This is a genomic window from Nocardia carnea NBRC 14403 (genome assembly GCF_000308515.1).
GTDB lineage: Bacteria > Actinomycetota > Actinomycetes > Mycobacteriales > Mycobacteriaceae > Nocardia > Nocardia carnea.
On the sequence record NZ_BAFV01000056.1, the window covers coordinates 57672 to 115342 of the forward strand.

The 57671-nt window shown below is 68.1% G+C and carries 48 protein-coding genes and 1 pseudogene (2 of these 49 cut by a window edge); 23 read left to right on the plus strand and 26 right to left on the minus strand.

All coding sequences use genetic code 11. The features are described 5' to 3' along the window. Window positions 1–190 carry the start of a coenzyme F420-0:L-glutamate ligase gene (locus ON22_RS20395; protein WP_086007774.1) on the minus strand. It extends 1178 nt beyond the left edge of the window, so the window shows 190 of its 1368 coding nt (coding positions 1–190); the start codon lies at window positions 188–190; its stop codon lies beyond the left edge, outside the window. Beyond that, window positions 187–1185 (minus strand): 2-phospho-L-lactate transferase, encoded by a 999-nt coding sequence (gene cofD, locus ON22_RS20400; RefSeq protein WP_051157870.1) that lies wholly within the window; start codon window positions 1183–1185, stop codon window positions 187–189. Before cofD ends, ON22_RS20395 begins: the two co-directional genes overlap by 4 nt. Before the next feature lie 512 nt (window positions 1186–1697). On the opposite strand from cofD, the gene ON22_RS36360 reads away from it, so the two are divergent. Together ON22_RS36360 and ON22_RS20410 are read left to right on the plus strand one after the other, a co-directional pair. Continuing rightward, the gene (locus tag ON22_RS36360) at window positions 1698–1931 is read left to right on the plus strand and encodes a WhiB family transcriptional regulator (protein ID WP_033243613.1); all 234 of its coding nucleotides are present in this window, start codon (window positions 1698–1700) and stop codon (window positions 1929–1931) included. A gap of 84 nt (window positions 1932–2015) precedes the next feature. Further along, entirely contained in the window at window positions 2016–2495 is a 480-nt protein-coding gene (locus ON22_RS20410) for a metallopeptidase family protein (protein ID WP_168433861.1), read from the plus strand. Window positions 2496–2915: 420 nt separating this feature from the next. Here the strand turns inward: ON22_RS20410 and ON22_RS38080 are convergent. After that, a pseudogene (locus tag ON22_RS38080) lies at window positions 2916–3020 on the minus strand (hypothetical protein); the annotation flags it as partial. Window positions 3021–3213: 193 nt separating this feature from the next. Here ON22_RS38080 and ON22_RS20420 point away from each other — a divergent pair. From ON22_RS20420 to ON22_RS20440, 5 genes are all read left to right on the plus strand, one after another. Next, on the plus strand, window positions 3214–3588 hold the full coding sequence (locus ON22_RS20420; RefSeq protein ID WP_081595732.1) for a DUF3499 domain-containing protein: 375 nt from the start codon (window positions 3214–3216) through the stop codon (window positions 3586–3588). A gap of 553 nt (window positions 3589–4141) precedes the next feature. Continuing rightward, window positions 4142–5518, plus strand: coding sequence for a phosphomannomutase/phosphoglucomutase (locus tag ON22_RS20425; RefSeq protein WP_033243246.1), 1377 nt, complete (start codon window positions 4142–4144; stop codon window positions 5516–5518). 117 nt (window positions 5519–5635) lie between these two features. After that, a complete protein-coding gene (locus ON22_RS20430) occupies window positions 5636–6835 on the plus strand; it encodes a hypothetical protein (protein ID WP_033243247.1) in 1200 nt (399 codons plus the stop codon). Further along, window positions 6835–8043: a mannose-6-phosphate isomerase, class I gene (manA, locus tag ON22_RS20435; protein WP_033243248.1), complete on the plus strand. Its 1209-nt coding sequence runs from the start codon at window positions 6835–6837 to the stop codon at window positions 8041–8043. The genes ON22_RS20430 and manA overlap by 1 nt, the downstream gene beginning before the upstream one ends. A gap of 281 nt (window positions 8044–8324) precedes the next feature. Then, window positions 8325–9251 (plus strand): cation diffusion facilitator family transporter, encoded by a 927-nt coding sequence (locus ON22_RS20440; RefSeq protein ID WP_033243249.1) that lies wholly within the window; start codon window positions 8325–8327, stop codon window positions 9249–9251. Here the strand turns inward: ON22_RS20440 and ON22_RS20445 are convergent. From ON22_RS20445 to ON22_RS20460, 4 genes are all read right to left on the minus strand, one after another. Beyond that, window positions 9248–10720, minus strand: coding sequence for a phytoene desaturase family protein (locus ON22_RS20445; protein ID WP_033243250.1), 1473 nt, complete (start codon window positions 10718–10720; stop codon window positions 9248–9250). The two genes, ON22_RS20440 and ON22_RS20445, sit on opposite strands and share 4 nt — an antisense overlap. Before the next feature lie 306 nt (window positions 10721–11026). Next, a complete protein-coding gene (locus ON22_RS20450; RefSeq protein ID WP_033243251.1) occupies window positions 11027–12322 on the minus strand; it encodes a cytochrome P450 in 1296 nt (431 codons plus the stop codon). A 116-nt stretch (window positions 12323–12438) separates the two neighbouring features. Next, entirely contained in the window at window positions 12439–13158 is a 720-nt protein-coding gene (locus ON22_RS20455) for a TIGR03089 family protein (protein WP_033243252.1), read from the minus strand. A gap of 48 nt (window positions 13159–13206) precedes the next feature. Beyond that, on the minus strand, window positions 13207–14685 hold the full coding sequence (locus ON22_RS20460) for an LCP family protein (RefSeq protein WP_051157871.1): 1479 nt from the start codon (window positions 14683–14685) through the stop codon (window positions 13207–13209). Window positions 14686–14834: 149 nt separating this feature from the next. Between ON22_RS20460 and rfbD the strand changes: the two genes are divergently transcribed. The 3 genes from rfbD to manB are packed head-to-tail and all read left to right on the plus strand — an operon-like array spanning window position 14835 to window position 17755. Further along, entirely contained in the window at window positions 14835–15704 is an 870-nt protein-coding gene (gene rfbD, locus ON22_RS20465) for a dTDP-4-dehydrorhamnose reductase (RefSeq protein WP_051157872.1), read from the plus strand. 11 nt (window positions 15705–15715) lie between these two features. Continuing rightward, window positions 15716–16627, plus strand: coding sequence for a glycosyltransferase family 2 protein (locus ON22_RS20470; RefSeq protein ID WP_051157873.1), 912 nt, complete (start codon window positions 15716–15718; stop codon window positions 16625–16627). 54 nt (window positions 16628–16681) lie between these two features. Beyond that, entirely contained in the window at window positions 16682–17755 is a 1074-nt protein-coding gene (manB, locus tag ON22_RS20475; protein WP_033243618.1) for a mannose-1-phosphate guanylyltransferase, read from the plus strand. Between the two features lie 284 nt (window positions 17756–18039). On the opposite strand, the gene ON22_RS20480 is transcribed toward manB, so the two are convergent. After that, entirely contained in the window at window positions 18040–19608 is a 1569-nt protein-coding gene (locus ON22_RS20480; protein ID WP_081595720.1) for a carboxylesterase/lipase family protein, read from the minus strand. Window positions 19609–19723: 115 nt separating this feature from the next. Between ON22_RS20480 and ON22_RS35835 the strand changes: the two genes are divergently transcribed. Beyond that, complete coding sequence (locus ON22_RS35835) at window positions 19724–19945, plus strand: FmdB family zinc ribbon protein (protein WP_081595721.1); 222 nt, start codon at window positions 19724–19726, stop codon at window positions 19943–19945. A 138-nt stretch (window positions 19946–20083) separates the two neighbouring features. On the opposite strand, the gene ON22_RS20485 is transcribed toward ON22_RS35835, so the two are convergent. From ON22_RS20485 to ON22_RS20500, 4 genes are all read right to left on the minus strand, one after another. Further along, window positions 20084–20386: an Rdx family protein gene (locus ON22_RS20485; protein WP_033243620.1), complete on the minus strand. Its 303-nt coding sequence runs from the start codon at window positions 20384–20386 to the stop codon at window positions 20084–20086. 53 nt (window positions 20387–20439) lie between these two features. Further along, window positions 20440–20826, minus strand: coding sequence for a YchJ family protein (locus ON22_RS20490; RefSeq protein ID WP_033243253.1), 387 nt, complete (start codon window positions 20824–20826; stop codon window positions 20440–20442). Window positions 20827–20884: 58 nt separating this feature from the next. After that, the gene (locus ON22_RS20495) at window positions 20885–21241 is read right to left on the minus strand and encodes a hypothetical protein (protein ID WP_033243621.1); all 357 of its coding nucleotides are present in this window, start codon (window positions 21239–21241) and stop codon (window positions 20885–20887) included. 296 nt (window positions 21242–21537) lie between these two features. Next, entirely contained in the window at window positions 21538–24120 is a 2583-nt protein-coding gene (locus tag ON22_RS20500; protein WP_231508403.1) for an AAA family ATPase, read from the minus strand. Between the two features lie 483 nt (window positions 24121–24603). Here ON22_RS20500 and ON22_RS20505 point away from each other — a divergent pair, with 483 nt between their 5' ends. The 4 genes from ON22_RS20505 (at window position 24604) to ON22_RS20520 (ending at window position 32334) form a co-directional block, all read left to right on the plus strand. Further along, a complete protein-coding gene (locus ON22_RS20505) occupies window positions 24604–27465 on the plus strand; it encodes a DUF5691 domain-containing protein (protein ID WP_033243254.1) in 2862 nt (953 codons plus the stop codon). Next, entirely contained in the window at window positions 27462–28568 is a 1107-nt protein-coding gene (locus ON22_RS20510; RefSeq protein WP_033243255.1) for an ATP-binding protein, read from the plus strand. The genes ON22_RS20505 and ON22_RS20510 overlap by 4 nt, the downstream gene beginning before the upstream one ends. A gap of 71 nt (window positions 28569–28639) precedes the next feature. Next, window positions 28640–31159: a DUF5682 family protein gene (locus tag ON22_RS20515; protein ID WP_033243256.1), complete on the plus strand. Its 2520-nt coding sequence runs from the start codon at window positions 28640–28642 to the stop codon at window positions 31157–31159. After that, window positions 31156–32334 (plus strand): VWA domain-containing protein, encoded by a 1179-nt coding sequence (locus ON22_RS20520; RefSeq protein WP_033243257.1) that lies wholly within the window; start codon window positions 31156–31158, stop codon window positions 32332–32334. The genes ON22_RS20515 and ON22_RS20520 overlap by 4 nt, the downstream gene beginning before the upstream one ends. Window positions 32335–32690: 356 nt before the next feature. Here the strand turns inward: ON22_RS20520 and ON22_RS20525 are convergent, their stop codons facing one another. The 4 genes from ON22_RS20525 to ON22_RS35845 form a co-directional block, all read right to left on the minus strand. Then, window positions 32691–35204 carry an ABC transporter permease gene (locus tag ON22_RS20525; RefSeq protein ID WP_033243259.1) on the minus strand — a complete coding sequence of 838 codons (2514 nt, stop codon included), beginning with the start codon at window positions 35202–35204 and terminating at the stop codon, window positions 32691–32693. 88 nt (window positions 35205–35292) lie between these two features. Further along, complete coding sequence (locus ON22_RS20530) at window positions 35293–36063, minus strand: ABC transporter ATP-binding protein (protein WP_033243260.1); 771 nt, start codon at window positions 36061–36063, stop codon at window positions 35293–35295. A 466-nt stretch (window positions 36064–36529) separates the two neighbouring features. Continuing rightward, window positions 36530–38365, minus strand: coding sequence for a serine/threonine-protein kinase (locus tag ON22_RS20535; protein WP_033243261.1), 1836 nt, complete (start codon window positions 38363–38365; stop codon window positions 36530–36532). 330 nt (window positions 38366–38695) lie between these two features. Continuing rightward, complete coding sequence (locus ON22_RS35845; RefSeq protein ID WP_081595722.1) at window positions 38696–40030, minus strand: serine/threonine-protein kinase; 1335 nt, start codon at window positions 40028–40030, stop codon at window positions 38696–38698. Window positions 40031–40139: 109 nt separating this feature from the next. Between ON22_RS35845 and ON22_RS20545 the strand changes: the two genes are divergently transcribed. Continuing rightward, window positions 40140–40910 carry a deoxyribonuclease IV gene (locus tag ON22_RS20545; protein ID WP_033243262.1) on the plus strand — a complete coding sequence of 257 codons (771 nt, stop codon included), beginning with the start codon at window positions 40140–40142 and terminating at the stop codon, window positions 40908–40910. 552 nt (window positions 40911–41462) lie between these two features. Here ON22_RS20545 and ON22_RS20550 read toward each other — a convergent pair. From ON22_RS20550 to ON22_RS20570, 5 genes are all read right to left on the minus strand, one after another. Then, window positions 41463–42587 carry an MCE family protein gene (locus ON22_RS20550; RefSeq protein WP_051157886.1) on the minus strand — a complete coding sequence of 375 codons (1125 nt, stop codon included), beginning with the start codon at window positions 42585–42587 and terminating at the stop codon, window positions 41463–41465. Between the two features lie 313 nt (window positions 42588–42900). After that, entirely contained in the window at window positions 42901–43386 is a 486-nt protein-coding gene (locus ON22_RS20555; RefSeq protein ID WP_033243263.1) for a glutathione peroxidase, read from the minus strand. Then, entirely contained in the window at window positions 43383–44606 is a 1224-nt protein-coding gene (locus ON22_RS20560) for a cytochrome P450 (RefSeq protein WP_033243264.1), read from the minus strand. The genes ON22_RS20555 and ON22_RS20560 overlap by 4 nt, the downstream gene beginning before the upstream one ends. After that, window positions 44606–45406 (minus strand): SDR family oxidoreductase, encoded by an 801-nt coding sequence (locus ON22_RS20565; RefSeq protein ID WP_033243265.1) that lies wholly within the window; start codon window positions 45404–45406, stop codon window positions 44606–44608. The genes ON22_RS20560 and ON22_RS20565 overlap by 1 nt, the downstream gene beginning before the upstream one ends. Beyond that, the gene (locus tag ON22_RS20570; RefSeq protein WP_033243625.1) at window positions 45406–46611 is read right to left on the minus strand and encodes a cytochrome P450; all 1206 of its coding nucleotides are present in this window, start codon (window positions 46609–46611) and stop codon (window positions 45406–45408) included. Before ON22_RS20570 ends, ON22_RS20565 begins: the two co-directional genes overlap by 1 nt. A 197-nt stretch (window positions 46612–46808) precedes the next feature. Here ON22_RS20570 and ON22_RS20575 point away from each other — a divergent pair, with 197 nt between their 5' ends. Genes ON22_RS20575 through ON22_RS20600 form a run of 6 tightly spaced genes read left to right on the plus strand, consistent with a single transcriptional unit; the run spans window position 46809 to window position 52683 of the window. Further along, a complete protein-coding gene (locus tag ON22_RS20575; protein ID WP_033243266.1) occupies window positions 46809–48278 on the plus strand; it encodes an aldehyde dehydrogenase in 1470 nt (489 codons plus the stop codon). Window positions 48279–48330: 52 nt separating this feature from the next. After that, window positions 48331–49080: an SDR family oxidoreductase gene (locus tag ON22_RS20580; protein ID WP_033243267.1), complete on the plus strand. Its 750-nt coding sequence runs from the start codon at window positions 48331–48333 to the stop codon at window positions 49078–49080. Further along, window positions 49080–50102: an NAD(P)-dependent oxidoreductase gene (locus ON22_RS20585; protein WP_081595723.1), complete on the plus strand. Its 1023-nt coding sequence runs from the start codon at window positions 49080–49082 to the stop codon at window positions 50100–50102. Before ON22_RS20580 ends, ON22_RS20585 begins: the two co-directional genes overlap by 1 nt. Next, complete coding sequence (locus tag ON22_RS20590) at window positions 50102–51568, plus strand: FAD-dependent oxidoreductase (RefSeq protein WP_033243268.1); 1467 nt, start codon at window positions 50102–50104, stop codon at window positions 51566–51568. The genes ON22_RS20585 and ON22_RS20590 overlap by 1 nt, the downstream gene beginning before the upstream one ends. 18 nt (window positions 51569–51586) lie before the next feature. Next, a complete protein-coding gene (locus ON22_RS20595; RefSeq protein WP_033243269.1) occupies window positions 51587–52165 on the plus strand; it encodes a TetR/AcrR family transcriptional regulator in 579 nt (192 codons plus the stop codon). A gap of 44 nt (window positions 52166–52209) precedes the next feature. Beyond that, window positions 52210–52683, plus strand: coding sequence for a nitroreductase family deazaflavin-dependent oxidoreductase (locus tag ON22_RS20600; RefSeq protein ID WP_033243270.1), 474 nt, complete (start codon window positions 52210–52212; stop codon window positions 52681–52683). An 85-nt stretch (window positions 52684–52768) separates the two neighbouring features. Here the strand turns inward: ON22_RS20600 and ON22_RS20605 are convergent, their stop codons facing one another. From ON22_RS20605 to ON22_RS20615, 3 genes are all read right to left on the minus strand, one after another. Beyond that, window positions 52769–53383: an MBL fold metallo-hydrolase gene (locus tag ON22_RS20605; protein ID WP_033243271.1), complete on the minus strand. Its 615-nt coding sequence runs from the start codon at window positions 53381–53383 to the stop codon at window positions 52769–52771. Next, window positions 53380–54465 (minus strand): S-(hydroxymethyl)mycothiol dehydrogenase, encoded by a 1086-nt coding sequence (locus tag ON22_RS20610; protein WP_033243272.1) that lies wholly within the window; start codon window positions 54463–54465, stop codon window positions 53380–53382. The genes ON22_RS20605 and ON22_RS20610 overlap by 4 nt, the downstream gene beginning before the upstream one ends. Before the next feature lie 544 nt (window positions 54466–55009). After that, entirely contained in the window at window positions 55010–55303 is a 294-nt protein-coding gene (locus ON22_RS20615; protein ID WP_255218542.1) for a hypothetical protein, read from the minus strand. Window positions 55304–55602: 299 nt separating this feature from the next. Here ON22_RS20615 and ON22_RS20620 point away from each other — a divergent pair, with 299 nt between their 5' ends. Beyond that, window positions 55603–56373, plus strand: coding sequence for a hypothetical protein (locus ON22_RS20620; RefSeq protein WP_033243274.1), 771 nt, complete (start codon window positions 55603–55605; stop codon window positions 56371–56373). 33 nt (window positions 56374–56406) lie between these two features. On the opposite strand, the gene ON22_RS20625 is transcribed toward ON22_RS20620, so the two are convergent. Both ON22_RS20625 and ON22_RS20630 read right to left on the minus strand, forming a co-directional pair. Continuing rightward, on the minus strand, window positions 56407–57153 hold the full coding sequence (locus ON22_RS20625; protein WP_033243627.1) for an ESX secretion-associated protein EspG: 747 nt from the start codon (window positions 57151–57153) through the stop codon (window positions 56407–56409). After that, a protein-coding gene (locus tag ON22_RS20630) for a WXG100 family type VII secretion target (RefSeq protein WP_156052250.1) crosses the window boundary here: on the minus strand, window positions 57150–57671 show its 3' end. The gene runs 747 nt beyond the window's last position; 522 of the gene's 1269 nt are visible here — the last part of the coding sequence; its start codon lies beyond the right edge, outside the window; it ends in the stop codon at window positions 57150–57152. The genes ON22_RS20625 and ON22_RS20630 overlap by 4 nt, the downstream gene beginning before the upstream one ends.

Below are 57671 nucleotides of genomic sequence, written 5' to 3' on the forward strand. Positions count from 1 at the left end.
CCGCCTTGGCGACGATCTTGCTGGTGACCACCAGAACATCGCCGTCGGCGAGCCACGGAGCGCAGGTGGCGATATGTTCGGCGAGGTCGTCACCGGGCCGGAATTCCGGTAATCCGGTGATCGGGAGAATACGTAATTCCGTGGCGGCATGATCGGCAATTACCTCGGCGAACGACTCGGCACCGGTCACGGTTTCACTCCCGCCAGATCGAGGGCCACACGCACCATTTCGGCGGTGGCCTGCGGATCGGTCATCAACAGCGGCACGCTGCGCACCTGCACCCCGGGGACGTCGGCGGTATCGGTAGTGTGGACCAGCCAGCCGTCGAGAATGCCGGTGGCCGAACGTGATCCGTAGTGGCGGCCGACCGCCTCCGCGGAGGTCTCCACACCGATCACCGACAGGCATTCGTCGGCCATACCGCGTAGCGGCTTCCCGTCGATCACCGGCGATACGCCGATCACCGGCGCCGCGGTGGTCCGCAACGCGCCCCGAATTCCGGGCACCGAGAGGATGGAGCCCACGCTCACAACAGGGTTCGAGGGAGCCAGTAATACGATATCCGCATCGGCTATGAGTTCGATCACATTCGGCGCCGGTTTGGCTTCCTCGGCCCCGATTGTGGCGAATCCATGAGTTCGAACGTCGGCCCGGTACCGAACCCACCACTCCTGGAAATGGATCGCGCGGCGTTCGCTGGGACTCTCCGGGTCGCTGATAACAACATGCGTTTCACAGCGATCGTCGGTTGCCGGGATGAGTTCGACACCCGGTTGCCATCGATTGCACAGCGCCTCGGTAACCGCCGAGAGCGGATAGCCGGCGCGCAACATTTCCGTGCGAACCAGATGCGTGGCGATATCCCGATCCCCCAGCCCGAACCAGTCCGGCTGAGCCTGGTATTTCGCCAACTCTTCCTTCGCGTGCCAGGTTTCCCCCACCCGGCCCCAACCGCGCTCGGTATCTATTCCACCGCCGAGGGTATACATGCAGGTATCGAGGTCGGGGCAGATTCTCAGCCCGTGCATCCAGACGTCATCGCCCACATTGACGATGGCCGAAACCTTCGCTTCGGGCAGCAGCTCCCGCACGCCCTGCAGGAACCGCGCGCCACCGACTCCGCCGACCAGGACGACGATACGGGGACCATTGGCAGGCCCGATGTCCGCTTGTTGTGAAGTCACATCTGTACACCCTATGCGGCGCGGGAAATAGTGCGTCTTCCGCTATATTTGCCGGTCATTTGCTATTCGGGTCACAAGATCGACTCGGAATGCCGCGCGGGATAGTAACGGAATAGTGACGGTGGCTTGACCATCGCACCCGGCGGCGTGTCTAATCACAGACATGTCATTCCGGACGGCGCTGGAAGTTCAAGGCGCGAACGGAAACTCGAACAGATGTTCGAATTGGAATGACGAGCTCGGGGAAGTCCGCGAGACAACATCGCGGAGTTAGGCCGTCGATATGCGTGTGGATCGACGGAAAGAAATCATTCTGCGCTAACACACAGTGAGGAGGCGGAGCGATGGCCGAAGAACTGGCCCCGGCCGGCATTCCGGTGGGTGTATCGCGAACCGATTCCACAGCAGGCGCAGCACGTGGCGTCGCTGCTGACAACGGCTGGACCGATCGCGATCGGAGTGAGCGAGAATCGACACCCCGGCTCAGCCTTATCGTGACCGGTTTCGACGAGATGTTCGACTCCATCGAGGAACAGTGGCAGGAACGCGCATTATGCGCGGAAACCGATCCGGAAGCGTTCTTCCCGGAGAAGGGCGGATCGACGCGCGAGGCCAAACGCATCTGCATGGGATGCGAGGTCCGCGACGAATGCCTGGAATACGCGCTCGCACACGATGAACGGTTCGGAATCTGGGGCGGCCTGTCGGAGCGGGAGCGCCGGCGCCTCAAGCGCGGTATCGGCTGACGACACCGCTCGCGTCGGTGCGCCCCGGAGCAGGTAGCCGGGGCGGGCCGTCGCGGTCGGCGATCGGTGACTAACGTTCGAGTCATGGCACGTTCCCGCAATCGCAGACCCCCGACCGCCCGGTCGGTGAGCCGCCGCGGTCGCGGCGTGCGCGGACCCATGCTTCCTCCCACGGTCCCCGCCTGGCGCACTCGCGGCCAGAAATTCGACCGGCTCGTGCTCGAGGCGTTCGCGCCCCTGGACACCCGCTGGCACGACCGCCTCACCAAATTGGACATCGCCGTCGACGATGTCCCGAAAATCCGTCCACTACACCCGGATTCGGTCACCTGGCCGGACGAGGTGGTCGCCGACGGCCCGGTCCCGCTGTCGCGGCTCATCCCCGCCGGAGTCGACCGGCACGGCACCCCCATCCGCGCACGTGTCGTACTGTTCCGCAAACCGCTGGAATTACGCGCGGGCGATCCGGAGGATCTGGTGGACCTGCTGCGCGAAGTATTGGTCCAGCAGATCGCGACCTACCTCGGCGTCGACCCGGACGTCATCGACCCCGAACCGGAATAGCCGGCGTAGATCTGCCACCCGACAAAGTTCTGCAACCGCGAAGACACCCGCTCGACGTGGCAGCAGCGGACCGAAACCACCGGCCCGAACGACGGGCACCACGATCACAGGACAATCTCGCCCCGACCGCCCCCGCAGCAATTGCCCCAAGTTATCTGCCCACCCCCGAACCATGGGTGGGGCCCGCCCGGTTCTGGAGCGACGGAGCGGGGGAGCGAAGCGGAGGAGCGGAGGAGTGAAGAACCGGGCCCAACAGGGCCCCACCCCTCGAGACGCGGAGCGTCTCCAAAATTACAGCCCGCCCCTTCACCAAGGGTCGACCCCGTCGGCACGGCAACCCCACACCCACCCCCGCGCCGCAACCCGCTCCGAAATCACACCCCACCCCTCCACCGAAGGTCCGCCCAACAGCAGGCCAAGCCCGACTTCCTCGCACAGCAGCGGATTGTCGGTCCATGCCTTGTTCTTCCAGATCTCCACATCCTGCTCGAAACCGGGTTTCACCCAGTCACCGAGCGCTACGGCCGTGCGCATCGCCACCCCACCCCCACGCCGCAGCGCGCTCCGAGAATCACACCCCGCCCCTTCACGAATAGCCCACCCCGACACCAGGGCCGACAGCGCTCCGATTCCGCGGCACCGGAGGCGACGCCGAAATCACAGCGTGTCTGCCCCACCTGTGTCCGTGTTGCGGGTTACTCTCATCGACGTGATCTCCATGCGTCGTTGCTGCCGACCCGGCTGCAAGAATCCGGCCGTCGCGACGCTGACCTATGTTTATTCGGATTCCACCGCGGTGGTGGGTCCGCTGGCGACGGTGGCCGAACCCCATTCCTGGGACCTCTGCGGAACACATGCCTCCCGGATCACCGCCCCCAAGGGCTGGGATATGGTCCGGCACGAAGGCGGTTTCGCCACAAGCCCCGATGACGACGACCTCACGGCGCTGGCCGAGGCCGTCCGCGAAGCGGGGCTGCGCCGCCGTCCGCCCGAACCGGAGCAGCGCGGCTACCGCGAGCACACGCCTCCCCCGCGTCCCACCCGCACGGGACGCCGTGGACATCTGCGGGTCCTTCCCGACCCACCGAGCTGATATCCCGCCGCGCTGATCTCTACCGCACCTCGCCCACTGGTCGACTGTGCTCGTTCACCCGGCGAATTCCACCCCCGGCCGTCGGCGACCACCTCCACAGAGTGGCCCGCCCACATCGACTTCCCCGCGATCGCGCCGGAATACTGACGCCCCGTTCCACGGACCCATGAATCCTGGGCCGGACCTGCGCGGCGGCAGCCCCGTGTTCAGCAGGACACCTGCGTAATTCGCCCGACATACGGGCCGAACCGGTGCAAGCCGGTCCGCGAGGTCGCCGGCGCAGCATCGAAAGCACTGGTATCCGAACCGGCGCAACCAGCGGCGGCGCTGATCGACATCAATAGTCGGCAGGCAGGACCTGCCAACGGCTCGACGCGTCCGGCGGCGGAGCCGAGTCGTGCGGCCCGGCTCCGGGAGCGGGTCTCGGTATCGCTGCTCAGCTCGAGCCGGCCAGGTGGCCGTCGGCCACGGGCTGTCCCGGGATCGACAGGGGTGGGACCGGAGGCACTGCCATGAATACGGCGCTCGAGAGGCACCTACTAGGGTGGTCCCCATGACAGTCGCCCGCCCTGCCGAGTCCGTGAACGCGGTGATCAAGGCCTACGACATCCGCGGCGTCGTCGGGGAACAACTCGATGCCGATTTCGTCCGGGATACCGGCTCCGCGTTCGCTCGGCTCATGCGGGCCGAAGACGCGCGGCGCATCGTGATCGGTCACGATATGCGCGCTTCGTCTCCGGAGCTGGTGGATGCGTTCGCCGCGGGCGTGCTGGCACAGGGGCTGGACGTGGTGCGGATCGGTTCGGCGTCCACCGACCAGCTGTATTTCGCCTCGGGCACACTCGACTGCCCGGGCGCCATGTTCACCGCCAGCCACAATCCGGCCCGCTACAACGGCATCAAATTGTGCCGGGCGCGGGCGCTGCCGGTCGGTCAGGACACCGGTCTCGCCACCATCGCCGAGGAACTCGTCACCGGTGTTCCGGGCTACGACGGCGCACCGGGCACCACCACGGAAACCGATCTGCTCGGCGATTACGCGGTGTTCCTGCGCGATCTGGTGGCGCTCGACGGTATCCGGCCACTGACGGTCGCGGTGGATGCCGGTAACGGAATGGGCGGGCATACCGTTCCCGCCGTTCTCGGCGCCCTGCCGCAGGTGACGATCGTGCCGCTGTACTTCGAGCTGGACGGGTCGTTCCCCAACCACGAGGCCAACCCGCTGGATCCGGCGAACCTGGTGGATCTGCAGAAACTGGTCCGGGAGTCGGGGGCCGATATCGGGCTGGCGTTCGACGGTGACGCCGACCGTTGTTTCGTCGTGGACGAGCAGGGTGATCCGGTCTCGCCGTCCGCGATCACGGCGCTGGTCGCCGAGCGTGAACTCGCCAAGGAGCCCGGGGCCACGATCATCCACAATCTGATCACGTCACGGTCGGTACCGGAGCTGGTGACCGAACTGGGCGGCAGCCCGGTGCGCTCGCGGGTCGGGCATTCGTTCATCAAACAGCTCATGGCGAGTACGGGTGCGGTTTTCGGCGGAGAGCATTCCGCGCACTACTACTTCCGGGATTTCTGGGGCGCCGATTCCGGCATGCTGGCCGCATTGCATGTACTGGCCGCCCTCGGTGAGGACAAACGGCCCGTTTCGGAACTGATGGCCTCCTACACGGGGTACGCCGCCTCGGGTGAGATCAATTCGACCGTCGCCGACGCCGCCGAACGCACCGGCGCGGTACTCGACGCTTTCGCCGGCCGGGCGGTGGCGGTGGACCGCCTCGACGGCGTAACGGTGCAACTCCCCGAGGACGCCTGGTTCAACCTGCGTGCCTCCAATACCGAACCGCTACTGCGGCTCAACGTCGAAGCGCGCTGTCCGGAGGAAGTAGACGCACTCGTGACCGAGATTCTGCGCATCGTCCGCGCCTGACTGGAATAGTGGAAATACACACCGTGGATTCGCCCGTTCCAGGCCCGGTATCCACGATCCGGGCGGTGGCGGCGGCCGAGACCGAAAACAGCGCGATGAGGGGAGGTGCCACGCCCGATGATCGCTGATACCCCGGTACTCGATCTGGACGATGCCGCAATGCTCGAGGCCGCCGATACCGGCGGCGCCCTCCGTTCGGCCGCATCCGGTGGCGCCCAGGTACGGGCCACCGCAGCGGCCGTGGCCGAGAATGCCCTCGCCGGGCTGGCCGGTCTGCAGCCACGCAGTCTGCTGCTGGTTTCCGGCGCCGGCCGGGCCGGACGTGCGGCGGGGCTGCTGGTGGCGGCGCTCGGTGACCGTGCCGGATTGCCACTGGTTCCGGTGAGCACCGTGCCTTCCTGGGCCGGTCCCTTGGACGTCGTACTGGTCAGCGGTGACGACGCCGGTGATCCCCGGCTGATCGACGCGGTGGACCGGGCGGTGCGCCGGGGCGCCGAGGTGGTCGTGGCGGCGCCGAACGAGGGACCGCTGCGGGCCGCGGCGGCCGGACGCGCTGCCGTGCTGGAGCCGCGGGTTCCTGTGCTCGACGCCAACCGGCTGCTGCGCTACCTGGCGACCGGTATCGCGGTGCTGCGGGCGATCGCCCCCGCCCGAACGGCCGGTGACCTGCCCGATCTCACCGATCTCGCCGATGTGCTCGATACCGAGGCACTGCGCGACGGGCCTCAGCACGAGGTGTTCCACAATCCCGCCAAGAACCTTGCCGCCCGCACCCAGCAGCGCGGCCTGATCCTGGCCGGGGACAGCCCCGCGACCACCGAACTGGCGATCCATGCCGCGGAGGTCCTGCTGCAGTCCGGGGGCCGCACCGCCACCGCCGTGGATCTGTCCGTCGCTGTGGCCGCGCTCCCCCAGCTGGTGGATGCGGCCACGGCCGCCGCGCCGGATTACGATCCGCTGTTCCACGACGAGCAGCTCGACGGGCCGCCGCCGGTCGAGAAGAAGCGGATCTTCCTGTGCAGCACCGATACCGACAGTCCGGCCGCGCGACGCAAACTCGCGCTGTTCGGGGGTGCCGGCGGCGGCACGGTCGACGCCGACCTGGTCACGGCCGATATCGAGACGGTCCCGGCGGATCCGTCCCGTGTCGAATCCGGCGAACCGGCCCCGGAACCGGCCACTCATGCCGGCGCGGAGCTGGAACGTCTCGCGGTACTGGCGTTGCGCTGGGAAATGACGGCCGCCTACCTGCGGCTCATCGGCGGCCGGGCGGTCGCGGCCGCCGATCCGGACAGGTACGACGGGGGACCGTACTAGTGCACGAACTCGTAGGTGCGTTGCGCTCGTACGCCTGGGGTTCACGCACCGCGCTCGCCGAACTCTGCGGCCGCCCTGTCCCTTCCGCACATCCGGAAGCCGAACTGTGGTTCGGCGCCCACCCCGCCGACCCCGCCTATATCCGTACCGAACGCGGTAAACGCTCGCTGCTCGAAGTGGTCTCGGCCGAACCCGGCCGGGAACTCGGCGCCGCCGCGACCCGTTTCGACGGCCGGTTGCCGTTCCTGCTGAAGATCCTGGCCGCCGAGGAACCGCTGTCGTTGCAAGCGCATCCGAGCGCGCAGCAGGCGGCGGCCGGTTTCGCCCGGGAGAACCGCACCGGGGTGCCGCTGGATTCGCCGATGCGCAACTACCGCGACGACAGCCATAAACCCGAACTCGTCGTCGCACTGGAACGTTTCGAGGCCCTGGCCGGTTTCCGGGATCCGTTGCGCACGGTGGAACTGTTCCGCGCCCTGGGCGTTCCCGAACTGGGGCAATACGCCGATCTGCTCGCCGCGCAACCCGATTCCGACGGTCTGCGCACCCTGTTCACCAGCTGGATAACGCTGCCGAATACGGCGCTGGACATGCTTCTGCCCGCCGTCCTGGACGGCTGCGTGCGCTATCTGACCAATGCGGAGCGCGAATTCGCGCCGGTTGCCCAGACGACCCTCGAACTCGCCGAAAGCTATCCGGGAGATGCCGGTGTGCTGGCTTCGCTGTTGCTGAACCGGATCACCCTGCAACCCGGCCAGGGCTTGTTCCTCGCTGCCGGCAACCTGCACGCATATCTGCACGGGGTCGCGGTCGAGATCATGGCGAACTCGGACAATGTGCTGCGCGGTGGGCTCACCCCGAAACACGTCGATGTGCCGGAACTGCTGAAAGTCTTGGATTTCGGACCCATCGACCTCCCCCTGGTACTGCCGGAACCGGCGGGCGACGGTTCGGTGCGTTACCGCACCCCCGCCCCCGAATTCGCGTTGCGCCGCTTCGATATCACCGAGGGCTCGGCACTGGTTCCGCTCACCGACGCCGGCCCCGGCATCGTCTTGTGTACGGCCGGTTCGGCCCATCTGCTCGACGGTAGCTCCGAGGTCCGGCTCGACCGCGGTACCGCGGCGTGGATCTCGGCCACCGATACCGATATCCGCGCCCGAGCAGCCGGCGGACCCGCCACACTTTTCTGCGCCTGCGTGGGGTGAGACAGGGCCCCATCCCAGGCCCTATCGGCATATACCTCCGCCGAAATAGACCGGCGAACTCGTGCGCTCGTGCCCAGCCCACCCCGGCCGTGCCGGACTTCCCGAAATGTTCACCTCCCTGGTGCCGAGTTCAGCGAGGCCCTTATAGGGTTGGGGCCGCGTGGTGCTTCCGTCCTCGATGCGATGCGGCGCAGCCGCGAGTGTCGAGGGCGGAAGCACCACGCCTGAGGGCCTCAACCCGCGGCGCCGCAGGCGCCGCAAATAAACACAGAGGGTGGCAGATGTCGGCTGGTGGAAGTAAGAAGGCGATTCTTGCCGCGTTGACGGCGAATGCCGGGATCGCGGTGGCGAAGTTCGTGGGTGCGGGGATCACCGGGTCGGCGTCGATGCTGGCCGAGGGTGTGCACTCGGTAGCCGATACCGCCAATCAGGGGCTGCTGCTGTTCGGGCAGAACCGGGCGCAGCAGGAGGCCGACGAGCTGCATCCGTTCGGGTACGGGCGCAGCCGCTATTTCTATTCGTTCGTGGTGGCCCTGGTGTTGTTCACACTGGGCTCGGTGTACGCCCTGTACGAGGGTATTCACAAGATCCAGCATCCCGAGGAGCTCAGCTCGCCGATGGTGGCCGTGGTGATCCTGGTGATCGCCATCGGGCTGGAGATCTACAGTTTCACGACCGCGGTCCGGGAATCCAAACCGCTCAAGGGCCGGGCGAGCTGGTGGCAGTTCATCCGTAATTCGCGCAGCCCGGAACTGCCGGTGGTGCTGCTGGAGGACACCGGTGCACTGGTCGGCTTGGTGCTGGCGCTGGGCGGTGTCGGACTGACCATGCTGACAGGCGATCCGGTCTGGGACGGTATCGGAACCCTGTGCATCGGCGCACTGCTCGGAATCATCGCGATCATTCTGATCATCGAGATGCACAGCCTGCTGATCGGTGAGGGTGCGACCGCGGCCGAGGATCGCGCGATCCGCGACTGCGTCGCCGACGGGACGACGATCGATCGGCTCATCCATATGAAGACCCAGTACATCGGCCCGGAAGAGATGCTGGTGGCGGCGAAGGTGGCAGTGGCGCCCGGACTGGATATCGCGCAGATCGCGGCGGGTATCGACGAGGCCGAGAGCCGGATCCGGGCGGCGGTGCCGACGGCGCGGATCATCTACCTGGAGCCCGATCTGTACCGCCAGCCCGCCGGTAAGGCCTAACTGCCCGGGGTGGTTTCCGCGTTCGCACCGGCCAGCTCCAGCGGGTCGGTGCGGATACCGAATACGGTGCGCAACGCGTGCGCGGCGGCGTGTGTACCGGCCATTCCGTGCACCCCGCCGCCCGGCGGCGTGGCCGACGAGCACAGGTAGACACCGGGCAGCCCGGTGGTGTGCGGGTTCCAGCGGGGTACCGGGCGGAACACCGTCTGCATGAGGGTCATCGCCCCGGCGCCGATATCACCGCCCACATAGTTGGCGTTGTATGCGGGCAGTTCGGCGGCCGTGTAGACATGTTTCGCCAGGATCAGGTCCCGGAAGCCGGGGGCGAACCGCTCGATCTGGCCGATGATCTGCTCGCTGATATCGCGATCCGATCCATTCGGAACGTGCGCGTAGGCGTACAGGGTGTGCTGCCCCGCCGGGGCTCGGCCCGGGTCCACGACACCGGGCTGGATGACCAGCGTGTACGGCCGATCGGTATGCATACCCGCGGCGACCGCGTGTTCGGCGGCCATGGCCTCGGCCCGGCTACCCACCAGGTGCAGAGTGCCCGCTTCGGCGCACTCCGGCGCCTGCCACGGGACCGGGCCGGACAGCGCGAAATCGACCTTGCAGGAGCCCGGGCCGTAGCGCACATTGCCCAACAGGCGGCGGTACCCGGTGGGCAGCCGGTCGCCGCCGATACGGACGAGTTCGGCGGGCGAGGTATCGCACAGGACTGCCCGGGCCGAACCGAATTCCGCCAGCGAATCCACCCGGTGGCCGGTGATCACCCGGCCACCGCGACGGCGTAGTTCCGCAGCGAGCGCGTCCACGATCGCCTGGCTGCCGCCGCGCGGTACGGGCCAGCCACCGACATGCGCGAGGGTCGCCAGGAGCAGCCCGGCGCCGACGGCCGGTAGTGCCCGCGGCGGGCGGACCGCATGCGCGGCAACCCCGGTGAACAGTGCCGGAGCGATCTCCCCGGAAAATCGGGCATCCCACAGCGGCGACCCCTGTTCGAACATCCGCAGACCGAACCGGACCGCTGCCGGAGACAGCGGCACCCGCCGCATATTCGACATCGCGGTATCCACCACGGCCGGCCAGTCCTCGACCAGCGGCCCGAGCAGGCCCCGCCAGGCTTTCCCGTCGCGCCCCAGCTCGGCCACGGTGCGGTCCAGATCCCGCCATGCCACCCCCGCGCCCCCGGAATCGAGCGGATGCGCATACGAGGCGGCCGGGGTGAGCAGCTCCACCCCGTGCGCGGCCAGGTCGAAGGCCCGGAAGAACGGCGACGCATACGCCATGGGGTGCGCGCCGGCGCAGATATCGTGCCGGAAGCCGGGCAGGGTGACCTCGGCGGTCCGGCAACCGCCCCCGACGGTCTCCCCCGCCTCGTGCACCTCGACGTCGAGCCCGGCGCCGGCCAGGATCACCGCCGCCGCAAGCCCGTTGGGTCCGGCCCCCACCACGACGACATCAGCCATGACCCGAGTCTATGTTCATCGGCACGCCGACGCGGGCGACCATCTGATGTCTCCTCGAATGCGCCCACCCGGCGCTCCGGATTCGGTGCGCGACCGGCGCTTGTGAACAGCCGGCCCGATCGTCCGGTCGACTGCGGCACCGACCGGCGGTGTGGTGGTAGATATCTCCACCGGCGTGGTAGCGCCCGGCGGAGCGGCGACCTCCGTGCGGGGCGGAGCTCGGAGGCGCAGGGTCGGACTCGCCGGGCTGCCCGGTGGTTCGCCGACGCGTACGTCCGAGGCCAGGGCCGCGGTGGCCCGCCCTGTTCAGACCCGCGTACGGGCTCGTGCGCCGGTGTGGGCGGGCAGGTGGGAGTAACCGTGCAGGGTGTACAGGGGCCGGCGGGTGGGCGGATCGGTGAGTCGCAGGTCGGGGAAGGTTTCAGTGAGGGTCCGCAGGGCGTGGGTGGCTTCCATCCGGGCCAATCCGGCGCCGAGGCAGACGTGGATTCCGCTGCTGAAGCCGAGATGGTTCTTGGCGTTCTCCCGGGTGATGTCGAATCGGGCGGGATCGGGGAAGACCGCGGGGTCGCGGTTGGCGCCGGCCAGGGACAGCACCACCGTCGATCCCGGACGCAACCGGCGGCCGGCGATTTCGAGGTCGGTACGCGCGACACGGGCGGTGGTCTGCACGGGGGCGTCGATCCGCAGAACCTCTTCGACCGCGTTGGGCCAGAGTTCCGGTTCGGCACGGAGCCGGTCCAGCTGATCCGGATGCCCGAGCAGCCAGACGATACCTTTGCCGATGAGGTTGACCGTGGTCTCGAACCCCGCGCCCATGAGCAGGGTGGCCGAGGTGCACAGTTCGTGATCGGTGAGATCACCGGCGGTGACCAGGCTGCTGAGGATATCGTCGCCGGGTTCGGCGCGGAGCCGCTCGATATGGTCGAGCAGATAGGCGTGCACCCGTTCGGAGGCCTGCATCGCTTTGCTGTGCGTCTGCCAGGAGATCCCGAGATCGAGCAGCGGGCTTATATCGTCACCCCACCGCAGGAACATCTCACGATCCGAATCGGGGAATCCGAGCATTTCGGAGATGATCGCGATGGGCACCTGGGAGGCGAACCGGGCCACCAGATCGGTGGGTCCGTCGTCGGGCAGGGCGGCGAGCAGTTCGTCGGTCACGCTCGCGATCCGGTCGCCCAGCCGGGCGACAGCACGCGGGGTGAAGGCGGCGGCGACGGGTTTGCGCATCCGGGTGTGTTCGGGCTGGTCGATCATCAACATGGACGGCGGGTCAACGGGGTTGGGCGGAACCGGCCGGCGCTGCAACCATGTCCGCGCCCGGTCCGGAATCGGGGCGAACTCGGGCATTCCGGTACCGAAACGGTTGTCCCGCAGGACCTCCCGGCACAGGTCATGGTCGAAGGTGATCCACGCCGAGGTGACCCGATGCAATCCGCCCCCGCCGCGCATCTCCTCGATCAGCGCGTATGGGTTCTCGATACCTTCCGGGCCGCCGTTGAGCCGGGCGAAGGGATCACCTTGCCGGAGTTTGACTTTCTTGGCCGCCCGGACCAGTCCGTGATGGTTGACCCACCGATACAGATACTGCGGTTTCATCCGAACCCCTCCGTCGCTGCTGCGTCGCATCCTGTCCCGACGTTACGCAGAACACAGTCCCGGCGGTACCTGCCGGAGTCGGATCCCGGGACCTACCGTGGTAGGACTCCGGGCGTTCAGAGAACCCGGGTGACCCGTTCGGTCTCGATGCGGCGATCCCGCTGCGCGGGATCCGGATCGGTCACCTGCACCAGCGACGCGCCCGCGACGAACACCGCGAGGTACCGGTCGATCAGCTCCTCGGCGGTATCCCAGCTGCCGGTCGACAACACCCGATCGGTTTCCGAGAGACCCTGCCGGGCCGCAGATTTCCGCGCCAGGGTGAGTACCTCCGGCACCGGCATACCGTCCAGCGCGGCGCCGGTTCCACCGGGGCGGAACTGGTCGCCGTGGACGCGGACCGCGGTCGCGTAGTCGGTGACTCCGAGCGGCAGATCCTGTACCGGGGCGCCCATCGGGTCGAGTGACAGTGCCGCGACCTCGGGGGCATCCTCGGTTTCGCCGAGGCGGTCGGCGGTGGCGAAAACCAGTTCCGCGTCCGGGTCCGGTTGCAGTACCACCTCGGTCCCGGCCCACCAGCAGCCGAGCAGGACGGCCGCGGTCTGCCAGTGGGCAGGTAGGAGTACCGCCACCCGGGCGCCGGGGGTGAGGCCGAATTCGTCGCGGATCAGGTTGGCGGTTTTGGCCGCCCAGTTGGCCAGGGTGACCGCGGACAGTTCGATACGCGCGCCTGTCGCATCGTCGTACCAGGTGATCCGGGGCGCGGCCGGTTCGCGTTCCAGAATCGGCTCGAGTACCGCTTCGGGGAGGGTCGTGGCCTGCTCTACGTCACGCATCGTCTGCTTTCTGCGTCCAATTCTTCGGCGTCCGATTCACACCGGCGGTCAATTCACACAGGTCGGTCCGTCCTCGGCCGCCGCAATGGGCGGTGCGGGGGGCACCGGGGTCGCCGATGTCGACGTATCGCCGAAATCGATCACGTCCTCGCTGCCGGATCCGGGGCCAGCGTAGTCGCTTGCCAGGACCACGCTCACCGTCCCCGGTGCCAGCGCGGGGTCCGCGACGACCGGGATACCACCGAGCGCCGCGGCCACTGCCGTCGCCCCACGATCGGTTTCGGAGGCGGCGAGCACCTGGCTTTGCCAAGCTGTCCCGTCCGAGTAGTTACCCACCTCGCCGGGGAGATAACCGAGTGCGGTGAGTTCCTGCGATACCGAACCGGCCAGTCCGGACACCGATGTCGAGTTGAAGACATCCACCTGCACTGTTCCCGGGTCCGCGGCCGGAGCCGGAGGCGTGCTGGTGCCCGGGTCCGTGCCCTCGGCTTCCTCGCCGACCAGTCCCGCGACATAGTCCTGGACATCGTCGGGTTCGACCCGCACCACCGACTCCCCGGTCGAGGTGGTGCCGTTGAGATCGGCCACGGGAATGGTCTCGAAGGTCACCTTGCCGGCCGACAGATCCTGGAGCTGGTTCAGGAACGCCAGCAGATCCCACCCTTCGTCGAGCACGATGGTGCGGCCCACCGCATCGCTGAGCTGGCGCAACCGGGTGGGGTTGCTCAGCGTGTCGGTGCTGATCACCTGGTGGACGAGCTGAGCCATGAATACCTGCTGACGCACGATCCGGTCCAGGTCGCCGCGTTCGAGATTGTGCCGCTGCCGGACGAAACTGAGAGCCTGCGGGCCGTCCAGTTTTTGGCGGCCGGCGGGAAAATACGCACCGGACATCGGTTCGTCCACCGCCTGGTTCAGGCAGACATCCACACCGCCGACCGCATCGGTGAGCAGCACGAACCCGAGCAGGCTGACCTCGGCGTAGTGGTCGACGGTGATACCGGTGAGCCCGGCCACCGAGCTGATCAGTGCCTGCCGGCCGCGCTGCGTGGATTTGTCTTCGGCGGCTTCCGGTGTGGCACCGTCGGCGAGCATATCGTCCTGTGCCGTCTGTTTGGTGATCCCGTACGCGGAGTTGATCTTGCCCTTGCCCAGCCCCGGAATATCGACATAGGCATCACGAGGAATCGAGATCGCGGTGGCCGAACTGCCGTCGTTGGGCACCCGCACCAGCACGATGGTGTCGGTATTCGTGCCGATCTCGTCGCCCGCATGCAGCATCGCGCGTTCGGCCTCGGTGAGCGGATTACCTTTCGCATCGGTACGCGAATCCACCCCCACCAGCAGGATGTCCACGGCGCCGTCGCGCTGCCCGCCGAGACCGAGATCACTGATGCGTTCGATATTCGACACCAGCGAATCCACGCCCCGCCAGGCGAAGCCGGTACCCACCAGCACAATCAGAGCAACCGACGCGACGAACACCCGCGCCGGACTCCACAACGTCGGCTCCCCACGCTGCGCCACCTTTGAACTTCCTCTCCCCGTTCGGACCGGTCGAGGACCCCGATCCACTTCGCGTACGCCGTCGAAACACCTTCCGCTCCACGCAGGCTAACCAACGGCAGCCCGGGTGACATCGATTCGGCCCATCGACGGCGTGCCAGACTGGGCCGGTGAACGATGCCGTGCCGCCCGGAACCGAACTCAGCACCCGGATCGTGGTCACCGGGGCCGGCGGCCAGGTCGGCCGGGAACTGCTCCGGCTGGCCCCCGCCGCCCGTGCCTACACCCGCTCCCGGCTCGACATCACCGACCCGGCGGCCGTGGAATCCGTACTGCGCCCGGGCGATATCGTCGTCAATTGTGCCGCGTACACCGCGGTGGACGGGGCCGAATCGGATCCCGGCGCGGCCTTCGCGGGCAACGCGACCGGCCCCGCTGTTCTGGCCGAAGCCTGTACCGGGGTGGGCGCGCGACTCATCCATCTCTCCACCGACTATGTGTTCCCCGGCACGGCGACCACACCGTACGAGCCCGGCGACCCGACCGGCCCCGCCACCGTCTACGGCCGCTCCAAACTCGCCGGGGAACGCGCCGTCCGCGAAAACTGCCCGGATTCCCAGATCGTCCGCACGGCCTGGGTGTACCGCGGCGCCGACAGCGATTTCGTTGCCACCATGCGGCGACTGGAACAGGAACGCGACACGGTGAACGTGGTGACCGACCAGATCGGCTCCCCCACCTACGCCGCCGATCTCGCGGCCGGCCTGCTCGAACTCGCCGCCCGCCCCGAAGCGCCCACTGTGCTGCATGCCACGAATGCGGGCCGGGCGAGCTGGTTCGAGGTGGCGCGCGCCGTTTTCGCCGGTATCGGCGCCGACCCCGATCGCGTGCGGCCCTGCACATCCGCCGAATTTCCCCGGCCCGCACCCCGGCCCGCCTTCTCCGTGCTGTCCGGCACCGCCTGGCGCGACGCAGGCCTGACACCATTGCGGCCCTGGGAATCCGCGCTCACCGAGGCATTGACCAGGACCGCCCGTTAGGGTGGGGCGCTGTGAGCGCTTCCGATACCCCGGGTCAACCGCATGACCGGCCACGACTGGCCGTGGTCACGGTCACGTATTCACCGGGCGAACATCTCGAGCATTTCATCAGCACCCTGAGCACGGCCACCGCGGAAAAACCGCAGGTGATCCTGGCCGACAACGGTTCCACCGACGGTGTCCCCGAACTGGTCGCCGAGGCCAACGCCCATGTGCGGTTCCTATCGACCGGCGGGAACATCGGATACGGCGGCGCCATCAACCGGGCCGTCGCCGAACTCGATCCCGACCTCGAATACGTGCTGATCGCCAACCCCGATATCCGCTGGGGCAACGACTCCATCGACCTCATGCTCGAAGCCGCCCGGCGCTGGCCGCGTGCGGGCGCCATCGGCCCGCGGGTCCTGGAGCCGGACGGCAGCACCTATCCCTCCGCTCGATCGGTTCCCGGCCTGCTCGACGGCGCCGGTCACGCGATCCTCGGCGCGATCTGGAAAACCAACCCGTGGACCCGCCGCTACCGGCAGGAAAACGAGGAGATCTCCGAACGCGCCGTGGGCTGGCTGTCCGGATCGTGCCTGCTGGTGCGCCGCGAGGCGTTCGACGCCATCGAAGGATTCGATTCCCGCTACTTCATGTACATGGAGGACGTCGACTTCGGCGACCGGATGGGCAAGGCCGGCTGGCACAACGTTTTCGTCCCGGACGCCGAGGTCACCCACGCCAAAGGGCACGCCGCCGGCCGCCACCCCGAGAAGATGCTGCCCGCCCACCATGCCAGCGCCTACCGGTTCCAGGCCGACCGGCATCCGCACTGGTGGCAGGCCCCGCTGCGCTGGGCGTTACGGGCCGGACTTGCGATCCGCTGCCGCATTGCGGTTCGATCCGCACTGCGTACCCGGCAGCAGGAACTCGCCGGCTGACCGGACCGGCCACCCGGGCCGGGGCGCGAGGAACGGATGGAACAAGGGAGCTCCATGGCATCACAAGCAGACGCGGTCATCTTGGTCGGCGGGAAGGGTACGCGGTTGCGGCCGCTCACTCTGTCGGCGCCGAAACCGATGCTGCCGACCGCGGGGGTGCCGTTCCTGACCCATCTGCTGTCCCGGATCGCCGCGGCCGGACTCACCCATGTGGTGCTCGGCACGTCCTACAAGGCGGAGGTCTTCGAGGAGCATTTCGGTGACGGGGCCGATCTCGGACTGGAGATCGAGTACGTCACCGAAACCGAACCGCTGGGCACCGGCGGCGGTATCCGCAACGTGCTGCCCCGGCTCACCGCCGACAACACCATGGTGTTCAACGGTGATGTGCTGGGCGGTACCGATCTGCGGGCAATCCTGGAAACCCACGAAACGACCCAGGCCGATGTCACCCTGCACCTGGTGCGGGTGAGTGATCCTCGCGCGTTCGGCTGCGTCCCCACCGATGCGGACGGGCGGGTCACCGCGTTCCTGGAGAAAACCCAGGATCCGCCGACCGACCAGATCAACGCCGGTTGCTACGTGTTCCGGCGCGAGTACATCGAGAAGATCCCCGCCGGCCGCCCGGTTTCGGTCGAGCGGGAGGTTTTCCCGGCGCTGCTCACCGAGGGCGCCCGGGTGCAGGGCCACGTCGACACCTCGTACTGGCGCGATATGGGTACCCCGGAAGATTTCGTCCGCGGCTCGGCCGACCTGGTGCGCGGTATCGCCCCGTCGCCGATCCTGCCCGGGCAACGCGGCGAATCGCTCGTCCACGAGGGCGCCGGGGTGGCGCCCGGAGCATTGCTGATCGGCGGTACGGTTGTCGGCCGCGGCGCCGAAGTAGGTGCCGGTGCGCGCCTCGACGGCGCGATCCTGTTCGACGGCGCCAAAGTGGAAGCGGGCGCCACGGTGGAACGCTCGATCATCGGATTCGGTGCCCGCATCGGGCCCCGTGCCCTGATCCGGGACGGGGTCATCGGCGACGGTGCCAGTATCGGTGCTCGCTGTGAACTACTGCGTGGAGCCCGGGTATGGCCGGGCGTCGAGATTCCCGACGGCGGTATCCGGTACTCGACGGACGTATAGCGGCCGGCGGTTGCCAGGGTGGCGATCGCGATTCGGACACACCCCGGCCCGAACGCGACCAGCAGCGGCGCCGAGTCTCACGAGGCCCTGAAGGGTTTCGGCCCACGAACAAAACCACCGCAACCAACGGCGCAGCCGAGTTCAGCGAGGCCCTGAAAGGTTTCGGCCCGTCCCTGCTGTCCGTGCTCGATGCGATGCGGCGCAGCCGCGAGTGTCGAGTGCGGACAGTAGGGACCTCAGGGGCCGAAACCCGCGGCGCCGAAGGCGCCGCAAACAAACACATCTCAGGCGAAACCTACGGCGCGTTCGCCCCAGGCGGTGAGTAACTCCCCTTCGGGGTCCGGGACCACGCGGTCGACGGTGTCGATGAGCAGGGTTTCCCGCGAATCGGGATGGTAGGGCGGCCAGTGTTTCGAGCCGTCGAGCGCGGCGGGTACGCCGTGTGCGGCGAAGGCCAGCCAGCGGCGCATCATCCGGCCCGAGACCTCCGCGGCCTGCCGGCGGCCGCCCAGCCAGAAGGTCGGGTCGTGGTCGAAGGTGCCGAAGTTGCCGAAAATGTAGGGCAGTTCCGTGGCGTGCCCGGCGCCGACACGGGCGGCGCGCAGCATCGGGGTCGCATGGTCGAAGCGGTACATCCAGGTACGGGAATGCTGGGCATGACCGTCGGCGACCCATAGCGCGGGCATCCGGAACGCGGCATCGGTGGACATGGCCAGGGCGCCCCGCGGCTTCGCCAGGTCGGGGTATACGCGGGTGATTTCCGCGATACGTTCCGCGGACAGGTCGGGATGGCCGGTCTGAACCTGCTCGAGCATCATGTTCACCGCCTCCGGGGTGACCGGCATGATCGGCGAACGGAACAGCCGGAACAGCGAGGCCTCGTCCTTGTTGGTGCCGATGATGAGCGGTACCCGATGTGAGCGGCCGTCGCGAAACCGGTCGGTGGGGTAACCGGGCAGCAGATCCTCGTCCACCACCGGCGCCGCGGCGAGCGTACCGGGGGCTTGCAGCGGCACCTCGTCGATCAGCAACGCAGCCGCCCGCACGATCCGCTCGATCGGGCAGGTCAGCAGTTCGGCCACGCGTGACCGCGGTAGTTCCGTCAGTTCCAGGAAGCGTTCCGCCACGCCGGCCGCGCGTTCCCGGCCGTAGACGGCGGTCGCGGGCGGGCTCTGCGCAATGGCACGCTGGAACAGGCCCGCGGCCCGGGGTGCGGTGAGCAACGCGGTGACACAGCCGGCGCCGGAGGATTCCCCGAACAGGGTCACATTGCCGGGGTCGCCGCCGAAACCGGCAATATTGTCGCGGACCCATTCCAGGGCGGCGAGCTGGTCGAGCAAACCCAGGTTGGGAACGAATTCGTCGTGCAGCGAGGACAGGTCCAGGAATCCGAAAGCCCCGATCCGGTAATTCACCGTGACGACCACGACATCACCGGCCGCGGCCAGATTGCCGCCGTCGTAGACGGCCTGTGCGGCCGAACCCAGGCAGTAGGCGCCGCCGTGCAACCACACCAGCACCGGGCGCGGTTCCTCGGCGGTCGCGGCGGGGGCCCAGACGTTCAACCACAGGCAGTCCTCGCCCATCGTCAGCGAACGGTCCATCGGGACGGTGTTGTCCATATCCTGCGGGGCGACCTGGCCGAAGGCGACGCAATCACGGATCCCGTCCCAGCGTTGCGGCGCCCGCGGCGGGCGGAACCTGCGCGGACCGGCAGGCGCGTCGGCATACGGGATCCCCCGCCACACCGATACCGTGCCCTCCCGGGTCCCCCGGACCGCACCGAACTCGGTCCCGGCCACCGGAGCGGACCCGTCCACCCCGGGCGTCACCTCGAAGCACTGGACATTCATCACAGACCTCCTCTACCTGTGCATTCGAGGGTACGGCCGAAGTGGTTACAACTCGGTTCCAGAATTATCGCGTTGCGCCGGAAAATGCGGTTCGCGACATCTCTAGAATTCCGGTATGCCGAGTTACGAATTCCGGTGCCGCAGCTGCGGCAATACATTCGAGGTCAACCGTCCGATGGCGCAGGCGTCGGATCCGGCCGTCTGCCCTGGCGGCCACGACGACACCGTGAAACTGCTCACGACCTTCGCAACGACCGGCCGGGCCGCGGCGCCTGCGGTAGCCGCGCCCGCGCCCACTGGTGGCGGCGGATGCTGTGGTGGGGGTTGCTGCGCCTGATCCGACATCGGACTCCCGGATCCTGCTCAGGATTTGATTCGGATACAGGCGCTCGTGAGTCACCGACGGCAGCGGTCGCCGCTCCCGCCTCTGGCCCTGTCGCTGTTCGCGGGGTCTCGCAACATCCGGTCCACCGGTTCAGCCGCTCGGAGTTTCGGAATTCGCGGCGTGCCCTCGGTCGATATGGCCCAGGTCACGCGCCGGATCAATGCGATCACGGACGCGCTGCTTCAGTACCGCGATATCGGGAAAGCCGCCGTCGGTTTTGCGTTCCCACACCTGGTCGCCGTCTACGGTGATCCGGAAAACCCCACCCTCGCCGGGGATCAATGCCACCTCGCCGATATCGGTGCCGAAGGTGGTCAACAGTTCTTGTGCCATCCAGCTCGCCCGGAGCAGCCAGCGGCACTGGGTGCAGTATTCGATGGCGATACGCGGCATGGCGTGCACACTACCGGTGGCGAACTCGGGAGCCGGTCCGGTTTCGCCGCGGTTCACTCCGCGATATCGCCGTCGACATAGCACCAGGCTCCGTCGACGCGAGTGAATCGGCTGGTCTCGTGCAAACGGCCGCGACCGCCGGGGTCGCGGTAGTGGGCGGTGAATTCCACCGTTCCGGTTTGCTCGAACGGGCCACCGCCGGTAACCGCGTGAATCTCCAGGAACAGCCAGCGCCGGGCGGGATCCAGGTCCAGGCGCTCGGGTCGGGTGCCGGGATGCCAGGATCGGCGCAGGTAGCCGGTGTCGCCGAGTGCGAAGGCGGTGAACCGGGAACGCATCAGCGCTTCGGCGCTCGGGGCCGGGCGGCCGGCCAGCAGCGGACCGCAGCATTCGGCGAACACCTCGCCGCGGCGACAGGGGCACGGTTTCGAATCGTCCACGGCTGACGATTCTGCGCCGTCCGCAAAAGCCGCGGTCGCCGGGCCGGACCTCCGCGGGTCAGCGGCGGATCGCGGCCAGTTCACCGGCAATACGCGCGGTGTCCTCCCGCCACCGGCGCAACTCGGAGACACCCGGCGCGAGCTCGGTGTCGTGGTGATGGGCGGCATGGGACAGGGCGGTCCACAACGCAGCGATCCGCGCCGCGACGGGCGGGCCGGCGATGACCCGCAAGGCCAGCAACTGCGCGCGCATCGGGCAGCGCGCGAGGTCGGGTTCGGTTCGAGCCCACAACTCGTCCACCGATTGTTCGAGTGCGATACGCAGAATCCACGCGGTCGCCCGGGACCACACCGCCCCGGCGGCGGGCACCGAACCGTCGAGCAACCGGTCGACCACGACCAGCCGCTCGGCCACAGTGGGCCGCGGGAACTGGGCTTCGACGGGCCGCCGGCTCGATGAACGACCCGGTCGCCGGGGTTCCGCCGGCTCCCCCCGGCGTTCCCGCTTCCGGACCCGGCGCCGCGACGCACGCCCCGCAGATCCCGGGCCGACTCGCGGTGCCACCGGACCACCATCGGAGCCGGGCACCCCGTCGGATGCGGTGGACGCTGCGCGACCCGACCGGGATACTCCCCGGTTTGCCGATCCGGCCGGGGACGGCGGCCCGGTGGCTATCCGGTCGGTCCCGAGATCGTCGGCTTCGCCCGAGGTCATCGGGCCAGCCAGTTCACGAAGCGTTCGGTATCGGCGATCAGCTCGGACAGGTCACGCGCGATCGGGATATGCGCGCCGGCGGTGGCGTCACGGACGACCTCTACCGCCCAGCGGCCTTCTTTGGCCAGCCGTTTGTTCAGGTCCTCGATCCGGCGGCCGGGCCCCAGGACCGCGAGGGTGACCATGGCCCGGGTGGATTGGGCGGTATCGATGCGCCGCTGCACCTCACGATGATCCATCCCCTCGGCGAGCAGCATCCGTTTCGCGCGCGCCAGGCCGGCCGCCTCGAGAGCCGAGCGGCAGCAGCTGGCGACCAGCTCGTCGGATATGGCCGGCGGCAGCTGCGGGGTACGCAGCAGGGCACGGGCGTCGTCGAGGTAGCGGTGCACCGGATCACTGGACAGCCGGATCTCCACCACCGACCGCTCCCGGCGCTGCACTTCCAGGATCCGGGCGTCGATCTGCATCCGGCGCACCGCCTCGGCGAGCCGGTCGTCGTGGGTGAAAACCACCACTTGCCGATCCCACGCCACGGTCGCGAGAACTCGGGCCAGACCGTCCACCTTCGCCGGATCCATCGCCTGCACCGGATCGTCGATCACGACGAAGCGAAAAGGACTGTCGGCCAGGGTGGCCCGGGGCAGGAACAGCGCCAGGCCGAGGGCATGCAGCTCCCCCTGGCTCATTACCCCGAGGGCGGCGCCGTCCACCTCGTCCACGGTGACATCGAGTTGCACCCGGCGGGCGGAGTTCGCGTTGCCCTGTAACCGGATGCCACCGAGTTCGACGTTGCTCTGCTGCCGCAGGCTCTGCCAGACCCATCGGGCGGTACCGGCCAGCGGGGCGAGCCGCTCGTCGCGCACCTGGGCGGTGGCCGATTTCAACCAGACCTCCGCGGCCCGGGCGGTCTGTAGTTCTGCCGCCCGGGCGTGCACCGTGCGGGCGAGCTCGAGCCAGTTGCGCAGACGCGGGACCAGCGGCGTCCACGCCTGCTCGAGGCGGTCCAGCTCCTTCGCGGCACGCTGCCGCAGAAAACCGAGTTCGGCGGACAACCGCTCGTGGGCGGCACCGAGCACGTCCGGATCCGGGTCTCGGAGTTCGGTCAACCGGCGCCACTGTGCCCAGGTCTCGCCCAGGGCGGCAGTGTCGAGGTAGGCCGGTTCCGCCGTGGTGGGTTCAGTGGGCACATCGCCGATCACGGCGCGTAGTTCGGCCAGCACATCGCTCAGTTCGGTGCGTGCGCGGACCAGCCCGGCAGTTCGCTCGGAGAGTTCGTCGACGGCTGCAGCGGTTTCGGACAGCCACCGCCCGTCCAGGCTCCCCCGGCCGCACACCGGGCAGGGGCACCCGCTGCCCGAAGCCACACTGCCGGGCGCGGTCTCGGGGCCGGATACTCCGCTGATAGGACTGCCGCCCGGGTCCTGGGGCCGCACTGTTGCCGCCCCGGCACCGGAACCGCCGGCGTCCTCGTCCGATCTCCGGTACGCCGGGTCCCCACCGGTCTCCTGCTCGGCCACATGGGAGTACGCGATCCGCAACAGATCGAGGATGCGCAGATCGGCTGCTGATGCCGGTGAGGTCGCCGCCGCGACGGCGGTCCGGGCGGCGCGGAGCCGGGCGAGCAGCTGGTCGATCCGAGCTGCCGGGGGCAGTTCGAGGCCCAGAACCGCCCGCAGGGCGGCCGGTTCCGGTCCGCCGGTGGTTTCGGACAGCAGGGTTTCCAGTGCGGCGAAGTCGGGTTCGGGCCGGCGCAGGATCCGTTCGGCGCGCGCGGCCCGCCGGTCCGGAATGCCGGGCAACTCGGCGAGGAGTAGTTGCCGTTCCCGGCGCGCAGTCCGGGCCGCGCTCTCCATTTCCAGACGCACAGATCGAATGTGCTCCTGTGCGGCGATGAGTTCGTCCAGGCCGAGCAACTGGTGCAGGGCATCGAACAAATCACTGGGTTTCCCGTCGACCAGGGCGCCGAGTTCGCTGTAGGACAGGAACGGCCGATACAACTCCATAGCCGGCGCCCACCGACCGGCAGGAAACGCGGTACCGGATGCGCCGGCCGGGCGCTGGACCCACTCCCCTCCGGTGAGCGGTTCACCCTCGGGCCAAGCTCGGGAGATGGTGAGCTCGGTCTCGGGGCCGTCGGTCCGCAACTCCAAGTCGATCCGGACCGGACCGCGGTGATGGAGGTTGCGCCACCCTTCCCGCCACGCGGCGGAACGGCCGTCCCAGCGTCGATTCGCGCCGGTGAGCGCCAATTCGGCGGCCTCGGCGAAACTGGATTTACCGCTCCCGTTACGGCCGGTTACCAGAGTGAGCCCGGGACCGGGTGGTAGTTCCAGCACAGTTTCGGGGCCGACACCACGGAACCCTGCGACACGGATGGCACGCAGGAACATACCGCTGAAGTCGAAGGTGGTGCCATCGGCCGGACGCGGCGGGTCGCCGGCCGGCGCCGCGGCGGCGAGAGCGGCCCGGACGATCGCGGCGACCTCGGCAGGCAGGCCGGGTTCCGCCTCGAGCTGCCGGAAGACCAGCTCCCCCGGCGGGATCGGGATTCGCTCGGATTGCGCACACACAGATTCCACGACTTCTCCACCCCCTCGGGACCACACGCGCTCCCCGGCCCCGGGTGTGATCGAACGATCGAAAGCTGTGCCGAACGCTACCGGATAACGGTCCGATCGTGCAGGGGGGAAGGGACGGTATGCGTCCGGGACGGTGTGGCTGTGGCGGTTACCGGACCGGATACGCGCGGAAATGGGAGGCGAACCTGCCCGCGGGGATGGGATCTGGTCATCGGCCGATCCGACTCCGACCGATGGCCACCCCTCGCCAACCCCGTCGGGCAGCTCGTTGGTGTCACCCGCCAGGGGTGGCTCGGTCGTGCCGAACAGGTCAGGATGCCAGAGGTCTCGAGATTGCGCAAGCGGAGCGGTGCGCGAATACCTCTCGGCGACAAGCTCTTCCGTATACCGGTGGCGGGGATACGTTTGTGTCGGTGCGGTGCGATACAACTCTTCGGACCGAGGAAACGGGGGCAGGATGATCGAACGATACGGACTCACCGGATGACGCCGCAGTGGTCGGAGAACCAGGTGACAGCACTCGCGCCGGATACGAGTTCACTCACCGCCGCGCGCAAACTCGCCGGAAGGTGGACGGGCACTGGATGGTGCGGGACCGCACTGTGGGGATTGTGCAAGGGCAGCGGACGGACGCCCTACCAGACGATCGTCGATCTGTCCGGGCCCGCGTTCCGCTGCTCGTGCCCGAGCCGGAAATTTCCCTGCAAACATGCGTTGTCGTTACTCCTGCTGTGGTCCGCCGGGACGGTGGAAGAAACCGGTGAAACGGCCGATTTCGCGGCCGAGTGGATCGGCCGCCGGGCGGTGGCGGCGGCCGCACCGAAGAAGAGTCGCGTCCCGAGCGCGGCCGCGGCACAGCAGCGGCACGAGCGGGTCACGGCGGGTTTGGCCGAACTCGAAACCTGGTTGACCGACCAGATCCGCACCGGGCTGGCCCAGACGGATCGCTCCCCTGCCGCGTTCGAAGCCGTGGCCGCGCGCATGATCGACGCACAGGCTCCCGGTATCGCCGCCGCGCTGCGCCGATTGCCGGCATCAGTGGTGGGGCGGTCGAACTGGCCCGAAGTGGTACTGGGCCGGTTCGCCTGGCTGCGTCTATTGCTGGCGGCCTACGCGAAATCGGATACGTCGGCGGCGCCGACGGCCGCGACCGTCCGCACCCATATCGGTTATCCGACAGCGGCGGATGCCGTCCTCGCCGAACCGGAGGTGCGGGACCGATGGGTCACGCTGGGCATACGTACCGGCGAGGAGGAAGGGCTCTACACCCGCCGCAGCTGGTTGTACGGGGTGAACACCGGCCGCCGGGCAGTGCTGATCGACCATTCCCACGGTTCGCCGGCGTTCGCCACCGAGGTCCCGCCGATCGGCCTGGTGACGGAATCCGGCCTGCACTTCTATCCGGCGGCCGCGCCGCTGCGTGCTCTGGCCGGCCCCGGTACCACCGCGCCCACGCCGGATACCGGTGCAATCGCGGCCATATCCGGATCCGGCACGATCGCCGACGCGTTGCGTGAATTCGCCTCGGCCGCCGCGGCCGATCCGTGGCTGGAGTCCTGGCCGGTACTGCTGCGCACGGTCGTCCCGGTCGGGCGGGCCGGCGATTGGCTGCTCGCCGAACCCGACGGCACCGCGATACCCCTGGTGGAACCCGCCGAACCGTGGCGGCTCCTGGCCTTGTCCGGAGGGCGGCCGGTCACCGTTTTCGGTCTCTGGACCGGGCGTGCACTGGAAGCCGTATCGGTACTCGCCGATGGCGAGTACCACGATGCCGGTCCCGTGGCCGATACCGCGCATACGGCTCTCACTGCCGGGCCGGAGGTAGCCTCGATCGCCTTGCTCGGTACCGCCCGGGGCGCCGCCGCGCTCCCGGCGCTGCCCGGCCCGGTCGGCGCGGCCGCCGCGGCCTTGCCGGACACGGATGCGGCCCGCCGCCTGCTGGACGCCACAGCCCTGGAGATGTCCTGGTCGCGAGGCGGATACGTACCCGTGCACGCCGAATTGCCCGCGGAGCCCGCCGCCACGGATCCACGGCCGATACTGCCCGCCGCCGCGGCCGACCGAGTGGCCCTGCTGATCGAATCCCGGCCGGAATTCCTCCCGGAATGGTTCGCTGCCGCCGCACCGCACGACTACCGCGCACCGGATCGGCTGGCCGGGGAACTGCTCGACTTCGCGGCGCGCGACAGCGGTCTCCGGGAGGCGGCCCTGCGGCTCGCCGGCACCCGGGGCCGCTGGCTGGCGGAATCGATTCCGCGCTGGCACAGCCTGGTCCGGCGCGATACCGCAGACCCGGAACCGAGCACCGAAACCTGGCGACTGGGCCTGCCACCGGAACGGATCCGCTGGCTGGCCGCGCTGCGCCACCGCGACCCCGCCGCCGCACGCGAAACCCTCGAAACGGCCTGGCCGCGCGAATCGGGCGCGCCGAAAGCCGAACTGCTGGCCGTTCTGTCCGACGGGCTGGGCCCCGCAGACGAGGCGCTGCTCGAACGTGCCCTGCGCGATCGCCGCGGCGATGTGCGCCGCACGGCCGCCGGGCTGCTGGCCAGGCTACCCGATTCGGCCTTCGCCGGCCGGATGTCCGCACGGGCCGCCGGCTGGCTGAAGTACGCGGCCGCAGGGCCGGAGCAGACCGCCGAGCTGGTCGTGGATATCCCGGAAACCCTGGACTCCGACACCGTCCGCGATGGTTTCACCGATAACACCGTGGAATTCGGTTACCGCTGGAACGGACAACCCGACCTGAGTGCCGCCCGGCTGCGCCGGCTCGTGGCCAACCTCCCGCTCGTTCAGTGGACCACCCCCCTGGGACCCCCGGACCGGGCTGTCGCGACCCGCATCGACGACCGGTTCCGCCAGCCGCTGTTCGACGGCTGGATGGACGCGGCACTCACCCAGCGTGATCCCGGATGGGCCGCCGCCCTGTTCGCCGCGGGTACGCCTTCGAATGCGGCGATCCTGCGGCGCCGGGAATTGTTCGCCCTGATTCCGGCCGCCGACCAGGCACGCCACCTGGCCCGGCTGGATGCGTCGTGGCTGTCCGAAATCGAATCGCTGTTACCGGCCGTCGCCCAGCCGTGGCCGCCGGAAGTGGCCCGGCACCTGTTGCATCTCTTCGCCGAGCGGGCCCGGACAGCGGAACGCCGCCCGGGTGCACCGGGAACTCATCCGACCGCGCACCGTTCACTGCTGCACACTGCCGCCCGCCATATGCCACCCGACTGCGAACAGGCGGCTGTCGCGGTGGCGAGCCGTTGCACCGACAGGGATTGGGCGATGGCCCTCGACCTGCTCGCCCATGAACTCCACCAACGATCCGTAATGCTCGAGGAGCTGAATTGACCACCACCGAAATCGCCACGCCCGCACCGCTGCTGCGCCCGCACGCGGAACAGGCGTTCGCCGGTGAACTGAGCGCACTGGCCGCCGCCGACGACCGGCCCCGCCCACCGTCGTGGAAACTGTCGCCGTGGGCAGTGGTGACCTACCTGCTCGGCGGCACCCTCGACGACGGAACGGTGATCACCCCCAAATACGTCGGGCCGCGGCGGCTCATGGAGGTCGCCGTCGCCACTCTCGCCACCGATCGCGCGCTCCTGCTCCTCGGCGTTCCCGGCACCGCGAAAACCTGGGTCTCCGAGCATCTTTCGGCGGCCGTGAGCGGGTCGTCCACGCTGCTGGTCCAGGGCACCTCGGGTACCGCCGAGGAGGCGGTCCGGTACGGCTGGAACTACGCCCGGCTGCTCGCCGAGGGCCCCAGTGATGCCGCCCTGGTGGCCTCACCGATCCTCAACGCCATGCGCACGGGAGCCATCGCACGGCTCGAGGAACTCACCCGCATCCCTTCCGATGTGCAGGATGCGCTGATCACCATCCTGTCCGAGAAAACCCTGCCGATCCCGGAACTCGGGACAGAAGTCCAGGCGGCCAAGGGTTTCAATATCATCGCCACCGCCAACGATCGCGACCGCGGGGTGAACGAACTGTCCTCGGCTCTGCGCCGCCGCTTCAATACCGTGGTCCTCCCGCTTCCCGGCAGCGAGGGCGAGGAGATCGATATCGTCACCCGCCGGGTCGCGCAACTGGGGTCGGCACTGGAGTTGCCCGAGGTACCGGCGGCCGCCGAGGAGGTGCGCCGGGTGGTGCGGATCTTCCGGGAGTTGCGCGCCGGCATCACGGCCGACGGCCGGACCAAACTCAAATCACCATCGGGAACGCTGTCGACAGCCGAAGCCATCTCGGTGATCACCAACGGGATGGCGCTATCGGCGCATTTCGGTGACGGCGTCCTGCGGGCCGCGGATATCGCCGGCGCGGTGATCGGTTCGGTGATCAAGGATCCGGTTGCCGATTCGGTGGTGTGGACGGAGTACCTCGAGGCCGTGGTCCGCGAACGCGACGAATGGTCCGATTTCTATCGTGCCTGCCGGGAAATCACCGGATGAGCGAGTCAGGCCCGGAGGCGGAAGCGGAGCGTAACCACGCAGGGCCCTCGGTCATCCGCAATCAACACAGCATGAGCGAGTCAGGCCCGGAGGCGGAAGCGAGCGTGAGCGAGTCCAGCGAGACCCGGGTCTACGGGATACGGCACCACGGTCCGGGCTCGGCTCGCTCGCTGCGCTCGGCGCTCGAGGAGTTCCGGCCGGATATGGTCTTGATCGAGGGGCCGGCGGACGCGGACCCGCTGGTCCCGCATATAGCCGCCGATACGATGGAACCGCCGGTCGCGTTACTGGGTTACGTTGCCGACGAACCGGCGCGCGCGGCGTTCTGGCCGTATGCGGTGTTCTCCCCGGAATGGCAGGCACTGCGTTACGCCGTCGGAAACGGTGTACCGGTGCGGTTCTGCGACCTGCCCGCAGCGATCGCATTGGCCGTCGAAGACCGCGGTGGGGGCCGGGACGCCCTCGCCGAACTCGCTGCCGCGGGCGGTTATGACGATGCGGAACGCTGGTGGGATGCCGTGGTCGAATCGAGCACCGACGCCGGAACGTTCCCCGCCATCACCGAGGCCATGGCGGCCCTGCGCGACACCGCTCTCACCGAGCCGCCTTCCGATATCTCCGGGGCCGAGCCGAGCAAAGCGGCTGACGAATCGGCCACCACCGCAACACGAGAACTACACCATCCGAACGGCACAAACGATGCGCATCACTCCGTCGGAGCAGCGGACGGACGCACCGTTCCCGGCGCAGGGGCGGACGCGGGCGCAAGCGGCGAATCTCCCGTTCCCGAGGCAGACAAAACACTCCATCCGGTCGATGTGCCCGACGATCCCGCCGACCTGTCACCGCGGGTCACCGACGATGCCGCAGAAGACGGCAGCGGAGTCGACGCCGGCCCTGACCCGCTGGTTCTCGATCGCCACACTCTTGTCCGCGAGGCCCATATGCGACAGGTGCTGCGGCAGGCCCGCAAGGACGGTGCCCGGCGGATCGCTGTCGTGTGCGGCGCGTGGCATGCTCCCGCCTTGTGCGATCCACTGGGCCCCGCGAATGCCGATCAGCGCCTGCTGAAAGGGCTTCCGAAGGTCAAGGCGAAGCTGACCTGGGTGCCGTGGACGCATTCCCGTCTCGCCGCGGCGACCGGCTACGGTGCGGGTGTCACCTCCCCCGGCTGGTACCACCATCTGTTCGCCACCACCGAGCATCCGATCGCATCCTGGCTCACCAAGGTCGCGCGTCTGCTGCGCGGTCATGACCTGCCGGTGTCCAGTGCCCATATCATCGAGGCCGTCCGGCTGGCGGAAACCCTTGCTGCGCTGCGCTCGCGACCGCTGGCGGGGCTTTCCGAGGTCACCGAGGCAACCCGGGCGGTGCTGTGCGAGGGCGACGATACGGTGTTGCGGCTGGTCGGTGCGGAACTCGTGGTGGGTGAGGCCCTCGGGGCCGTTCCGGCCGAAACGCCCACCGTGCCGTTGGAGGCCGATCTACGCGCCCAAGCGCGCTCGCTGCGACTGAAACAGGAGGCGCTGTCGCGAACCCTGGACCTGGATCTGCGCAAGGACCGCGATATCGCCAAATCGCGGCTGCTGCATCGGCTGCGGCTGCTCGAGGTGCACTGGGGTGTTCCCGGCGCGTCCGGATCCACCGGAACATTCCGGGAGGCCTGGGAACTGCGCTGGGAACCGGAGTTCGCGGTCCGGGTGATCGAGGCGTCGCGCTGGGGTACCACTGTGCAGGCGGCCGCAGAGGCGAAGATCCTCGATACGGCCGGCCGGGACGACAGCGGTGTCACCGAGCTGACCGATGCCCTGGAATTCGCGCTGCTGGCCGAGCTACCGGGTGCCCTCGACGGCCTGATCCGCCGGCTCGGTTCCGCGGCCGCGATCGATCACGACATCACGCACCTGCTCGCCGCGCTACCGGGTGTGCTGCGCACCCTGCGCTACGGCGATGTGCGCGGAACCGATACCTCGGCATTGGCCCAGGTCGCCGACAGCATGCTCGTGCGGATCTGCGCCGGTCTCCCGGCGGCGGTCACGGGGCTCGGCGACGATACGGCCGCCGCTCTGCGCGCACAGCTCGATGGGTTGAACACCGCGATACACACCCGTGACGACACGGAATCCACCGAACGCTGGCTGGCGGCACTGGCGCGGCTGGCGGACCGTTCGGATATCCACGGGATGCTGGCCGGCCGAGTGGTCCGGCTGCTCTGCGATGCCGGCCGGTTCGAATCCGACGAGGCCTCCCGCAGGCTGGCCGCCGCACTGTCGATCGGCAATACCGCGGCCGCGAAGGCCGCGTGGGTGGACGGTTTCGTCGGTGGCCGGGGGCTGGTGCTGGTTCACGACCGGGCCCTGCTGCGTCTGGTCGACGACTGGCTGGCCGGGCTCACCGGCGATCAGTTCATGGAAGTGGTGCCGCTGCTGCGCCGTACCTTCGGCGCTTTCGAGTCCGGGGAGCGCCGGGCCATCGGGTCGGCGGTCCGCGATACCGGCCCGGGCGTGCCCGCCGCGCGCGCCGAGATCGATTCCGAACGCGGTGCGCTCGTATTACGGGCCGTCGCAGACATTTTGGGGGTTCCGGCATGACCAGCACCGCAGCACACCCGGCCGCGGATGAGGAGCGGTTGCGCCGGTGGCGCCTCGTTCTCGGCGCTGCGGCCGAACCCGCGCTCGGCGAGCTCACCGGAGCCGACGATGCGGCCGTCGACAAGGCGCTGGGGGCTGTGTACGACGCGAAGCGCGGGGGCGGCCGGTCGGGCGGTGACCGGTCCGGTGGCCTCGGCGGATCGGCACCACGGGTGGCTCGCTGGCTCGGCGATATCCGCACGTATTTCCCGTCGACCGTGGTCGAGGTGATGCAGCGGGATGCGGTGGACCGGCTGGGCCTCACCCAGTTGCTGCTCGAACCCGAACTCATGGAGGCGGTCGAACCCGACGTTCATCTGGTCGGCACGCTGCTCAGCCTGAACCGGGTGATTCCGGAGACCACCAAATCGACCGCCCGGATGGTGGTGGGCAAGGTCGTGAAGGAAATCGAGGAGCGGATCGCCACCCGCACCGTCGCCGCGGTGAGCGGGGCACTCAACCGGGCGACCCGCACCTCCCGGCCCAAACCCCGCGATATCGACTTCGATCGCACCATCCGCAAGAACCTCGCGAACTATCTGCCCGAGCAGCGCACCATCATCGCCGAACATCTGGTCGGGTACGGCCGGCGGTCGCAGGCGGTGCACCGTGATGTGATCCTGGCCATCGATCAATCCGGGTCGATGGCGTCCAGCGTCGTGTATTCCTCGGTGTTCGGTGCGGTCCTGGCTTCTATGCGCGCGCTGCGCACCTCGCTGGTGGTTTTCGATACCGAGGTCGTCGATCTCACCGATAAGCTCAGCGATCCGGTCGATGTGCTGTTCGGTACCCAGCTCGGCGGCGGCACCTATATCAATCGCGCCATCGCCTATTGCGAGTCGCTCATCACCCGCCCCACCGACAGTTTGTTCTTCCTCATCTCGGATCTCTACGAGGGCGGCGTCCGCGAGGAGATGCTGCGCCGGATCAACGCGATGAAGGAAGCCGGGGTGCAGGTGGTGGTGCTGCTGGCGCTCTCCGACGACGGCGCCCCCTCCTACGATCGCGAGAACGCCGCCGCATTGGCCGCGCTCGGCGTTCCCGCGTTCGCCTGCACTCCGGACCGCTTCCCGGACCTCCTGGCCGAAGCCCTCAACCGCGGCGACCTCCGCCACTGGGCCACCGATCGGACGTAACTCAACGGTCCACCCTCAGCGGCACAAACACCAGGCCCCACGGGGTGGCCGAACATTCGGGGCGATACGACTATGCCGGGAAGACACTGGCCGCGGCCGGGTCCGCGGTCCATGTGGGCCACGGTGAATCCGCACGAATCGGCGCCCCGGCCAACCTCGGTTCGATCGACGATGCCGCGGACAACTCGGGAGCCCCTCGATTTCGGTGCATCCGGACGGTCACACCGGACGGTTCGGGGCCCGTCTCGTTCTGGAGCGACAGAGCGGGGGAGCGAAGCGGAGGAGCGGCGGAGTGAAGAACGAGACCCATGGGGCCCCGAACCTCGCGACGCCGAAGGCGGCGCCATAAACACACCTCAGATATCGGCGATAGCGGCCAGTGGTGGGGTGCGGGCGGCACGCACGGCGGGCCAGAGCGCGGCCAGCACACCCACCACCGCGGAACCGATCAACATGTACACCAGCTGATCCCACGGCACCGCGATCTGGTCCAGGCCGAGATCGCGCAGGGTGCGCAGGAATCCGACTCCGAGCCCGAGTCCGAGCACCGCACCGACGAGTGCGCCGAAGACCGCGATGAGCATGGATTCCAGATAGATGGTGCGCCGGACCTGCGAACGCTGGGTGCCGACCGCGCGCAACATACCGATTTCGCGTCGTCGCTCCACCACCGACAGCGCGAGTGTATTGACGATCCCGAGTACCGCGATCACCACTGCCAGGGCGAGCAGGCCGTACAGAATCGCCAGCATATTGTTGATCTGCTTCGCGTTCTCGCCCTTGAATTGCTCGCGATCCTGCACCTGGACGATCACGAATTCCTCGGTGGCCCGTTCCAGATCGGTCCGCATCGCGGCCAGATCGGCATCGGGCGCCGCCTTGATCAGCACCGCGGCCTCGGTCCGCATGGATACCGGCATCGCCTTCTCGTAGACCGCGGTCGGTACGATCAGCGGCCCCAGTACCTGCGAATCCGCGTACACACCGGATACGGTCAGCGGGATTTCGGCGCCGCCCAGGGTGTTGATCACCAGCTGTTCGCCGGCGCCGACCCCGTGTTCGGTCGCTTCGTCCTCGCTGAGCAGAATGTCCGAATCACCCAGCGATGCTGTGCCGCTGAGTATTTCGATATTCACGACCTGTTCGAGCGGGCCGTCCGGCGAGGTGCCGAATTCGTCGTCGTCGCCGATCTTCAGCGCTACCCCGCGTAGTCCGACGACGTCGGCAGCCGCGGGTACCTTTTCCCGGACCGCGTCGCTCGCGCCGGCCGGTACACCCATCATCGGTGGCCCGGCGAGGACATAGTCGGCTTCCACGCCTTGATCGACGAGCCGGGAGATGCTGACCTTCGCCGATTCGCCCAGCATTCCGATTGCCGTGACCAGCATCAGTCCGAGGGTCAGTGCGAAGGCGGTCGCCGCGGTGCGCCGCGGATTGCGGATCGCATTGTTGCGCGCCATCTGCCCGATCGGACCGAACGGCCGGATCAGCCAGCCCAGAGCAGCCAGTACGGGCCGCGACAATGCCGGGGCGGCGAACAGTACGGCGAGGATCAGCGCCAGCGCGCCGACCCCGACGACCGCCGCGGCGCCGCCCCCGGTGTTCCGTGAACCGAGCACCACCAGCACCACACCCGCGACCGCGAGAACCGCGCCCGCGATCGTGCGCCCCCGCAGCGAATCGCCGGCGGAGGCGAATTCTTCGCGCATCGCCTGCACCGGCGGAATCCGGGAGGCTCGCCGGGCCGGTGCGTATGCGCTCACCACGGTCACCAGCAACCCGACCGCGAAGGCCACCAGTACCGTGCGCGGCAGTACGGCCATGGTCCCGGTCGGCAGGCCGAGGTCGAAGGCATTCAGCACCGCGGCCAATCCGTAGGCGAGCGCGATACCCGCGAGCAGCCCGAGCAGGCTGCCGATAACACCGACGATCAACGCTTCGGCGACCACCGAGCGGCCGACCTGCCCGCGGCCGGCGCCCACGGCGCGTAACAGTGCCAGTTCCCGCAGTCGCTGCGCCACCAGCATGGAGAAGGTGTTGTAGATGATGAAGGTGCCGACGATCAGCGCGATGGCGCCGAACGCGAGCAGGAAGTAGTTCAGGAAGTTCAGTGCCTCGGAGATCTCGGCCTTCATCTCCGCGCGGACCTGGTCGCCGTTCTGCGCCTTGTAGTCCGGGTAAAGCATGGACAGCTGGTCGCGCAGCGTATCGCCGGGGACACCTTCGGCCGCGATATCGAGATAGGCGACGTGCGTACCGTCGGTGAACAGGTCCCTGGCCTGGTCCTCGGTGAACTGCACCCCGATGAAACCGCCGGTATCGGTGGCCGGGGCGTAGAGCCCGGTGACGGTGACATCGATCGGACCGGGGTGAGAGGGCACCAGCACCTTGGTGCGATCCCCCACGGCGAGACCCGCGCTTTCGGCGGCGCCGGTATTGAGCGCGACCTGCCCCGGTTCGGCCGGCGGTACGCCCGCGACGAACGGGTCCGGTTGGGCAACCGATCGCTCGGGCGGTAGATAGGCCAGACCGAAGCTCGGTGCCCCGCCGGTCTGCACGGCTTTTTCGCCGGCCGGGTCGAGCAGCACCACCGAACCTTCGATACCGGGCGCCACGGTCCGGACCCCGTCCATGGCGGCCACATCATCGGCCACGTCCTGCGGGATACCGGGAGACTGGCGTTCCTCGGGACTCAACCGGACGTCCACCCCGGCGGCCTCATTGGCGAAGATCCCGTCGAAGGTGCGCTGCAGCGTATCGGTGAAGACAAAAGAGCCCGCGATGAATGCGGTTCCGAGCACCACGGACAGCAGCGTGAGCGCCAGCCGGACCTTGTGTGCGGCGAGATTGCGCAGGGCAACCGTGCGCATCGGGTGTGCGGCCACTATCGGGTCTCCTGTGTCGTCCGGGGAGACCCTGCACCCCGGTCGGTCCGGCGAATGGCAGCGCGAGGGTGATTCACCGGGCCTCCAGCGCCTTCATCCGGTCCAGCACGGTCTCGGCGGTCGGATCGCGCATTTCGTCGACGATACGGCCGTCGGCCAGGAAGATCACCCGGTCCGCGTACGCGGCGGCGGCGGGTTCGTGGGTGACGATGACAACGGTCTGGCCGAATTCGTCCACCGCGGCCCGCAGAATCGACAGCACCTCACCGGAGGATCGTGAATCCAGATTGCCGGTCGGCTCGTCACCGAAGATGATCTCCGGTTTGCCTGCCAGCGCCCGCGCACACGCGACCCGCTGTTGCTGCCCACCGGACAGTTCGCTGGGCCGGTGGCCGAGCCGGTCCTCCAAGCCCAGTCGCTTCAGTACCGTCGCCAGCCATTCCGACTCGGGCGGGCGGCCGGCGATATCGAGCGGCAGGGTGATGTTCTCCAGCGCCGTCAGCGTCGGGACCAGGTTGAACGCCTGGAAGACGAACCCGATCCGGTCCCGCCGCAGGGCCGTCATCTCCTTGTCGGAGAGGTCGGTGAGTTCGGTATCGCCGATCCGCACCTGCCCCGAACTCGCCGCGTCCAACCCGGCCAGACAGTGCATGAGTGTGGATTTACCCGAACCGGACGGCCCCATGATGGCGGTGAATTCCCCGCGAGCGAAATCGACCGATACCGCGTCGAGGGCCGTGACCCGGGTTTCCCCGGACCCGTAGACCTTCGTGAGTTCGAGGGCACCGGCAGCGACGGCGGACCCGGGACCGGCCGAATCCGTATCGACAGCATGAGCAGTCATGAGTCCAGTCTGTCGGGCGGCGCTCGCTCGCGCCATCCGGGATACCCCTGACCCGGAGTGCCGCATCGTCGTCCTCTGGTAGCGGGGCGCATCACCCGACGCCTTCGAGCAGCCCGACCGCGAGGCGTCTGCGTCACTCTTTCGCGGCAGCCCCACACATGTCCCACGTGCCCAGCGGCACCGCCGAGTCCAGCGAGGCCACAGAAAACCCAGCGCAACCAACGGCGCCAAGCCCAGCCAGCCCCCGGAAAAGCCCAGCGCAGCCGACGACAACGCCGAGTTCAGCAAGGTTCCTCGAAAGACCCAACGCAACCAACGGCGGTGCCGAGTTCAGCGAGGCCCTGCAAGGTTTTGGCCCGTCCCTGCTGTCAGTGCTCGATGCGACGCGGCGAAGCCGCGAGTGTCGAGTGCTGACAGCAGGGACCAAGGGGGGCCGAAACCCGCGGCGCCGCAGACGCCGCCAAAATTACAGCGGGGCCGACTTCCACCAGGTCACCATCTCGGGGATGGTGCCGACGATGCCGTCGGTGTACATCAGGTACTGCGCGCGCTCCGGATGGTTGGTGAATACCGTCATCATCTTCGGGCCGTCGCTGTCCCAGGTGTAGTTGGTGTAGGTGCGGCTGCCGTTGGTATCGCTGGATTTCTCGGCCGTGGCGGGTAGGCCCTTCACCACCGAATCCACCTCGGCGGCGGAGTCGTAGACATAGATCCGGTAGAACGGGTCTTCGTTGTTACCGCCGCCGTAGCAGCGCCACTGCCAGGCCCATTTCCCGAAATCGGGTTCGCCGTCGTCCGGGGTGGGGGTGTAGCCGTCATCGGTTTCCCAGCATTTCGCGCCGTCGTAGCCGATTTCCTCGTCTTTGGTCGCGGGGACCATTTCGGGGAACTCTTTGCTGATCGAATCCGCGTTGGCCGCGACCGGGGCGACGGTGGTCTGGGTGCTGGTGGCGGCGCCGGCCTGGTTCCCCTGACCGCCGTCGTCACCGCTGGTGGCGAGGACCACGACACCGATCACCACACCGATCAGCACCACGAGGCCGATACAGATGGCGGCGATGAGCCCGGTATTGGATTTGGCCGGCGGCGGCCCGCCCTGCGGCATCTGCCCCATCGGCTGTGGATAACCGGTGGGCTGAGGATAGGCACTCGACCCGCCACCGTAGGGCCCGCCGGGGTTCGGATATCCCGGCCCGCTCCCGTAGGGCTGCTGGTGCATATCCCCGCCGACCGGCTGCTGCTGGAAACCGCCGGCGTACTGCGGCTGCTGCCCCGGCTGGGCGCCGCTGATGTACGGCGGTGGCTGCTGGACACCACTGGCATACGGCTGAGCTTGGGTGCCGCTGGCGTACGGCTGCGGCGCCGCGGTGCTCGGGTACGGATTCGCGCCGCTGCTGTAGGGGGCGTTCGGCGGCTGATATGTCGCCGCGATCGCGGTGGGCGGCCCCGAGCCGATAACGGGTGCCCCCGGAGAGGTCAGCGCCTGCTGCGCGGCCTCGGCGAACTCACTGCACGAGGCGAAGCGGTCGTCGGGGCGTTTGGCCATCGCCTTGGCCAGCACAATGTCCAGTGTCGGCGGCAGTTCGGGGCGGACCGCGCTCAACGACGGCGGCGGCGACTGCAGATGCCCCTGGATCACCCCGGCCGGGTTGGTGGAGGTGAAGGGACCGTTGCCGGTGAGCAGCCAGTACAGCGAACACGCCAGTGAGTACTGGTCCGAGCGGTGGTCCAGATCGGCACCGGTGAGCTGTTCGGGCGACGCATAGGCCAGCGTGGCCGTGAATGTGCCGGTCTGGGTGAGATGCCCGGTGTCGTCGCGCAACCGCGCGATACCGAAATCGGTGAGGTAGACCCGTTCGCCGCGGCCGCCGGTGGATCGTGCCAGCAGGATGTTGGCCGGTTTGACGTCGCGGTGCATCACCCCCATTCCGTGGGCGTAGTCCAGCGCGGAGGCCGTTTCGGTGATGATCTGCACGGCCCGTTCGGGGGGCAGTTTCTGCGGATCGACCGACGCGGCATCGATACCGTCGATGTACTGCATGGAGATCCACAGCTGCTCGTCCTCGAGCCCGCGGTCGTACACCGTGACGATATTGGGATGATCCAGGCGGGCGACCAGATCGGCCTCCCGTTCGAATCTGGCGCGCACCTCCTTATCGAAGAACATCTCCCGATTCAGTAGTTTCAGCGCCGTCATCCGCGGCAGTCGCGGATGTTTCGCCAGGTAGACCGAGCCCATCCCACCCCGGCCGAGTTGCCGGTCGATGACATAGCCGGCGAAAACATCGCCGTTGGCCAGCATGTCCGCTCCAATTCCCGCCACGCCACCGGGACCCACCGGCAGCACCTGCGTAGACGAAAAGCGTGACCGGACCGTAGCGGTTCGGTCACGCGAAATCATCGAAACCATAGCAGGAGTCGATGCTTCCCCGACGGCTCTCGCCGACGGGCAAACCAGCACGCGAGACGCCCGCCGCGCCCGGCGCGGGGATCGCCTTCGCCCGGTCGGACCCGCTCGTGCACCACGCCGCATCGGCCGTGGCCGGACCGGCTCCGGATGCCACCCCGGCGAGGTGACCGGCTTCTCGTTCGGGCAGGCGCGATCGAACGGTGGAATGTGCTGGTTATCCGGTCAGGGTGTGGCGCCGGGGCGTGGTGGCGGGCCGCCCATATCGGGCGGGTCCGAGCCCGGGCGACGGCGGAAGCCGGGCAGATCGATGACGGCGGGATCGGCGGGTTCCGCGCGGGGCCGCTCGACCGGCCGGGGCAGTTCGCCGGGACCGCGGGTCCCTGGACCTGGTGGCCGGAATTCGTTCGGGGCGGGCGGGGGCTCTCCCGCATTCGGGGGCGGGCGATTACCGGCGCCGCCGGGGCGCGGGCCACCACCACGGGGGTGGCGGAATTCGCTGGACCCGTACGGCGGCGCCGCCGGACCCGGATGCCGATATTCGCTGGAGGCGTACCGCGGCGGAACCACACCGGCCTGGCGGTATTCGGTGGACCGGTACGGCGGCGCCCCGCGCCCGCCGGGTTGCCCGAACTCCCCCGAACCGTAGCCGGGACCGCCGGGCCCGTGCCGCGGTCCGGGACGTAAGCGCACCCCGGGCCCCGGTGGGCGCCCGCCCCGCGGGCCCGGCGGCCGCAGCGCCGACCGAGCGGCGGCCGCGAACTCGGTACAGCTCAGGAACCGCTCGGCCGGGTTCTTGGCGAGGGCGCGCGCCAAGACCTCGTCCAGCGCCGGTGGCAGCCCGGGCCGGATCCGGCTCAGCCGCGGGACCGGTGCGGTGAGATGTGCCTGGATGAGTTCGGCCGGGTTGGTGCCCGGGTACGGGCCGGATCCGGTGAGCAACCAGAACAGCGTGCAGGCCAGCGAATACTGGTCACCGCGGTGGTCGAGTTTCGCACCCGTGAGCTGTTCGGGCGCCGCATAGGCCAGGGTCGCGGTGATGGTATCGGCCGCGGCGAGGGTGGTTTCGGCGTCCCGGACCCCGGCGATACCGAAATCGGTGAGCAGCACCCGTTCCGGCTGTCCGATGGGCGGTTTGGCGAGCAGGATATTGCCCGGTTTCACATCCCGGTGCAGCACCCCGTTGGCGTGTGCGAAGTCCAGGGCGACTCCGGTATCGCCGATGATCTGCACCGCCCGGCGCGGATCCAGGACCTGCAGGTCCACCAGCGAGGCATCGGATCCGGGCACGTACTGCATCGAGATCCACAGCTGCTTTCCCTCGGCACCGCGGTCGTAGACGGTGACGATGTTGGGGTGCTCGAGCCGGCCGGCGAGTTCGGATTCGCGTTCGAAACGCAGCCGGATCTCCCTGTCGGAGTAGAGGTCCGGGTTGAGTAGTTTGAGGGCCACCAGCCGGGGCAGCCGCGGATGTCTGGCGAGGAAGACCATCCCCATGCCGCCGACACCCAGGCGCCGTCGGATGAGATAGCCCGAGAAATCCTCACCAGGCTGGAGCATCGCCGAATTCCCCCTCGTCGGGTCGTGCACGATTCTACCGGTGTATCTTCCCGCACCGCCCCGGCGCAAGGCGAGGCCCGGTGTCGGTGCCGGCCGATAGTCTGACGGTATGCGCATTGGAGCACACGTCCGGATGGACAGCGACCCGATCGGGTACGGCGAGCAACTCGGCGCCGATGTCGTACAACTGTTCGTGGTGGACCCACAGAGCTGGGACAAACCCGTACCCCATCCCGCCACCGAACAGATCCTCGCCAGCCCGATCGATGTGGTGGTGCACTCCTCGTATCAGATCAATGTGGCCAGCACCAACAACCGGCTGCGGATGCCGTCCCGCAACGCGGTCGCCCTGCAGGCGCAGGCCGCCGCCGATATCGGCGCGTTCGGCCTGGTCGTACACGGGGGTCATGTGCGGTCGGACGAGGAGATGGAGGCCGGGTTCGTCAACTGGCGCAAACTCTTCGAACGTCAGCAGGACAAGGGCGGTTTCGCGGTGCCGATCCTGATCGAGAACACCGCCGGCGGAAACCATGCCATGGCCCGGCATTTCGATACGATCGCGCGCCTGTGGGATGCGGTCGGTGAGTACGGCGCCGGATTCTGCCTGGATACCTGCCACGCCTGGGCGGGCGGCGAAGATCTGGTGGGCGTGGTGGAACGGATCCGCGCGATCACCGGCCGGATCGATCTGGTGCATCTGAACTCCTCGCGCGACGCCTTCGATTCCGGCGCCGATCGGCACGCCAATTTCGCCTCCGGCACCATCGACCCCGAACTGCTCGCGGAGGTGTGCCGCACCGCCGACGCCCCCGTGGTGCTGGAAACCCCCGGCGAAGGTACGGCCGAAGATCTCGCCTACCTGCGCGAGCACCTCGGGTAGCAGAAGCTCCGCCCACACGATCGCCGGCCATGCCGGCAAGTTCGGTCGACGACCGTCCGCGCCGGATGCGCCCCGGCACCGCGCCCGCGGCACCCGGCCGGACTCGATTCCGGCGACTGCGCCCGGTGTGGCGTGATCTGCGTCCTTCTGGGCAAGCCCGGTGACACCGGCCGGGGGCACGATGAGCGACACTATGTCCTATGCATTACCGGCCACCGACCGATAGGCCCGTCGAGACACCGTTGGATCCGGTGGCCCGCTCCGGCTCCTCCCCCGCCCCGGCTACCGGCCACCGGGCAGCACCCGGCCGTCCGGGTTACCGGCCCGGAGCCGCTCGGTGAGGCGGCATCGCACCGCTCGTGGTCCCCGGGGTCGCCGCCGTGACGAGCTCCGGGCTCCGGCGCATCGCCGGCCGACCGTGCATCCCACGCCGGCGGCACTCACCGATAAGCCGTGTGGTGGTGTGATGTGTGTCCGCCCGGGGCCGAGCCGGCCGGACGAGCAGTCCTGACCTGAGGGTATTTCCGGCCGAGGCCGACGGGGGCCTACGGGTCACCGCACCCCCGGCAGCCCCCCGAACAGCACCTGGAACACCGTCGGATGGTTCTGGTAGATCCGGGTGGACGGAATGTACGGGTGTACTTCTGCGGTATCGGTGACCACGTAGTCGGCGTGGCTGCCGGGCACCCGGTTCAGCACGCCCTCGCAGCGTGGTCCGCCGGTCGCGTTCACCTTCGGCAGGTCTTCGGGGTACTTGTAGGCCTCGGCACCGTACATGAAGCCGGCGTTGAAGGACGCTCCCGGAACCCGGCCGCCGACCAGGTCCTCGGCCAGTGGCATCGCCGTGGCCAGACCGCGGATCGTGCAATCCAGCGCGGGCCGGTAATTGTCCAGTAGATCAGTGGTGGGCAGCATCAGGTCCAGTGCGGTGCCCAGATTCTGTTCGTTCTCGGCCAGGACCGCGCCGGTGGTGTCGGCCAGGCCGATCGTTTCCAGCAGCAGTGTGTCGAAGTTCTGTTCGTTCTCGGTGAGGGTGTTGCTGAGGGTGGTGGCGTTGTCGACGGTGCGGAGCAGATCGGGGGCGGTGTCCGCGTAGAGGTTGGTCACGTGGGCGCCGGCCTGGAAGTCGTGCCGGAGCGCGGGCAGGCTCGGATTGAGCTCGCGGAGCAGCCGGTCGGCGTTCACCAGGAGGTCACCGAGCCGTTCGCCCCGGCCTTGTAGGGCGGTGCCGAGTGCGGTGAGGGTGGCGTTGAGTTTCGCCGGTTCCACCATCTCCAGCACTTCGGTGAGCCGTTCGAACAGGGTGTTGAATTCGACGGTCACCGATTCACCGCGCAGTACCTGCCCCGGCCGGAGCCGGCCCGCGGGCTCGGCGGGTTCGACGAAGTTCACGTATTTGGCGCCGAACACCGTGGTGGAGCGGATATCCACGAGCGCGTTGGCCGGGACCAGGCCCATGAGATCTGGATTCATATCGAGTTCGAGGCGGACCTCCCCGTTCTCGTTTTCGACCGTGCCCACCCGGCCCACTTCCGCGCCGCGGAACTTCACCTTGGCGTCGGGATCCATGACGAGCCCGCTGCGCGGGACCACCACGGCCACGTGTTTTTCCGGGGTGAATCCCCCGAGGAACATCGTCAGCGAGACCACCACGATAAGGACGAGCACGAGCATCATGGCCAGCGCCGCGAGCTTGTACTGCACGGCGTTCCAGATCTTGCGCCGTGTCGTCGTGTGCCGATCGGACTGGGTGTGTACGGGTACCACCACTCACCTGCCTTGCGATGTTCGGCACCCCGTTGTGCCGAACTGAACCGGATTTATGTCCAGACAGTTGTCCATGTTATGGGTGATTCGACCCGGTCGGTACGGTTTTCACCGATTGCGTCCGGAATCCGCCGCGATCCGACATCTTCGCAGGTAGAAAGTGAAAAAGGCCCGCTCACCACTGGGGTGAGCGGGCCTCGATCATAAGCGGTTACGGCATCGGTTACAGCGTTTTCTCGATCGCCGCGATCAGCGTGTCCGCATCCGGTGCGGTGGTCGGCCGGAATCGGCCCGCCACGGACCCGTCACGGCTGATCAGGAACTTTTCGAAGTTCCACTGCACATCGCCGGCGGCGCCCTCGGCGTCAGGGGTCTCGACGATCTCGCGGTACAGCGGATGGCGGCCGTCCCCGTTCACATCGGCCTTCTCGAGCAGCGGGAAATCGACCCCGTAGGTGGTCGAGCAGAACTGCTCGATCTCCTCGGCGGTCCCCGGCTCCTGGCCCATGAACTGGTTACACGGGAAGCCGACGACGCTGAAACCGCGGTCGCCGTAAGTTTTCTGCAATTCGACCAGACCGCTGTACTGCGGAGTCAGACCGCATTTCGACGCGACATTGACCAGCAGTACCGCCCGGTCACCCACCAGCTCGCCGAGCGTGGTCGCCGAACCGGACAGCGTGTTCACCGGAATATCTCGGACGTTCATTCGTAGCGCACCTGCCAACTCTTGATCCCGTTGATCCACCCCGAACGCAACCGTACCGGATCGGAGACCGATTTCAGGTCGGGCATGGCATCGGCGATCGCGTTGAACATCAGGTCGATTTCCAGCCGGGCGAGGTTGGCTCCCACACAGTAGTGGGTGCCGGTCCCGCCGAATCCGACGTGCGGGTTGGGGTCGCGCAGAATATCGAAGGAGAACGGACTCTCGAAACCGGACTCGTCGAAATTCGCTGAACTGTAGAACAATCCGAGGCGCTGCCCCTTCTTGATCTCCTGCCCGCCCAGTACATGATCTTCGGTGGCGGTGCGCTGGAACGCCGTCACCGGGGTGGCCCAGCGCACGATCTCGTCCGGCGCGGTGCGCGGGCGCTGCTCCCGGTACAGCTGCCACTGTTCGGGATTGTCCACGAACGCCTTCATACCGTGCGTGATGGCATTACGGGTGGTCTCGTTACCGGCGACGGCGAGCAGGATGACGAAGAAACCGAACTCGTCGGAGGCCAGCCCGTCACCGTCGACGTCGGCATTGACCAGCTGGGTGACGATATCGTCGGCCGGACAGCCGCGCCGCTGCTCGGCCATATTCCAGGCGTAGCCCAAAATCTCCGCGGACGCGACGGTGGGGTCGCCGTATTCGGGATCGTCGTAGTTGAGCATCTGGTTGGACCAGTCGAAAACCTTGCGCCGGTCTTCCTGCGGCACCCCGAGCAGTTCGGCGATCGCCTGCAGGGGCAGTTCACAGGCGACCTGGGTGACGAAATCACCGCCGCCGGTCTTCTTCGCCTCGTGGACGATCTTGTGCGCCCGTTCGGTGAGCGCATCGCGCAGTCCCTCCACCGCACGCGGGGTGAACCCCTTGGCGACGATCCGGCGCACCTTGGAATGTTTGGGCGGATCCATGTTCACCAGCAGCGCACCGGTCAACGCCATCTGATCCGGCGTGATATCGCCGGGCAGCCGGACGATGGACCCCTTCTGCTGCGACGAGTACAGCTCCGGGTTACGGGACAGTTCCTTGACGTCCTCGAGGGTGCTGACCACCCAATATCCGCCGTCGTTGAAACCACCCGAGGCTTCGTCGGTCTGGGCGTTCCACCACACCGGGGCGGTACGCCGCAGCATCGCGAATTCCTCGACCGGACTGCGTTGTTCCCAGAGGCCGGGGTCGGTGAAATCGAAACCCGGAGGCAGGGCGGTTGTCATCAGGATTCCTTTCCTTCTTCCGGCAGCGGCCGCAGCGGCGCCTCCGGTTGCACCTCGACCAGCACCAGATGCGCGCCGCGCGGGGTGCTCACGACGGCCGAGACCGCGCGCGCCAGATCGCTCGCGCGCAGCATGTACGGATGCCGGGCGAGCCCCCACGACTGCCACGACTCCAGCAGCGGGCCCACGACCTCCGGTTTCGCGTTCATTCCCATACCGGTCACCGTCGGACCAGGCCGCACCAGCGAGGCGCGGATACCGGTGCCTTCGAGTTCCATCCGCAGCTGCCCCACCATGGCCTCGACCCCGGCCTTGGCCGCGCTGTAGGCGCCGTTCCACGGCCGCGGATGCGGCGCGCAATCGGAACTGATCAGCACCACATCGCCGCGGCGGCGTTCGGTCATACCGGGCAGCACCGCATGCGCCATCCGGTGTGCGCCGATCAGATGGATCTGCACCTGATGCGCGAAATCCGCGGGCGTCATGTCCTGGATGAGGCCGAATTCGATATCCCCGGCTCCGGAAACCAGAATCTCGGTGGGCCCGATCGCTTCCTCGGCTGCAGCCACGAAGTCGTCCACGGAGGACTGGTCGGTGACATCGAGGCGGTGCGCGAACGCAGTCCCGCCGTCGGCGCGGATCTTGCCGGCCAGATCTTCGAGGATCTCGACCCGGCGCGCACCCAGCGCAACCGGATGTCCCTGTGCGGCCAGTTCCACCGCGGTGGCCGCGCCGATACCGGACGATGCACCGGCAACGATGGCCGGCCGCTTCTCGGGATGGGGTTCGAACCGGGGCATTACCGCACCTCCACGGTGATCGGGAGCTTGGCGAAGCCCCGCACATTGCTCGAATGCACGCGTTCGATGCCGTCCTCGCGCACCTGATAGGACTTGACGCGCGAAGCGAATTCACGCAGGGCGACGGTGGCCTCCAGCCGGGCCAGATGGGCGCCGAGGCAGAAGTGCACACCGGCGCCGAAGCTGGCGAGGTTGCCCTTTTCGGCGCGGTCGAGATCGAAGCTGTCGCCGTCGTCGAACACTTCCGCGTCACGGTTGGCCGAACCGATCAGCAGCAGCACTTTGGCGCCGGCCGGGATCACCTTGCCGTGGTATTCGAGATCCTCGGTGGCGGTCCGCGCGACCATCTGGCTGGACGTGTCGTAACGCAGAGTTTCCTCGACCCAGTCCGAGACGCGGTCGGTATCGTCGGCGACCTTGGCGTACTGCTCCGGGTTGTGAGATGCCCAGTACAGGGCGTTACCGAGCAGTTTGGTGGTGGTCTCGTTACCGGCGACGACCATCAGGAACATGAAGCCGATGATTTCGTCGTCGGTGAGCGAATCGCCGTCGATCTCGGCGTCCAGCAGCGCGGAGGTGAGATCGTCGGTGGGTTTCTCGCGGCGTTCGGCGACCATGTTCGCGTAGTAGACCACCAGGTTCAGCGAGGCCTCGATCGCCGAATCCGGGACATCGGTGACGCCGTCCTCGCGGTGCATGACCATATCGGCCATCCGGCGGATTTCGGCGCGGTCGGCGGCCGGTACGCCCATCATCTCGGAGATGACGTCCATCGGCAGTTTGCCGGCGACTTCCTCGATCCAGTCGAATTCGCCGCGTTCGAGGGCCGGTACCAGGTATTCGAGGGTGAGCTCATGGATGCGGGCTTCCATATCCGCGACCCGTTTCGGCGTGAAACCCTTGAACACCAGGCGCCGCATGCGCATATGCCGGGGATCGTCCATGGCGAGGAACGACATGGTGCGGTGGGCGTCGGGGCCCCAGGCGGCCGGGTCGAGGGAGACGCCGTTGGCATTGGACAGCTGCGTGGCGTTGCGGAAACCGTTCGTCACATCGGCATGCCTGGACAGCGCGTAGAAATCGAGTTCCGCGTTGTAATAGAGCGGTGCCTCCGCGCGCAGCCGGGCGTACGTCGGGTACGGGTCCTCGTGGAAGACGTAGTCGTACGGGTCGAACGTCACCGGCTCCAACGATGCTGCCGTCATCGGATCCACCTCTGTTTCGATAACGAGTTCTCGCCGGACGGGGCGGTGCACCCGGCAGGGGGAGACACATAGCTGGACATGTGTCTGGACGGTACCAGCGGCGCGCCGTCGCGACAATAACTAGAACCGGTTCTTGCACTACCAGAAGAGTCCGGACTATATTCCATACACCTGTCCAGACAGTATTGGGGTCTTTAATGAACAGTCTTCTGCCCGGCGACAGCTCCCGACTGCTGATCGGCGGTAGCCTCGTCGCCGGCGGCAACGGCGTGTTCGACAATGTGAACCCGGCGACCGAAGAGGTCATCGGCACCGCGGCCGACGCAGACGCGGCCGATATGAACGCCGCCATCGCCGCCGCCCGCACCGCCTTCGACGAGACCGACTGGTCCCGCAACCACGCCTTCCGGGTGCGCTGCCTGGAACAGCTGCAGGCGGCACTGAAGGCGCACGCGGAAGAACTACGCGAGATCACCATCGCCGAGGTGGGCGCGCCGATCATGTTCACCAGCGGCCCGCAACTGGAGGGCCCGATCGAGGATCTGAGCTTCGCCACCCAGCTCGCCGCGAACTACGAATGGGAAACCGAACTCGGGGTCTCGGCGCCGATGGGGATCAGTACCCACCGGGTGGTCCGGCGCGAGGCGGTCGGCGTGGTCGGGGCGATCACGCCGTGGAACTTCCCGCATCAGATCAACTTCGCGAAACTGGGCCCGGCCCTGGCGGCGGGCAACACCATCGTCCTGAAGCCGGCCCCCGACACCCCGTGGTGCGCGGCGGCGCTCGGCTCGATCATCACCGAGGAAACCGATATCCCACCCGGTGTGGTCAATATCGTCACCTCCTCCGATCACGGCCTCGGCGCCCAGCTCTCCGGCGACCCCCGGGTCGACCTCATCAGTTTCACCGGCTCCACCGGTACCGGACGCGCCGTTATGGCCTCGGCCGCGGCGAATCTGAAGAAAACCTTCCTCGAGCTGGGCGGCAAATCGGCCTTCATCGTGCTCGACGACGCCGATCTGGCCACCGCCGTGAGCTACGCCGGTTTCTCGCTGTGCGTCCACGCCGGCCAAGGTTGCGCCCTCACCACCCGGCTGCTGGTGCCGCGGGCCCGGTACGACGAGGCGGTGGAGGCCGTGGCAGCCACCATGAGCGGAATCCGCCCCGGCGACCCCACCTCCCCCGGCACCGTCTGCGGTCCGGTGATCTCCGACCGGCAGCGTTCCCGGGTGCTCGGCTATATCGACAGCGCCCGCGCCGATGGCGGTCGCATCGTCACCGGTGGCGGACGCCCGGCCGAACACGAACGCGGGTTCTTCGTCGAACCCACCGTGATCGCCGACCTCGACAACAGCGCGAAGGCCGCCCAGGAGGAAATCTTCGGTCCCGTCCTGGTGGTGCTGCCCTACGACGGCGACGACGATGCCGTCCGGATCGCCAACGATTCCCCCTACGGCCTGTCCGGCGCCGTCTGGGGTAAGGACCCCGAGCGGATCCGGCGGGTCACCGACGGCGTGCGTACCGGAACCCTCGGCGTCAACGGCGGTATGTGGTACAGCGCCGATGCCCCGTTCGGCGGCTACAAACAGTCCGGTATCGGCCGCGAGATGGGTGTCGCCGGATTCGAGGAGTACCTCGAGACCAAGCTCGTCGCGACCGCGCAGTAATCCGAAACTTTTTCCCCACCAGGCTTTCCACAGCAGCGAGGAGCTCGATCCCATGGCTCGTTTCACCGGTCGCACCGCCATCGTCACCGGCGCCGCCCGCGGTATCGGCGAGGTCTACGCGCAGGCGCTGGCCGCCGAAGGCGCATCCGTCGTCGTCGCGGACCTGAACGCAGAGGGCGGAACGGCCGTCGCCGAGAAGATCGTGGCCGACGGCGGCACCGCATCGTTCCATCCGGTCGATGTCTCCGATCCGGAATCGGCCAAGACGCTGGCCGATTTCACCATCGAGAAGTACGGCAAGATCGACCATCTGGTCAACAACGCCGCCATCTACGGCGGGATGAAACTGGATCTGCTGCTCACGGTGCCGTGGGACTACTACCAGAAGTTCATGTCGGTGAACCTGGACGGTGCCCTGGTGATGACCCGCGCGGTATGGGAAAACATGGCAGCCAACGAGGGCGGCTCGATTGTGAACCAATCGTCGACGGCCGCCTATGTCTACAGCGGTTTCTACGGTCTCGCCAAGGTCGGTATCAACGGGCTCACCCAGCAGCTGGCCACCGAACTCGGCGGATCGAATATCCGGATCAACGCGATCGCGCCCGGCCCCACCGATACCGAGGCCACCAAGACCACCACGCCCGAGAGCATCGTCAAGGACATGGTCAGCCGCCTGCCGCTCAAGCGGATGGGCACCCCGGAGGATCTGGCGGGCGCCCTGCTGTACCTGCTGTCCGACGACGCGAAATGGGTCACCGGGCAGATCTTCTGCGTCGACGGCGGTCAGGTGATCCGCTGATGAGCGGCGACGGGGGCGGCACCAGGGTCGGTTTCATCGGCCTGGGCGATATGGGTGCGCCGATGGCGAAGAAGCTGCTGGACTGGTCCGGCGGGCTCACTGTCTGCGATACCCGGCCCGAGGCCGTGCAACCGTTCACCGACGCGGGTGCCGAGGCCGCCGGCAGCCCGGCCGAACTCGCCGCGAAATGCGGTGTCGTCTGTATCGCGGTGGTGAACGACCAGCAGGTCCGCACCGTGCTGACCGGCGAGAACGGCGTGCTGAGCACTGCCGCGCCGGGAACCGTGGTGGCCGTGCACTCCACTATCGGCGATGGATCGGCCGTCGAATTCGCCCGGCTGTGCGCCGAACGCGGCGTGGAGCTGGTCGACGCCCCGATCAGCGGCGGCGCCGCGGGCGCGAACAGCGGACGACTGGCGGTGATGGTCGGCGGTAACGACAACGCCGTGGCCGCGGTACGGGAACCCTTCGGCTGCTTCGCCGATCTGGTGGTGCACGCCGGTGAGGTCGGGGCCGGCACCCAGATGAAACTGGCCCGCAACCTGCTGCATTTCATCTCGTTCACTGCCGCCACCGAGGCGCAGCGACTGGCCGAGGCCGCCGGGCTCGATATCACCGCGCTCGGCAAAGTGGTCCGTCACTCGGATGCGGTGACGGGAGGGGCCGGATCGATCATGCTCCGCGATACCACCGCGCCCATCGAGGAGGGGGATTTCTGGCTGCCCATCCTCACCCATGTCCGTGAACTCGGCGAAAAAGACCTGTCGCTGGCGCTCGAACTGGGCGGGCGGTTGGGCACCGAGCTCCCGTTGGCAACCCTCGCGCTGTCGCGTTTCGGCGACGGGCTCGGCGTCGGGCGGGGCGCGACCTCGGCCGCATGGGACTCCGCCGGCTCCGCTCAGCGGGACAGGCCGGACACCGCCGCGGCGTCCCGTGGCAGCATCGCCGGGCAGGAAGTCGCCGCTGCCGACCGGCGCGACACCGGCGCCACGGCGCAGAACGACAGTAAGGAATCCGAATAATGGCCGACGCCACCACCATCCGACCGCTGTCCGCCGCCGAGGTCACCGAATGGGACCGCACCACGGATGTGGTGGTCGCCGGTTACGGGATCGCCGGGGTCTGCGCCTCGATCGAGGCCGCGCGGGCCGGGGCGCAGGTACTCATCCTGGAACGCACCAGCGGCTGGGGTGGGGCGGCGGCGCTGGCCGGCGGGTTCATCTACCTGGGTGGCGGTACACCGCTGCAGCGCGCGCTGGGATTCGAAGACAGTCCGGAGAACATGGAGAAATTCATGGTCGCCGCGCTGGGCCCGGGTGTCGACCGGGACAAGATCGCCGACTACTGCCACGGCAGCGTCGAACACTACGAATGGCTGGTCGCCAACGGGGTGCCCTTCAAAGCAGAATTCTGGGGCGAGCCCGGCTGGGAGCCCCCCCACGACGAAGGCCTCATGTACACCGGTGGCGAAAACGCCGCACCGTTCAACACCGTCGCCGATCCGGCGCCCCGCGGTCATGTTCCGCAGATGTCGAACAAGCGGACCGGTTCCAAGGGCGGCGGCTACATGCTGATGAAACCGCTCGCCGAAGCCGCCGAAGAACTCGGCGTCACCGCCGAGTACGACACCCGGATCCAGCGGCTGATCGTGGACGGCGACCGGGTGGTCGGCGTGGTCGCCAAACAGTACGGCAAGGAGCTGACCATCCGGGCCGAACGCGGAGTCGTACTGGCCACCGGTAGTTTCGCCTATCACGAGCAGATGATCGAAGGGTTCGCCCCGCGGCTCATCGGCCGCCCGGGCGCCGCCATCGAAGAACACGACGGTATCGCCATCCGGCTGGCCCAGGCCCTCGGCGCCGATCTGGCACATATGGACGCCACCGAGGTCGCGTTCTTCGGTGACCCGCAGATGATGGCGCGCGGCATCCTGGTCAACGGCCGCGGGCAGCGCTACGTCCCGGAGGACACCTATCCCGGCCGGATCGGGCAGATGACGCTTTTCCACCAGGAGAACCAGGCGTATCTGATCATCGGCGAAGCCGCCTACGAGGAATCCCTCACCACCGAGACCTCCACACCGTTCTTCCGGCAGCCGCCCACCTGGGCGGCGGAAACCATCGCTGAACTCGAATCCGATATGGGTCTGCCCGAACTCGCCCTGCAGAGCACCGTCGAGCTCTACAACAAATACGCGGCGAACGGCCAGGATCCCCTGCTCGGCAAGAAACCGGAATGGACCAAACCGCTCGAGGGCCCGTTCGCGGCCTTCGATATGCGTGGTTTCACTGCGGGATTCACCCTGGGCGGATTGCGCACCGACCTGGATTCGCGGGTCCTGCATGTCGACGGCCGGCCGATCGCCGGACTGTTCGCGGCGGGGCGCTGCACCTCGGGTGTCTGCGCGGGCGGCTACGCCAGCGGAACCTCCCTGGGCGACGGCAGTTTCTACGGCCGCCGGGCCGGGATTGCGGTCGCGAAAGCGTGAAACGGTACATTCAGACACATGTCCGAAGGTGAACCTCTCGTCGTCGAAGCGACCCGTCGCCGCCTGTCCGCGAAACAGGCCGATACGGTCGACAAACTGACGAAGGCAGCGGTGGAGGTGCTCACACGCGAAGGTTTCGCGGGGATGACCATTCGTATGGTCGCCGCCGCGGCCGGTGTGGGTACCGCCACCGCGTACACCTATTTCTCGTCGAAGGAACACCTCGTCGCCGAGATCTTCTGGCGGCGGCTGGTGGCGGCGGATTCCCCGGTCAGCGAGGATCCCGACCCCACGGTGCGGGTGGTGGCCGAACTTCGCTCCATCGCCCTGCTCGTCGCCGACGATCAGGAGGTCGCCGGCGCGGTCACCAGCGCACTACTGGGCCGCGACCCCGATGTGGCGCATCTGCGGGCCCGGATCGGCCTGGAGATCCGTACCCGGATCGAACGTGCCCTCGGTCCCGGCGCCGATCCGGAGATCGTGGTCTCCCTCGAACTCGTCTACGCGGGCGCGCTGGTGCGGGCCGGTATGGGTTATGCGTCCTACGCCGATATCGCCGACCTCATCGAGAAATCGGCCCTGTTGATCCTGCACTGAGTTGATCCTGCACTGAGCAGCGAAAGAAAGCTTCGGTAAAACTGATGGACCGACCCAAACAACTCGATTCGTCCCTGGTTCCCACCGCCATCAAGTACATGTCCAAGGTCAACACCTGGGCGTACAAACGCACCGGCGGCCGCATCGGCGGGAACTGGCGCGTGGGGGCGGGTTTCCGTAAACCGGTGCCCACGCTGCTGCTCGACCATACCGGCCGCAAATCCGGTAAGCAGTTCACGATTCCGCTGCTGTACCTGCGCGACGGCGCGAATACCGTCATCGTCGCGTCACAGGGCGGACTGCCGAAGAACCCGCAGTGGTACTACAACCTGGTCGCACAGCCGGATACCGCGATCCAGATCGGCAAGGAGCGGCTCGCGGTCCGCGCCCGCCTCGCCGACGACAGCGAACGCGACCGGCTGTGGCCGCAACTGCTGGAGTTGTATGCGGATTTCGCCGACTACCAGTCCTGGACGGACCGCAAGATCCCGGTCTTCATCCTGGAACCCCGCGCCTGACATACTGCGTCGCTGCCCGCCCGTGCAAGCGGCATGGGTTCCTGCCGGTCATCCGGCAGGAACCGCTACCGCCTACACACCACGACTACGAAGCCGCCGGCACGTTGGCGCGTTCGGCGCCGAGCGTGGTGTCCGGCCCGTGGCCGGTGTGCACGACCGTTTCGTCCGGGAGCGCGAACAGAACGTCGTTGATGGACGAGAGAATGGTCGGGTAGTCCGAATACGACCGCCCGGTCGCCCCCGGACCGCCCTCGAACAACGTGTCACCGCTGAAAACCACGCCACTGTCCGGCAGGTGCAGACAGCACGACCCGGGCGAATGCCCCGGTGTTTGCAGTACCCGCAGTTGGGCGCCGGCGATCTCGAAGACCTCGCCGTCGGCCAGCGAACGGTATTCGACACCGGGATGCGTCTGCTGCCACAGCACATCGTCGGCGGGGTGCAGATGGATCGGGGCGCCGGTGGCCGCCGACAGGGTGGGTGCCACCGTCACGTGATCGTTGTGGGCGTGGGTGCAGATGATGGCGGTGACGCGGCGACCGGCCACCGCGTCGAGGATCGGCTGGGCGTCGTGCGCCGCATCGATGATCACCACCTCGCTGTCGTCACCGACCAGCCAGATATTGTTCGCCACATCCCAGCAACCGCCGTCCAGGCAGAACTGGCCTTCGGTGACGATTCGTTCGACCCGGGCTGTCACAGGACCACCACCGAACGCAGCACGGCACCCCCGTGCATGGTGGTGAAGGCCTGGTCGACGGCGTCCAGGCCGATCCGCTCGGTGACGAACTTCTCCAGTGGGAGCCGGCCCTGGCGGTACAGGTCGATCAGCATGGGGAAATCGCGTTCGGGCAGGCAGTCGCCGTACCAGGACGATTTCAGCGATCCGCCGCGGCTGAAGAAATCGATCAGCGGCATCTCGAGCTTCATATCGGGTGTCGGGACGCCGACCAGCACCACGGTGCCGGCCAGGTCGCGGGCGTAGAAGGCCTGCTTCCAGGTTTCGGGCCGGCCTACGGCATCGATCACCACATCCGCCCCGAAACCGCCGGTGAGCTCCTGGATCGCCTCGACCGCATCCGTGGCGGAGGCGTCGACGGTATGCGTGGCGCCGAGTTCACGGGCCCAGTCGAACTTCCGGGCGTCGGTGTCCACGGCGATGATGGTTGCGGCGCCCGCGAGCCGCGCGCCGGCGATCGCGGCATCACCGACACCACCGCACCCCAGCACCGCGACCGAGTCACCCCGGCCGACATTGCCGGTGTTCACGGCGGCGCCGATCCCGGCCATCACACCGCAACCCAGCAATCCGGCGACCGCGGGATCGGTCTCCGGATCCACCTTGGTGCACTGACCCTCGTGTACCAGCGTCTTATCGGCGAACGCACCGATACCGAGCGCGGGGGTGAGTTCGGTACCGTCCTCGAGCGTCATCGGCACACTGGCGTTGAAGGTGTCGAAGCAGTACCAGGGCCGCCCGCGTTTACAGGCCCGGCACTGTCCGCAGACCGCACGCCAGTTCAGGATCACGAAATCGCCCGGCTCGACATGGGTTACCGCCGAGCCCACGGTCTCGACCACACCGGCGGCCTCATGGCCGAGCAGGAACGGGAATTCGTCGTTGATCCCGCCTTCGCGATAGGTCAGATCGGTATGGCATACGCCGCAGGCCTGGATTTTCACCACCACATCGCGCGGCCCGGGGTCGGGCAGGACAATCTGAACGAGTTCGACCGGGGCGCCGGGACTGCGGGCGATAACACCTCGAACCTGCTGGGGCACTGTGTCTCCTCTCGGGGCGGTCATGCGGTGATGCACGATGCCGCATACGTTATCCGCCCCGCCGTCCCGCCGCGCGGGCCCGGGGGTATCCGGATGGGCCCCCGCCGGAGGTCGCGGGGCCCCGGACGCAGTGCGGCGGGGCGCCCACCGGACGCCCCGCCGCACTATCGGCAAACCCTCAGAGAACTCCCCAGGCCTGCAGGATATAGGTCACATTGGCGGCAATGTTCGTGACGAGATTCGCCAGATTCAGGGCCGCGGACCCGGTTTCGATCATCTTCTACTTTCCTCCTGATCCGTCCCGACCGGAGCCCAAAATACCCACGGTGGCCGAGTCGGGCAAACGTCCGATTACCCGGCTCGACAGCCCGGATGAAACCGGAGTCGACCGGAAAATTCGACGCTCACGTGTCCAGAATATTGACCGGACACGTGTCCCACTCAGTGCGCACACCGGGTACAAGAGTGTGCGAAAAGATTCGCGGATGCGGGCTCACCGGCCGTTCGATGAACGATCGGCGGAACCCGACCACCCGGGGACCGATCAGCCGGCGATCCGCACCTCGGGTTCGGGGCCCGGCCCGTCCGCCCGCAATTTGAGCAACGTCAACCCCGCAGTACAGGCGAGGATGAGACCGATAACACTGATCACGACATGCAACGTGGCGATTCCGTAGACCGCCGCCCCCAGCCCCCCGGTGAAAACCAGCCAGCCGAGAATTCTACTCACCGTCGCCCCGGAACCGGACGAACCGGTCATCACCGGCTCCGCATCCGCCTTCCGCGTCTCGGGCACCTCTGCCGCGCCGGGCAGATCGGTGGTGGTCTGGTCTCCCATCATCTACTCCTCGATGGCGCCGATCCGGAAATCGTGTAGCGCCTACCACTGCGGTGCATCGGCACCGCGGACTCCGGTGTCCCATGCGTCACTTCCGCAACATACGCTAAGGCCACAACCCGAAGATTGTTACGCAACACAAGCACGCGACACGCGGCCGATATCAATTCGATACCTGATATACCCGCCGCGAGCGGACCTTACACACGGTAACCAGCGGAATCGGCAGGGCGGGGGGTAGTTCCACCGGTCACCCTCGATTAAGGTGAGGCCACTGACTTATCACAGGAGCGTCACCGATGGACAGCAAAACGAAGGTCGCCGGGCCCCTGGCCGCCGCCGGTGCGGTATCCCTCGGGCTGGTGTTCATCGGCGCCTGCGGGGTCGGTCAGGAAGACACCTACGTACCACCGCCACCGATCCACTCGGGGCCTCAGGCGGTCGAACAGGCACGCTACGCGGATCCGACGGCCACTACGGTGGCCCAGGTACTGATCCCGCCGTCCCCCAGCTGGCGGATGGCTCCCGAACCGCCGCCGCGGCGCACTCTGCCGCCGGAATACCAGATTTCGGTCACCTCATCGGCCGCCGCGTCGACCGGCCCCGGCGAGACAACCGACAGCGACGAGACCACCAGACGCGCCACGCTTTCGGCCACCCCCGGTGAGTCGCCCACACCGGAGCAGGATTCGGCCGCGACATCGTCGTCCGCCACGGAAATCGAGCCGGCGCACAGTGAATCGCCGATTCCGCCACCGGCTCCCACCGGCACCGAGGTCACCCCGCCGACCTCTGCCGTCCCGGCCCCCACCACGACGATCGAGGCACCCGGCGTCTCGGATACACCGGTCGCGCCCGAGTCACCGCCGGCCACCGAGCCCCTGGGCGGCGAGACCGCTCCGAGCACCGAAACGGCACGGACCACCTCGACCCCGCCGGCACCGGAATCCGAACGATCCACGCCCTTCGGGCTACCGGCCGACACCACCGAGACCGGTGCGCCGGAATCCGGCGCACTCGTCCCGACCATCACGATCGCGCCGGCCGTCCCTCCCGGTTTCGGTGGCTGACAGCCTCCGCTCGGTGCCGCGAATCCGGCGCCGTCAGGTCTCGGCGTAGGCGATCGCCCGCTGCGCACCGGTCACCATGGGCCGCAGCGAATTCGTGAACCGCTCGGCGTCGACAGCGGCGATATCGACCATCGTGCCGGTGTGGATCGCATAGCGGCCGTCCCCGGCGATATCGATCCAGCACAGCACACCGAACGGATCCGTCCTGGTCGGCCGGTGCACGGAGACAACGAGCTGGCCGATACCGTCGCGCGGCTGTTTGAGCCGCTGCCGGATCCGGGTCGCCACAGTGGGGCCCGCGACCGGCACGGTCACCCGGTCCCGGCCGTCACGGACGACCTCCGCCCGCGGCGCACGCAACCGCGCCCCGCTACCGACCGGGGCGGCCGGTAGCGCGGCAACAACACGCACGGGCAGGGAGGTGGCGGCCCCGGCCACGATCCGGATATCGCCACCTCGATCCGGATCGCCGCACGGCCGCTGCGTGGCCACGACCCCGATATGTCCCGCCGACGCACCGAGCACACGGGTGACGGGTGCCCCGGCGCCGTCCTGTCCGAATACCGACACACTGACCTCCGGAGCGGCCAGCACCCGCAGCGCTGCTTCCAAATCGGCGTCGAGAGTGGTCTCGCACCACTGCTGCAGCGCGGGCAGCTGGGCGGTCCGCTCGGCGGAATCCCGGGCGGACAACCGCACCGCCAGCGGGTAGGGGAGGCGATCGCCCACCGTCTGTTCCCAGGCCAGCGCCAACTGGTCCGGGGTGAGGATCCAATTCACTCCGCGTCGGTCCACTCGCCCAGCACCGGCGGGGTGGTGGGTTCGAGGGTGCCGATCAGCTGCCCGCCGGGTTCGGCTTCTTCCAGGAAGGTGAGTTCCTCGTCGCCGAAATGCAGATCGTCGTCCTCGTCGCCGGGCCGTTCGGCGCGCGCCGGGGCCACCGGAGAATTCGAGCGCACACTATCGGCCGCCATCGCACCGCCCATCATGCCGCCGATCGCGCCCGCACCCATCCCGGTGATCGCATCGCCACTCGAATTACGCTGCTGTTCCTCACGATCGCGTTCGCTGTCGGATGACCCGGCCGCGGCCGGACGGACCGGTACGGCGAACACGGGGGCACCAGGCGTACTCGCCGGCGCCACCGGCGCACTGCTGCCGGCTACGGCCGGGGCGGTGGGCGCGGGCGCGGGACCCGGCAGTTGTGTTCCGGCGGTGGTGGTGGCCTGCGGCTGATCCGCCGGGCCGGGCACTGCTGCGGCTACCGGGACACCTGGGGCAGCGGGGAGTGCAGGCGC

What these genes read in the sequence shown, in the direction of transcription:
- ON22_RS36360 (WP_033243613.1), top strand. Translation starts at nt 1,698, where the DNA reads ATGTTCGACTCCATCGAGGAACAGTGGCAGGAACGCGCATTATGCGCG.
- ON22_RS20410 (WP_168433861.1), top strand. Translation starts at nt 2,016, where the DNA reads ATGGCACGTTCCCGCAATCGCAGACCCCCGACCGCCCGGTCGGTGAGC.
- ON22_RS20420 (WP_081595732.1), top strand. Translation starts at nt 3,214, where the DNA reads ATGCGTCGTTGCTGCCGACCCGGCTGCAAGAATCCGGCCGTCGCGACG.
- ON22_RS20425 (WP_033243246.1), top strand. Translation starts at nt 4,142, where the DNA reads ATGACAGTCGCCCGCCCTGCCGAGTCCGTGAACGCGGTGATCAAGGCC.
- ON22_RS20430 (WP_033243247.1), top strand. Translation starts at nt 5,636, where the DNA reads ATGATCGCTGATACCCCGGTACTCGATCTGGACGATGCCGCAATGCTC.
- ON22_RS20440 (WP_033243249.1), top strand. Translation starts at nt 8,325, where the DNA reads ATGTCGGCTGGTGGAAGTAAGAAGGCGATTCTTGCCGCGTTGACGGCG.
- ON22_RS20445 (WP_033243250.1), bottom strand. Translation starts at nt 10,720, where the DNA reads ATGGCTGATGTCGTCGTGGTGGGGGCCGGACCCAACGGGCTTGCGGCG.
- ON22_RS20450 (WP_033243251.1), bottom strand. Translation starts at nt 12,322, where the DNA reads ATGAAACCGCAGTATCTGTATCGGTGGGTCAACCATCACGGACTGGTC.
- ON22_RS20455 (WP_033243252.1), bottom strand. Translation starts at nt 13,158, where the DNA reads ATGCGTGACGTAGAGCAGGCCACGACCCTCCCCGAAGCGGTACTCGAG.
- manB (WP_033243618.1), top strand. Translation starts at nt 16,682, where the DNA reads ATGGCATCACAAGCAGACGCGGTCATCTTGGTCGGCGGGAAGGGTACG.
- ON22_RS20480 (WP_081595720.1), bottom strand. Translation starts at nt 19,608, where the DNA reads ATGAATGTCCAGTGCTTCGAGGTGACGCCCGGGGTGGACGGGTCCGCT.
- ON22_RS35835 (WP_081595721.1), top strand. Translation starts at nt 19,724, where the DNA reads ATGCCGAGTTACGAATTCCGGTGCCGCAGCTGCGGCAATACATTCGAG.
- ON22_RS20485 (WP_033243620.1), bottom strand. Translation starts at nt 20,386, where the DNA reads ATGCCGCGTATCGCCATCGAATACTGCACCCAGTGCCGCTGGCTGCTC.
- ON22_RS20505 (WP_033243254.1), top strand. Translation starts at nt 24,604, where the DNA reads ATGACGCCGCAGTGGTCGGAGAACCAGGTGACAGCACTCGCGCCGGAT.
- ON22_RS20515 (WP_033243256.1), top strand. Translation starts at nt 28,640, where the DNA reads ATGAGCGAGTCAGGCCCGGAGGCGGAAGCGAGCGTGAGCGAGTCCAGC.
- ON22_RS20520 (WP_033243257.1), top strand. Translation starts at nt 31,156, where the DNA reads ATGACCAGCACCGCAGCACACCCGGCCGCGGATGAGGAGCGGTTGCGC.
- ON22_RS20525 (WP_033243259.1), bottom strand. Translation starts at nt 35,204, where the DNA reads ATGCGCACGGTTGCCCTGCGCAATCTCGCCGCACACAAGGTCCGGCTG.
- ON22_RS20530 (WP_033243260.1), bottom strand. Translation starts at nt 36,063, where the DNA reads ATGACTGCTCATGCTGTCGATACGGATTCGGCCGGTCCCGGGTCCGCC.
- ON22_RS20535 (WP_033243261.1), bottom strand. Translation starts at nt 38,365, where the DNA reads ATGCTGGCCAACGGCGATGTTTTCGCCGGCTATGTCATCGACCGGCAA.
- ON22_RS35845 (WP_081595722.1), bottom strand. Translation starts at nt 40,030, where the DNA reads ATGCTCCAGCCTGGTGAGGATTTCTCGGGCTATCTCATCCGACGGCGC.
- ON22_RS20545 (WP_033243262.1), top strand. Translation starts at nt 40,140, where the DNA reads ATGCGCATTGGAGCACACGTCCGGATGGACAGCGACCCGATCGGGTAC.
- ON22_RS20550 (WP_051157886.1), bottom strand. Translation starts at nt 42,587, where the DNA reads ATGATGCTCGTGCTCGTCCTTATCGTGGTGGTCTCGCTGACGATGTTC.
- ON22_RS20555 (WP_033243263.1), bottom strand. Translation starts at nt 43,386, where the DNA reads ATGAACGTCCGAGATATTCCGGTGAACACGCTGTCCGGTTCGGCGACC.
- ON22_RS20560 (WP_033243264.1), bottom strand. Translation starts at nt 44,606, where the DNA reads ATGACAACCGCCCTGCCTCCGGGTTTCGATTTCACCGACCCCGGCCTC.
- ON22_RS20565 (WP_033243265.1), bottom strand. Translation starts at nt 45,406, where the DNA reads ATGCCCCGGTTCGAACCCCATCCCGAGAAGCGGCCGGCCATCGTTGCC.
- ON22_RS20570 (WP_033243625.1), bottom strand. Translation starts at nt 46,611, where the DNA reads ATGACGGCAGCATCGTTGGAGCCGGTGACGTTCGACCCGTACGACTAC.
- ON22_RS20575 (WP_033243266.1), top strand. Translation starts at nt 46,809, where the DNA reads ATGAACAGTCTTCTGCCCGGCGACAGCTCCCGACTGCTGATCGGCGGT.
- ON22_RS20580 (WP_033243267.1), top strand. Translation starts at nt 48,331, where the DNA reads ATGGCTCGTTTCACCGGTCGCACCGCCATCGTCACCGGCGCCGCCCGC.
- ON22_RS20585 (WP_081595723.1), top strand. Translation starts at nt 49,080, where the DNA reads ATGAGCGGCGACGGGGGCGGCACCAGGGTCGGTTTCATCGGCCTGGGC.
- ON22_RS20590 (WP_033243268.1), top strand. Translation starts at nt 50,102, where the DNA reads ATGGCCGACGCCACCACCATCCGACCGCTGTCCGCCGCCGAGGTCACC.
- ON22_RS20595 (WP_033243269.1), top strand. Translation starts at nt 51,587, where the DNA reads ATGTCCGAAGGTGAACCTCTCGTCGTCGAAGCGACCCGTCGCCGCCTG.
- ON22_RS20600 (WP_033243270.1), top strand. Translation starts at nt 52,210, where the DNA reads ATGGACCGACCCAAACAACTCGATTCGTCCCTGGTTCCCACCGCCATC.
- ON22_RS20615 (WP_255218542.1), bottom strand. Translation starts at nt 55,303, where the DNA reads ATGGGAGACCAGACCACCACCGATCTGCCCGGCGCGGCAGAGGTGCCC.
- ON22_RS20620 (WP_033243274.1), top strand. Translation starts at nt 55,603, where the DNA reads ATGGACAGCAAAACGAAGGTCGCCGGGCCCCTGGCCGCCGCCGGTGCG.